Here is a 55,670-nt window from a genome sequence, read left to right on the forward strand (position 1 = left end):
GGCAAAACGGTGCCTGCGGGCGAGATCGATCTGCTGGTGCGTGCGCTGTCTATGGGCAAGCTGCACCACGCCATGATGGGTACCTGCGCGGTGGCCATCGGCACCGCAGCGGCAATTCCCGGTACCTTGGTCAATCTGGCAGCGGGCGGCCGTGCGCGGGAGGCCGTGCGTTTTGGCCATCCATCCGGCACTTTACGCGTGGGTGCGCAGGCGGCGCTGGTCGATGGTCAGTGGGTGGTAACCAAGGCGATCATGAGTCGCAGCGCACGAGTCTTGATGGAAGGTTGGGTGCGTGTGCCGGGCGATATTTGGTAATGTTTAAACGTGAGAAAAGGCTCGAAGAGTTCGAGCCTTTTCTTTTAGCTTCAATGAGTTGTGCGAGTTACTTGAGGCGGCGCTCAACACCTTTTTCCACCAAGATCTTCGCGGAGATCTCTTCAACGGAGAAATAGGTGGAGTTGATAAAGTTGATGTTCTCGCGGCGGAACAGGTTTTCCACCTCGCGCACTTCGAACTCGCACTGTGCGAAGCTGGCGTAGCGGCTGTTGGGTTTGCGTTCGTGGCGAATGGCGGTTAGGCGATCCGGGTCGATGGTCAGGCCGAACAGCTTGTCCTTGTGCTTTCTCAGCACGTCTGGCAACTGCAAGCGCTCCATGTCGTCTTCGGTCAACGGGTAATTGGCGGCACGAATGCCGTATTGCATGGCCATATACAGGCAGGTGGGCGTTTTACCGCAGCGCGAGACGCCAACCAGAATCAGATCGGCCTTGTCGTAGTAATGGGTGCGCGCGCCATCGTCATTGTCGAGTGCGAAGTTCACTGCCTCGATACGCTCCATGTAGTTGGAGTTGTGGCCGATGGAATGGGACTTGCCGACCGAGTACGAGGAGTGCGACGTCAGTTCCTGTTCGAGCGGGGCGAGAAAGGTCGAGAAGATGTCGATCATGAACCCTTCTGACTCGGCCAGAATGTCGCGGATGTCCTGGTTGACGATGGTGTCGAAGATGATCGGGCGAGAGCCGTCTTTCTCGGCTGCGTTGTTGATTTGTTGTACCATTGCGCGCGCTTTTTCCACACTGTCGATGTAGGGGCGCGTGAGTTTGGTGAAATCGATGGTTTCAAACTGTGCCAACAGACTCTGGCCCAGGGTTTCGGCAGTAATGCCGGTGCCATCGGAGATAAAGAAAGCGGTTCGTTTCATTTGCGCCATGGGCCTTAAGCTGAGGACGAATCTTGGCTATCATAGGCCCGCCTTTGCAGGGCCGATCTGGTCTGCATTGTTACTTATTTTCCAGGGCCAGGCCACAATCGTGCCGGCATGTTGCCGCCGAACTTTCCCAGCCCCTTGAGCTTTTCCAACACCTTAGTGGAGAGATCACCTTGGTAGAGTACGTAGTTTCCCTCGATAAGCTCGGCAATCATGATGTTGAGCACGTAGGGGGCAAGAACGCCTCCCTGGGCGAGATGATCAGCAACCTGGCCGGTGCTGGTGTATCGGTGCCCGGTGGTTTCGCCACTACGGCTCAGGCCTACCGAGACTTTCTCGAGCAGAGCGGGCTGAACGCACAGATTCATGCAGCCCTCGACGCCCTTGATGTTGATGACGTCAACGCGCTGGCCAAAACCGGTGCGCAGATCCGTCAGTGGGTGATGGACGCTGCTTTCCCCGAAGAATTGAACGCCCAGATCCGCACCGCCTTCGCCGAAATGGCTGGCGGTAACGACAACATGGCCGTTGCCGTGCGTTCCTCGGCCACCGCCGAAGACCTGCCAGATGCCTCGTTTGCTGGCCAGCAGGAAACCTTCCTGAACATTCGCGGCGTGGACAACGTGATCCGTGCTGCAAAGGAAGTGTTTGCCTCGCTGTTCAACGATCGCGCCATCGCCTACCGCGTACACCAGGGCTTTGACCACAAACTGGTCGCCCTGTCTGCTGGCGTGCAGCGCATGGTGCGTTCGGAAACCGGCACTGCCGGTGTGATGTTCACTCTGGACACCGAGTCGGGCTTCCGTGATGTGGTGTTTATCACCGGCGCTTACGGCCTCGGCGAAACCGTGGTGCAGGGTGCGGTCAACCCCGACGAGTTCTACGTACACAAGCAGACGCTGGAAGCCGGTCGCCCAGCGATTCTACGCCGCAATCTGGGCAGCAAAGCGATCAAGATGATCTACGGCGATGAAGCCAAGGCCGGAAAATCGGTCAAGGTGGTCGACGTAGATCGCGCCGAACGTGCACGCTTCTGCCTGACGGATGCCGAAGTCAGCGAGCTGGCCAAGCAGGCGATGATCATCGAGAAGCACTACGGCCGTCCGATGGATATCGAGTGGGCCAAGGACGGTGATGACGGCAAGCTATACATCGTGCAAGCCCGCCCGGAAACGGTGAAAAGTCGTTCCAGCGTCAATGTCATGGAGCGTTATCTGCTGAAGGAAACTGGCACTGTGCTGGTTGAAGGCCGCGCCATTGGACAGAAGATCGGCGCGGGTAAGGTGCGGGTGATTCACGATGTATCGGAAATGGACAAGGTCCAGCCTGGCGACGTGCTGGTCTCCGACATGACCGATCCGGATTGGGAGCCGGTGATGAAACGCGCCAGCGCCATCGTCACCAACCGTGGCGGGCGTACCTGCCATGCGGCGATCATCGCCCGTGAACTGGGTATTCCGGCGGTAGTGGGTTGTGGCAACGCTACCCAGGTGCTCAAAGACGGTATGGGGGTGACGGTTTCCTGTGCCGAAGGCGACACCGGCTTTATCTTCGAGGGCGAGCTGGGTTTCGACATTCGCAAGAACTCGGTCGATGCCATGCCTGAGCTGCCGTTCAAAATCATGATGAACGTCGGCAATCCTGACCGCGCCTTCGACTTCGCCCAGCTGCCGAACGAAGGCGTAGGTCTTGCGCGCCTGGAGTTCATCATCAACCGCATGATTGGCGTGCACCCGAAAGCGCTGCTGAACTATGCCGGCCTGCCACCGGAGATCAAGGACAGCGTCGAGAAGCGTATCGCCGGTTACGATGACCCGGTCAACTTCTACGTCGAGAAGCTGGTTGAGGGCATCAGTACCCTGGCTGCGGCGTTCTGGCCGAAGAAGGTCATCGTGCGTCTGTCGGACTTCAAGTCCAACGAATACGCTAACCTGATCGGCGGCAAACTCTACGAGCCGGAAGAAGAGAACCCGATGCTCGGCTTCCGTGGCGCGTCGCGTTACATCAGTGAATCGTTCCGCGACTGTTTCGAGCTCGAGTGCCGCGCGCTGAAGAAAGTGCGCAATGAGATGGGGCTGACCAACGTCGAAATCATGGTGCCGTTCGTGCGCACCCTCGGCGAGGCCTCGCAAGTGGTTGAGCTGTTGGCGAAGAATGGCTTGGCGCGCGGTCAGGATGGCCTCAAGGTCATCATGATGTGCGAACTGCCGTCCAACGCTATTCTGGCTGAGGAATTCTTGGAGTTCTTCGATGGCTTCTCCATCGGTTCCAATGACCTGACCCAGCTGACCCTGGGCCTGGATCGTGACTCCGGCATCGTCGCGCACCTGTTCGATGAGCGTAATCCGGCGGTTAAGAAGTTGCTGAGCAATGCTATTCAGGCTTGTAACAAGGCGGGCAAGTACATCGGCATCTGCGGTCAGGGGCCTTCTGATCATCCAGATCTGGCACGTTGGCTGATGGAGCAGGGGATTGAGAGTGTGTCACTGAACCCGGATTCGGTCCTCGATACCTGGTTCTTCCTGGCCGAAGGCCAGTCGACCTGATCGCCCGCTGACATCTTGATCCAAGGGCGGGTTTATCCTGCCCTTTTTTGTGCCAGCACATTCCTGTGCTTCACTCCCGGGGCCGCCTGATGCGGCATGAATGAAGTTTTCCCGGTAATGGGTTGTACCAGAGCGAACATAGATGCAAAGCAGCAGTGAGCTTTTTCCCGTCGCCTTGATCAGCGCGGAGTTTCGAGGAGACCTGAGTGAGGACGTTTATCGCCTCAAGCCAGGTAATAGTCCGGACAGCAGTGTCGAGTTGGCCCTGACGCGCCTTGGGCGTGCTGGGCATGAGCAGGCGCGCGGTGTTCCGGTGCTCCTTATTCCCGGTAGTTTTTCCAATCGCCGCTTCTGGTATTCGCCCAAGTGCATTGGCCTGGGGCCGTTTCTGGCGCGCGCCGGTTTTGATGTGTGGATAGCTGAAATGCGTGGTCATGGTCTTTCGCCGCGCAACCGCGACTATGAGCGCAATACGGTCAGTGATTATGTGCGCTATGACCTGCCGGCGATCGCTGATTTTGTCTATGAACAGAATCCGCAGAAAGCCCACTGGCTGGGTCATTCGTTGGGTGGAATTATTCTTGCGGGTGGTCTTGGCGGGCATCATCTGGATGAGGCTAAAGTGGCTTCCTGTGTGCTATTTGGTAGTCAGGTCAGCCGGATCTACTGGCCGCTAAAGATTCCGCCGGTGGAGTGGGGGGGGCGTTTTCTGCTCAAGCGCTTTTCGCTTGTTTCTGGTCCTCGCTTCAAGCGCGGTCCGGAGGATGAGCCGATTGGCTTGGCTGTCGAGAGCTTGCGCTGGCATGGCTTATTTGGTCGCTTTGGTGATGCAGAGTGTGATTGGTGGGCGGGGTTGGCAGATGTGCGCGTACCGGTCATGGCAGTTGCAGCATTAGGCGATAAACAAGATCCGGCTTGGGCTTGTGAAAAGCTGCTCAAGCAGTTTGGTTCGCCGTTGAGCGAGTTCCTTTGTCTGGGCAAGAAGCATGGTTTCAGCGGTGATTTCGGCCATGTAGAAATGCTCGTCAGCAAAGAGGCGCAGCGTGAGGTGTGGCCGCTGGTTGAACAATGGCTGCGCAAAAGCCCGCAGGTGGCTGCTGAGCTTGAGCGCGCCGAGCTAGAGCGAGAGAAAGCCGTTCCAGCTGAGTAAGCTTGCGGCTAGTATCGCGTTTTGGCGTCACGTCTGTGGCGGCGGCAATAAGATGATTTCGAGTGGACTGCCGGCGACCTATTTATTTCATCCAAGGAGCTTTTCCATGCACTACATCACCCCTGATCTGTGTGACGCCTACCCTGAGCTGGTTCAAGTTGTTGAGCCGATGTTTAGCAACTTTGGTGGTCGTGATTCGTTTGGTGGTGAGATCGTCACCATCAAGTGTTTTGAGGACAACTCGCTGGTCAAGGAGCAGGTCGAGCAGCCCGGCAAGGGCAAGGTGATGGTGGTGGACGGCGGTGCTTCCATGCGGCGCGCACTGTTGGGCGATATGCTCGCCGAAAAGGCTGCGAAGAACGGCTGGGAAGGCATCGTGGTGTATGGCTGCGTGCGTGATGTCGACGTCCTGGCACAGACCGATCTGGGTATCCAGGCTCTGGCCAGTCACCCGATGAAGACGGACAAGCGTGGTATTGGTGATCTCAATGTCGCGGTGACCTTTGGCGGTGTGACCTTCCGTCCGGGCGAGTTTATCTATGCCGACAACAATGGCGTGATCATCTCGCCCTCTGCGCTGCAGATGCCGGAGTAGGGCGCTTGCAGGAAACTGTTATGCACGAAGGTGACAACGCGCAATGGGGCCTGGTGCACGCCTTTGTCCTTAATGGTCAGGGCGGTGCCCGCAGCATTGCCCGGCAGGAGTTGCACGGTCTGCTCTTGGGCGAGCAGGAAAGCCTCTGGCTGCATTGGGATCGTAGTCACCCGCAGACGCAGACTTGGTTGCGTGCCGACAGTGGCCTGAGCGCTTTTGCCTGCGACCTGCTACTTGAAGAGAATACTCGTCCGCGCCTGCTGGCGTTGCCTGAGCAGCAATTGTTGCTGTTTCTGCGTGGACTGAACCTCAATCCCGGGGCGGAGCCTGAGGACATGGTCTCGGTGCGCATCTTTGCCGATGCGCAGCGCGCGATCTCCCTGCGGTTACGGCCTCTGCACGCAACCGAAGCCTTGATTGAGGACCTGCTGGCGGGTCGGGGGCCGAAAACCTCGGCTGAGCTGATTTTGCGCCTGGCGCATTACCTGACCGACAAGGTCGAACTGCTGGTCGGCGAGTTGTCCGAGCAGGTCGACGATCAGGAGGAGCGCGCCGATGCGCTGGAGAGCCAGGCCCCTGATCATGCTGCGCTGCTGCAAATCCGCCGCCGCGCCGCCAGCTTACGGCGTTTTCTGTCGCCACAGCGGGATATCTATGGGCAGCTCACGGCCAGTGCTCAGGCCTGGCTGGTCGGTGCCGATAGCAGCTACTGGAACGAGCTGAATAACCGCCTGACGCGCTACCTTGAAGAGCTGGAATTGAGCCGTGAGCGGGTCAATCTGCTGCTTGAGGCGGAAAATCGGCGGATGGATGAGCGGATGAACCACACCATGTACCGCTTCGGCATCATCACCGGGATTTTCCTGCCGATGAGTTTTCTCACCGGACTGCTCGGTATCAATGTCGGCGGTATCCCAGGCTCGGAAAGCCCCCATGGGTTTCTCCTGGCGTGTTCGCTGATGGCCGCCGTGGCGCTGGTGCAGTGGCTGCTGTTTCGTCGCTTGCGCTGGATCTGATGTGACTCGCCCGGTACTCGTCTCGTCTAGCCGACACATCCTGTGAGGTGCGCCATGCACGATCCCTTTGAAGAATCACTGCGCGACTTGCTCAAGTCGCCCACCTCGAGTCACGACGATGACGCCTGTCTGCATCGTGTGCTGAAAACCGCCAACCGCCAGGTCGGTGCCGGTGATCTGTTTGCCCTGATGGGACACTGGGCCGGCGCCTTGATGCTCGCGCTGAACAACGGTTCGGCGCATGTAGCGCCGGTCTCGCGTCGTAAAACCACCGAATCAACTGTTAATAAGGCTGACTGAGCATGGAATTTACTCAAGTTCTGGTTGACGCGATGGCCAGCGTTTGGACCCCGATTGCCGCCTTTATCCCGCGTCTGTTTGGCGCCATGGTGGTGGTACTGCTGGGTTTTGTGGTGGCCAAGTTCCTCGACACGCTGCTGTCGAAGTTGCTCGGCAAGATCGGCCTGGATCGCCTGATGGCAGGTACTGGCTTGACCAAGCTGCTGAGCCGTGCCGGCATTCAGGTGCCGGTATCGACCCTGATCGGCAAGATCGTCTACTGGTTTGTACTGTTGATCTTCCTGGTTACGGCCGCCGAGTCTCTTGGTCTGGAGCGGGTTTCCGCGACGCTTGATGTACTGGCCTTGTACCTGCCTAAAGTCTTTGGTGCAGCCTTGGTGCTGCTCGCTGGCGTGCTGCTGGCGCAACTGGTAAGCGGCTTGGTACGCGGCGCTGCAGAAGGTGTTGGGCTGGACTATGCGAGCGGGCTGGGTCGCGTGGCTCAGGGGCTGGTGATCATCATCAGCATCTCGGTGGCTATCGGTCAGCTTGAGGTGAAAACCGATCTGCTCAACAACGTGATCGCCATTGTGCTGATCTCGGTGGGCCTGGCGGTCGCCCTGGCGCTGGGGTTGGGCAGTCGGGATATTGCTAGCCAGATACTTGCAGGTATTTATGTGCGCGAGTTGTATGAGGTTGGGCAACAAGTGCAGGTCGGTGCGGTCGAAGGGCAGATCGAGGAAATTGGCACGGTTAAAACCACGTTGCTGACGGACGCTGGCGAGCTGGTCTCAGTGGCCAACCGTACTTTGCTTGAGCAGCAGGTCAGCAGCCGCTAAGGCTAATCCCTGCTATTGTATGCGGCCAATCCGCAGCCCTGTTTAGGGCTGCGCTGGCTTTTGTCCTGACTGTCGGCCCGACTCGTTTTGAATAAAGCCCATTCTGTGTCTCTACGCTACGACCCTCGCGAACTCTCGGATGAAGAGTTGGTGGCGCGTGCGCATGAGGAGTTATTCCACATAACCCGCGCCTACGAAGAGCTGATGCGTCGCTATCAGCGCACCTTGTTCAATGTCTGTGCGCGATATTTGGGTAATGAGCGTGACGCCGACGATGTCTGTCAGGAAGTTATGCTCAAGGTCTTATATGGTTTGAAGAACTTTGAGGGGAAATCGAAGTTCAAAACCTGGCTGTACAGCATTACGTATAACGAATGTATTACCCAATATCGCAAAGAGCGGCGTAAACGTCGTCTCATTGACGCCCTGAGTCTGGATCCGCTTGAAGAGGCGTCCGAGGAAAAGGCCCCAAAGCCTGAAGAAAAGGGCGGTCTTGACCGTTGGTTGGTATATGTCAACCCCATTGATCGGGAAATCTTGGTGCTGCGTTTTGTCGCAGAGCTGGAGTTTCAGGAGATTGCCGACATTATGCATATGGGGCTGAGTGCCACGAAAATGCGCTACAAGCGAGCGCTTGATCGTCTGCGTGATAAATTTTCTGACACTGCCGAAACTTAGTTGGCAGATAGGCGTCTTAACTAGCGGTTAATTCTGGTAGAATTGCCGGCTGAGTTGTCTTGCGTCCGTCAGACAACTTACTGACCACCAAGATAGGGATTCTGTAATGAAACTGAAAAACACTCTAGGCGCTGTAATTGGCTCGCTGCTGGCCACCTCTTCGCTGAGCGCTCTTGCTCAGGGACAAGGCGCTGTAGAAGTGGAGGGTTTTGCCAAGAAGGAAATCTTCGACAGCGCCCGTGACTTCAAAAACAACGGCAATCTGTTCGGCGGTAGCATTGGCTATTACCTGACTGACGACGTTGAACTGCGTCTGAGCTATGACGAAGTGCACAACGCACGTGGTGAAGACGGCCGCAATATCAAAGGCTCCAACACCGCACTGGATGCGCTGTACCACTTCAACAATGCTGGTGATGCACTGCGTCCTTACGTTTCTGCCGGGTTCTCCGACCAGAGCATTGGCCAGACTGATCGTAACGGCCGTAACGGTTCAACCTTCGCTAACGTAGGCGGCGGTGCCAAGTACTTTTTCACTGACAATTTCTACGCCCGTGCTGGTGTTGAAGCTCAGTACAACATTGATCAGGGCGATACCGAGTGGGCTCCAAGCGTGGGTATCGGTATGAACTTCGGTGGCGGCAGCAAGCCTGCGCCTGTTGTTGCTCCAGCTCCTGAGCCGACTCCAGAGCCGGTTGCAGCTGCTGAAGAGCCGCTGGAGCTGGTTCGTGTTGAGCTGGACGTGAAGTTCGACTTCGACAAAGCCCAGGTCAAGCCGGAAAGCTATGGCGACATTAAAAACCTGGCTGACTTCATGAAACAGTACCCACAGACCACCACCGTGGTTGAAGGTCACACTGACTCCAAAGGCAGTGACGCTTACAACCAGAAGCTGTCCGAGCGTCGCGCCAGCGCTGTTCGTGATGTACTGGTCAACCAGTACGGCGTAGAAGCTTCTCGCGTCAACGCTGCTGGCTACGGTGAGTCCCGCCCGGTTGCCGACAACGCTACCGACGCTGGTCGTGCTGTGAACCGTCGCGTAGAAGCTGAAGTAGAAGCTCAGATCAAGCAGTAAGCGATCTGGTTGCACAAAAAAACCCGGCTTTGGCCGGGTTTTTTTATGTCAGGTGTAATGTGGCATCGGTTGATGCTGCTTCGCATGTACGTAAATTGGCCTGAAAACCCCTGCGATATCTGGCTGCTATAGTCGTTCAAGCGGCTTGCTCAAGTCGAGTTTGCCGCTAGGGGAGGCTTCTATGCGCTGGTTTGCCAATCTGCGGATTGCTTACAAAATCGCCATCGTGCCAGTAGTGCTGTGCTTGCTACTTGTGATCTTGGGCATCGTCTCGTCGTTCTCACTGCAAAATATTGCTGGTCGGGCTGAAGTTGTGACACGAGACTTGGGGCCTAGCATTGAGCGCGTTGCTCAAGTCAGTGACAGCATGGCGCACTTGCAGCTTTCCGTGAGCCATTATGCACGCAGTGGCGACACAGAGGCTGAGTCGCTAATTGCAACGTTGGATCAGCAGCTGGGGCAGGCGCTTCAGGAAGCGACTCGTCGGCTGACTAATCCTGAGCAACAGCGTCTGTTGGCGTCTATCGCCGCGCTGCATGTGCAATACAGTGAGCTTTTCCGTGATCGGCTCGTACCGTTGAGCCAGCAGCGGCAGGTGTTGATCAGTGGCCAGCTAAGCGAGCACGGACCGGCTATTGAACAGGCATTGTCGGCCGTACTGACTAATGCTCAGCAGAGTTTCAATCTGGACGCAGTGTTCTATGCCAGTGCGGCGATGCGTCATCTGTTGCTGGGGAGTCAGTATCTTTACCAGTTCCTGCAGGAAAATCAGGACGCTCAGGTTGCTGCTTTCACTCGTGAACTGGAGAGTGCGCAAAGCATGATTGGGGTCTTGCGGGACCGCAGTAGCAGTGAACGATTGATCGCACAGTTGACCCAGGCACTGGAGAGTCTTGAGCGCTACAAAACCGCAGCCGCCAATTTGGTAGAACTGGTCAAGCAGCGTAATGAGGCCTTGGCGCAGATGGATCGTATCGATCCACAAATTGCCGATCTGGCCAAGCGTTTACAGCAGCATCTGATGGTGAATATGCAGGATGCTGCCAAGGTCACTGACCATGCCGTCAAGCAAGTCAATCAGCTGCTTTGGGCGTTGCTGGTTGCCGCGCTGATTTTGGGTGGGGCGCTTGCTTACGGCGTAAGTCATGCTCTGGTACGTGGGCTGCGGCAGATTAATCTGATGCTGCAAGATATGGCCGAGGGAGAGGGCGACCTGACCAAGCGTTTGCCGATCCACGGCCAAGATGACCTCGGCTTATTGGCCAGTAGTTTTAATACATTTGTCGAGAAAATCCGCCAGACCGTTGCCGAAGTTGCGCATGCAACCCATACCCTTGAACGTGCAGGCGAAAATTTGCAGCAGTCGGCGCAACGTGCACATCAGAATGTCGAACAGCAACGCGGTGAAAGTGCTCAGATTGCTTCTGCCATGTCTCAGATGGCTGCCAGCGCTCAGGCAGTGGCCGGCAGTGCGGCGCAGGGGCAGCAACTGTCAGGCGATACTCATGAGGATGCCCAGGCGGGACTGCGTTGTGTCGAGAGCAATCGCCAGGCAATGCAGACACTTACCGATAAGTTTTCGCGTCTGTCTGAAGTGATTGAAAGCCTAAGCACTGACAGTGAGCGTATCGGCTCGGTATTGGCAGTCATCGGGTCGATTGCCGAGCAGACTAACCTGTTGGCACTCAACGCAGCCATTGAAGCTGCCCGTGCAGGTGACCAGGGAAGAGGCTTTGCTGTGGTTGCCGATGAGGTGCGTAACCTGGCGCGCCGAACACAAAGTTCGACTGAGGAAATTCAGGAAATCATTCAGACCCTGCAACGGCGTAGTCAGGCGTCCATCACTGTGATGGCTGAAAGTCGTCAGGCGGTAGCGCTGGCACACGACAGTGCTGAGCAAACCAGTGGTTCGCTGCTGCGTATTACTGAAGCGGTGTCGGCCATCGATCAGAGTATTCAACAGCTGGTGGCTGCTGCTGCCGAGCAGGCGAACGTATCGGAAGGCATCGGGGCCGGATTGGTTCGAGCCAATCAGATCAATGAAAGTACGTTTGCCACCGTCGAGCAGACTCGGGCTGCAGCACAGAGTATTCGTGAGCTTGAGCAGCAGTTGAATCGTCTCATCGAGCACTTTCAGGTGTGAGTCGTCAGGGAGTCTCGATGAAATTATAGAAATGCGACATGCACGCTCTGTGGTTCGACGCCTCGACCAGCATGAGTCGTCGGCGCGGCGGCGTTGCATTATCGTGCGCCCCCTGTCGGCGCGGCCTCACAAGGGTCAGGTGCGCTGACGTGTGTGGCCCGTGACCCCGCAGCCATCCTGTCCTGATCATGAGTCGGGAAAATCGGCACTTCTCTGACTTCCTGTTTTGGTACTGCTCTTAATGAAAGCGTTGCAACGACTTGACCTTGTAGCCCTCGGCTTTATGACTTTTGCGCTGTTTCTTGGCGCAGGCAACATCATCTTTCCACCTAGTGCTGGCTTGGCTGCGGGTGAAAATATAGGCCCAGCAGCGCTGGGGTTTCTGCTTACAGGCGTTGGCTTGCCCCTGCTCACTATTGTCGCCTTGGCCCGTGTCGGTGGCGGTATGGCGTTGCTCACTGCGCCGCTGGGTAAACGGGCCGGACTGCTGTTCGCGGTCGCGGTGTACCTGGCCATCGGCCCGTTGTTTGCGACCCCACGAACGGCTGTGGTGTCGTTCGAAATGGGTGTGGTGCCCTTCAGTGGCGCCAGCAGCACGGCTTTGCTGATTTACACACTGGCCTATTTTGCTGCTGTACTGTTCCTCTCTCTGAATCCTGGGCAGTTGGTTGATCGCATCGGTAAATACATTACCCCTGTACTGCTGGCTGCGCTTTTGGTCCTGGGAGGTGCTGCGCTGTTAGTACCTGCGGGGCCAATCGGTCAAGTGGCGCCGGATTACCAGCGTGCGCCGTTTGTGCAGGGCTTTCTGCAGGGCTACCTGACCATGGATACCCTCGGTGCGCTGGTGTTCGGCATTGTGATTGCCACCGCTATTCGGGATCGCGGTATCACCGACGGCAAGCTGATTACCCGTTACTCGGTGATTGCGGGTTTGATCGCTGCCGTGGGGCTGTCGCTGGTTTACCTCGCGCTGTTTTACCTCGGTGCGACCAGTCAGGGCATTGCTGGCGAGGCGCAGAATGGTGTGCAGATTCTCACCGCTTATGTGCAACACACCTTTGGCACAGCAGGCAGTCTGCTGCTGGCAGTGGTCATTACTCTGGCATGCCTGACCACCGCAGTGGGTCTGCTGACCGCCTGTGGCGAGTTTTTCAGCAGCCTGTTGCCGGTGTCTTATCGTGCGGTGGTGATCGCTTTCGGGTTGTTCAGCCTGCTGGTTGCGAATCAGGGGCTGACCCAGTTGATCAGTTTCTCGATTCCGGTGCTGGTTGGTCTGTACCCGCTGGCCATCGTGTTGGTGGCGTTGAGCCTGATGGATGGTCTGTGGTGTTCGTCGGCACGGGTTTTCCGTCCGGTGATGGCTGTCACCCTGGTTTTTGGCTTGGTCGATGGCCTTGCCGCTGCGGGTGGCAAGGCTTTCATTCCAGCGTTCTTCAGTGCTTTGCCGCTGGCGGACCAGAGTCTAGGCTGGCTGATTCCGGTTTTGCTGACCCTGGTATTGGCTGTTGTACTGGATCGTGTCCTGGGCGTTGCAAAACCCGCTGCAGCCTGATGGCTGTTATTTACATCAGGCCGCTCACTGAGCGGCCTTTTTGTTGGCCAGCTGAAAGCCTGGGCTGTCTATAATCGGCGCAGTTCAACAAGGAGTTAGCATGCCGATCAGCGACTATTACCTGCCACATTTGCTTGCTGTGCTCTGGTTCGTGATCTGTTGGGCCGGCTATACCCGATATGCCCAGGTCAAGGGGGGCACAACCCCCTGTCTGGCCAGTGTGCTGCACCTGTATCGTGAAGATTGGATGCGCCGCATGTTGCTTCGCGATAACCGTATCGCTGATGCCAATGTGATCGGCAACCTGGAGCGAAACGCCTCATTCTTTGCATCCAGCACGCTGATCATTCTTGCCGGTATCCTCACGGTGCTTGGCGCTTCTGATCGGGCGGTATCCCTATTGGCTGATTTGCCCTTTGTTCAGGCGGCCAGTCGCGAAGTCTCGGAGGTCAAGCTGTTGTGTCTGGGGGTGGTATTCGTCTATGCCTTCTTCACCTTCAGCTGGTGTATGCGCCAATACAACTTTGCCGCTGTACTGGTGGGCTCGGCACCGATGATCGGTGAGCGGCATGTCACTGAGCAGGAGCGCAAAGCCTTTGCCGAACGCACCGCGAGGGTCATATCGATGGCCGCCAACCAGTTTAACCAGGGGCTGCGCGCCTATTACTTCGGCATGGCGACTTTGTCCTGGTTCATCAATCCCTGGTTTTTCATGCTGGTGACTGCCGGTGTCGTGCTGGTGCTATACCACCGCGAGTTTCACTCGGATGTGCTAGAGGTGATGGTCTATACCCAGACGCCGACATTCGATCCGCCCAAGGAGAAAAGCGAATGAGCCTGCCATTTTGGTGCATCTTTATCAGTGCGATCCTGATCTTCGTCGCCAAGGCCCCGGTGGCCAGGGCCATGGCCAAAGAGGGTGGTGGCCGCTACGACAATCGCTATCCCCGTGATCAGCAGGCGCGCCTGAGCGGATTTGGTGCGCGTGCACTGGCGGCGCATATGAACAGCTTTGAGGCCTTTCCGTTGTTTACCGCTGGCGTGCTGATGGCTCATGTCACCAATAATCACGGCATTTTGGTTGACGTGTTGGCGGTGACCTTTGTCGTGGCGCGGGTGCTGTATCTGATTTTCTACTGGGCTGATCTGCACTGGCAGCGCAGTATGGTCTGGGTGGTGGGGCTGCTGTGCAGCCTGCTGCTGATGCTCACTCCGGTACTTTAATCGCCAATGGTTAAGCAAGCAGGCCCGCATTACGCGGGCCTGCTGGTTTTCAGGTGAATGGTTTATTGGCCTTCTACGGCGTCCTTGATTTCATCGCCGGCATCTTTGATGGCCTTGGAAGCGTCATCGGCCGCGTCTTCGATTTTCTCGCCAGTGGTTGGCTCATTACCGGTTACTTGATTGGTTTTTTGCTCAATGGCTTCGCCAGTCTTCTCAACAGCGTCGCCCATGGATTCGATGGCTTCAGCTGCGGACTCCTTGGCCGACTCTACTTTGTCTTCCGGCGTTTTTTCGCAGGCCGCCAGGCCGAGCATGGCGGCGAGAAGCAGGGCATAGGTGAATGGCTTTTGCACAATAAATACTCCTGATAAGGGGTGAGCAATGTCTGGTTCTCCAGGCATAGCCATTAAACAGCGTAAGATCGCCGAAGTTCCGCGTCTTTTACTTGTGTTTTCAGGTGAGATGGGGCTCTTAGGGTGAAGCAGGTTTCATCAAGGAGTATCATGCTCGCCTTTCGTATGGTTGCTTCGGAACTGAAATCATGAGCGAGTCCCCCATTGTTGAGCGGGCACAGCGGTTTTTATCAGTGCTGCGTCATTGCCAATTACTGGGCATGCGCGTGCACCGCGCAGAACCCCAGGGGTTGATCCTGTGTTTGCCTTACAGCCCCCAGATTGTTGGCAATCCGGAGACCGGAGTGATTCACGGCGGCGCCATCACTACTCTGATGGACACCACTTGCGGTATTTCAACCGTGTGCGTGCTGCCTGAGTTCGAAATCTGCCCGACCCTGGATCTGCGCATCGACTACATGCGCCCGGCTGAGCCGAACAAGGATGTATTCGGTTTTGCCGAGTGCTATCGGGTGACCGAGAACATCATCTTCACCCGCGGCTATGCCTATCAGGACAATCCCGATGAGCCGATTGCCCATGTGGTGGGTGCCTTCATGCGTATGGGCAAACCGGCTGATCTACAACGTGCGGCTAAAGGAGCTGGTCAATGAGCACCCTGAACCTCAACCAGTTGGTGCGTGAAGCCCACGAACAGAACAATTACGACAAGCTGATCAGCCTGATTCCCTATGCCAGGCTAATCGGCATCGAGTGTTTACGCCTGGGCGATGACATGGTGTTTCGTCTGCCAGCCAACCAGGACAATATCGGTAATCCGACCTTGCCGGCTCTGCATGGCGGAGTGATCGCCGGGTTTATGGAACACTCGGCCATGCTTCACTTGCTGATGTTCATGGGCATTCCACATTTACCTAAAATCATCGACTTCTCGATAGATTACCTACGCGCCGGCCATTATCGTGACACCTTTGTACAGTGCCAGGTCTGGCGGCAGGGCCGCCGCGTGGCCAATGTGGCTATCACGGCCTGGCAGACCAACCAGACCGAGCCGATTGCCACGGCACGTGCACACTTCAAGGTAGATGAGCCCTGAGTGCGGCACTGGCCGCTTGCCGAACCCTTGCTAAGGAATACTGAATGGATGCGCTGCTGATTCTGGGGGGCTTGCTGCTGATTCTCGCAGGCCTCGTTTGGCTGGTAATGCGCGCTTTTGCCACCAGCCTGCTGTGGGGCTGGGCCAGTTTTCTGCCACCGTTGGCGTTGCTGTATGCCTTGCGTCATTGGCGCTCGGCCCGCCCGGCCCTGGCGCTGTCGGGGATGGGGATCATCCCGCTGGTGGTCGGTCTGACCCTGCTGGCCAGCCATGATGCACAGCGCCTGGAAGCCATCCTCAGCTTGGCATGGCTTAAGCCACAAACGCCGGCGCCGGCCGAACTGGCAATTAATCTGCGCGGTGAGCTACATGGCCGGCCCTTCATGCCGCAACAGGCCGAACTGATCGACGGTGTATTGAGCCTGCGTGAAGGGCAGGATTTCTTTGCCCAGAGTGAGTTGGTGATCCGCCTGCCTAAGGCCGACAAAGGCCCGGTGCGGGTCGATGTGCTGCCTGCCGATGAAGGGATTCTGCCAGAGGTGGAAATCAGTTGGTTGTTGCCCGAGCAAGAGTTGCCCGAGGCGCGGCGCTTGAGCCGTGGTTACACCCTGCATCTGGACTTGCAGCCGCTGTCACCGAACAAGCTGGTTGGTGACTTCCATCTGGTGCTGCCGCCGCAGTTCAAGACCACCCTGAGCGGCAAGCTGGAGCTGTTCAGCAACGGCCTGCGCTACCGCGATGGCCAGGTTGATCGGCAGTTCGACTCCGTCGATACCCTGACCCATGTTGTTGAGGACTATCTGGAACGTCGTTTTGCCACGCGCCAAGTGCAGCTGCAGCCATTGGGCACGCTGAGCTTTGCTTATCAGCGTTTTGAGCTGAACGTGCAGGCGCGAATCAATGGTGATCTGCAGCAACTGCCGATCGTGCTGCAGAAGCAGGAGAAGCGTGGCTGGCAGGTGAGCGGTGACAACTTCCCTGCCTTGCCCAGTAATGAAACGGTGGCAGTCAAACCGGCGGCCGCGAGTGAGGCAGTCAGTGCTGCCGCCGCGGCCGCGCCTGAGCGGGTCAGCCGGCCCCTGGATCGCCGTGTGCGCTTCAGTCTGGACGGTTTGCTGCGCAGCCCCAACCGTTATCAAAACCTCAGCATGCGGGTTACAACCGAGCGCGGTAACAGTGCCGAAGGACGCTTTCAAGGCATTGACCAGCAAGGTCAAATCATCCTGCGCCAACGCATGAGCGCTCAGGGTGAGGTGACCTATACCTTGCAGCCGGAAGAAATAACCCGCATCGAACTGCTCGAACCTTAGACCTTGAAATTCCACCAGTTGCCCCCACCTGTATGACATCCGCCGCACTGCGGCTTCGTCAACAACGTGGAGTAAGAGAGCATGAGTGTGGAAACTCAAAAAGAAACCCTGGGCTTCCAGACCGAGGTGAAGCAACTGCTGCACCTGATGATCCATTCGCTGTACTCGAACAAGGAAATCTTCCTGCGTGAGCTGATTTCCAACGCCTCCGATGCCAGTGACAAGCTGCGTTTTGAAGCGCTGGCCAAACCTGAGCTGCTCGAAGGCGGCGCAGAGTTGAAAATCCGCATCAGCTTCGACAAGAACGCCAAGACCGTCACCCTCGAAGACAACGGCATCGGCATGAGCCGTGAAGACGCGATCACCCACTTGGGCACCATCGCCAAGTCGGGCACCGCCGATTTCATGAAGCACCTGACCGGCGACCAGAAGAAGGACTCGCACCTGATCGGCCAGTTCGGTGTGGGCTTCTACTCGGCCTTTATCGTTGCCGACAAGGTTGAAGTGTTCAGCCGTCGCGCCGGTAGCCCGGCCAGCGAAGGCGTGCACTGGTCGAGCAAAGGCGAGGGCGAGTTCGAAGTGGCCACCGTTGAAAAAGCCGAGCGCGGTACCCGTATCGTGCTGCACCTGAAAAGCGGTGAAGACGAGTTTGCCGATGGCTGGCGCCTGCGCAACATCATCAAGAAATACTCCGACCATATCGCCTTGCCGATCGAGCTGCCGAAGGAGTTCCACGGCGAAGAGAAGGACAAACCAGCAGAAGTTGAGTGGGAAACCGTCAACCGCGCCAGCGCCCTGTGGACCCGTCCGCGTACCGAGATCAAGGACGAGGAATATCAGGAGTTCTACAAGCACATCGGTCACGATTTCGAGAACCCGCTGAGCTGGAGCCACAACAAGGTCGAAGGCAAGCTGGAATACACCTCGCTGCTGTACACCCCGGCGCGTGCGCCATTCGACCTGTATCAGCGCGAAGCGCCTCGTGGTCTGAAGCTGTATGTGCAGCGCGTATTTGTCATGGATCAGGCTGAGTCGTTCCTGCCGCTGTACCTGCGTTTTATTAAAGGTGTGGTCGACTCCAACGACCTGTCGCTGAACGTGTCGCGCGAGATTCTGCAGAAAGACCCGATCATCGATTCGATGAAATCGGCGTTGACCAAGCGCGTGCTGGACATGCTGGAGAAACTGGCGAAGAACGAGCCTGAGCACTACAAGGGCTTCTGGAAGAACTTCGGCCAGGTGCTCAAGGAAGGCCCAGCGGAAGATTTCGCCAACAAAGAGAAGATCGCCAGCCTGCTGCGCTTTGCCTCCACCCGCACCGAGGATGGCGAGCAGAGCGTGGGCCTGGGCGAGTACATCGCGCGCATGGCCGAAGGTCAGGACAAGGTCTACTACCTGACGGGCGAATCCTACGCCCAGGTGAAGAACAGCCCGCATCTGGAGGTCTTCCGCAAGAAAGGCATCGAAGTGCTGCTGCTCACCGACCGTATCGACGAGTGGCTGATGAGCTACCTGACCGAGTTCGACGGCAAGCATTTTGTCGACGTGGCCCGTGGCGATCTGGACCTCGGCAAGCTGGATTCGGAAGAAGACAAGAAGGCTCAGGAAGAAGTCGCCAAGGCCAAAGAAGGTCTGGTCGAGCGTCTGAAAACTGCGCTGGGTGAGCAGGTTGCCGAAGTGCGCGTTTCGCACCGCCTGACTGATTCGCCAGCCATCTTGGCCATTGGCGAGCAGGATCTTGGCTTGCAGATGCGCCAGATCCTCGAAGCCAGCGGGCAGAAAGTGCCGGATTCCAAGCCGATCTTCGAATTCAATCCAGGTCATCCGCTGATCGAGAAGCTGGACGCCGAAGCCGATGAAGATCGTTTTGCCGACCTCAGCCACATCCTCTTTGATCAGGCGGCTCTGGCTGCCGGCGATAACCTGAAGGACCCGGCCGCTTACGTGCAGCGTTTGAACAAGCTGCTGGTCGAACTTTCTGCTTGATTGTTGTAACCCCCAAAAAAGCCCGCCACTGGCGGGCTTTTTTGTCGCTTTGTGGGCAACGGCCTAGTTGCTGCTGTTCGCCTTGTTGTTCCAGCAATTCGGCGACCTGCGTGCTGTCATCGACAGCACGTTCGATAAAGTCGTCATCCAATTCCAGCGTGCGACCACGGCTGCGCAGCTGATTCAGCGCGCGCTGGGAACGCTGGCCATTGCGTCAGATCTGCACAAAGGCATCGTGCACGCAGTCTTCAGTCTGATCACTGCGGCCGAGTAGGGTGATGGCCAACCCGAACACCTGCGCTTTGCATGTCGTGCAAGTGCACATCTTCTCTGTCAGCGCGGCAACTCGACGCGTGCGGTCTCGCCTGGCACGCTTGGCCAGTCCTGTGCGGCCCAGCGCTGGCGGGCTTGATCGATCAGCACCGAATCGCTGGCGACAAAGTTCCAGTTGATCTTCCGGGGGCCAATCGGTGCACCGCCAATCAACACCAGGTGGCTCTCGCTGCAGGCGCTGAGGGTGTAAATCTCGCCTTCAGGCAGCACCAGCAAGCCACGTAGCGGCAGTTGCTGGTCATCCAGTGTGACCTCGCCGTCGATCAGGTACAGGGCGCGCTCGGCATGCTCATTGGGTATCTGCAGTGCGCTGCCTGCGGCCAGTTTGATCTCGGCATAGACCGTTGGCGACAGCACCGGCACTGGCGATTGCAGGCAGAAGCCAGTGCCGGCAATCAGGCAGATGTCCACGCCCATGCTGGTGCTGCGCGGCAGGCTGTCTGCGGGGTGATGGCTGTAGCGGGGTTCGCCTTGCTCCTCAGCGGTGGGCATGGCCAGCCAGACCTGCAGGCCATGCATGTGCGAGCCGCTTTCCCACAGCGGCTGTGGTGTACGCTCGACATGCGCGACGGCACGGCCTGCGGTCATCCAGCTGACTTCGCCGGGGCGGACCAGTTGATTCGAACCGAGGCTGTCCTTGTGCTGCAGGTGCCCCTCAAACAGGTAGGTGAGGGTGGACAGGCCGATATGCGGGTGCTGGTTGATATTCATGCCGCTGCCGGCCGGGTAGGTGTTTTCCAGAATATGGTCGAAGAACACGAACGGCCCTACGCTGCGGCACTTGGCCGAAGGCAGGGGGCGCAGGATAGGTTGTCCGCCGAGGTTTTCCGGACGCGGCTGGATCAGTAGAAAGTCGCTCACTATGCACCCTCGCTTAGCTGGGTGCTGACCTGAACCTCGCTGCTGGTCATCAGCTTGTGGATCGGGCATTTATCGGCGACGCGCAGCAGCTGCTGGCGCTGTGAGTCATCCAGCGCGCCGTGCAGCGTCAGTTCGACATCCAGACGGTAGATGCCTTGGCGCTCCTGGCTGTCATCGCGGTTGAGCTTTACATCGAGGCCTTCCAGCGGTAAGCCGCGCTGCTTGGCATACAGCGCCAGGGTCAGCGCCTTGCAGGCACCGAGAGCCGCATCGAACAGATCATGCGGCTCGGGCGCTGAGCCTTCGCCGCCCAGTTCCACCGATACGTCACTGTGCAGGGTGTGCGGGCCGATGTTGATGCGCTGTAGCAGGCCTTTCTCGTTGCTGATGCTGATCATAGGAGTTCCATGGGCTTGAGTGAGTGGCCAGCCTAGCTCATGGCGCAGGCCTCAGACCAGCGCAGAAAGCCGCACATCGGCCCCCAGTACGCGCAGTAATTGGCCACGGGTGTCGAGGATCGGCACCGAGATAGTGAAGCAGAAGTCGTCGGTGGCCGATGAGCGATAGACCTGGGTGATATGGCTGCGCAGGCTATCGGCCGCGGCGCGGAACCAGGGGCGTTGCTGCCAGTTGCGACCTTTACAGCTGCTGCTGTCGCTGTGAGGTACATTGGCGGCAAAGATGTTTTCGGATAGCTGTACGCCATTCCTGTCGACCAGATAGAACAGTTCGAACCGTGTATCAAGGTTGAGCGTGTTACCAAGCAGGCGTTCGGCGCTGGCCACATCTGCACTCAGGCCGGGTTGGCACGCCAGCTGTTCGACACTGGCCTGTACGGCGTGGTGAATTTCCAGGCGGAAATCACCAAGCCCTGCCAGCAGTCGGTCGCCATCCTCGCGTACCGCCTGGCTATGGTGCAGCACCTGGCCGGCCTTGCCGAGTAATTCACCAGCGATTCGGGCGATGTTTTGCACGTCACGGTTGATGGAGCGCACGGCCTGGCCGATTTGTTTGGTGCCGGCTGCAATCTGCCCTACGCGGCTGTCCAGGCGATCCATGGCCTGACGGGTGCTGTCCAGGCCAGTGCCCACAGCGTGCATGCCATCACGTCCATCGGCTACAGCCTGGTGCATGTGCTTACCCGCCTCGGTGAGTTGCTGCATACCGTTGCGAAAGCGCTCGATGATGTCGCCGACCTGAGTGGTGGCGTCGGTGGTATGCCCAGCCAGGCGTCGCACTTCCTCGGCGACCACGGCAAAGCCACGGCCATGCTCGCCCGCGCGGGCGGCTTCGATGGCCGCATTCAACGCGAGCAGGTTGGTCTGCTGGGAAATACTGGCGATCACCCCAATCACCTTGCTGACTTCCTCAAGCCGGCTGGTCAGCTGCTGAATCACCAGCGCCAGTTGCTGTTCGCTCTTGCCGATCACCTCGACCTGCTGCAGCACCGCCTGGCCGCTTTGCTGGCAACCATGCAGGGTGGCGGTGACCTCTGCGGACAGCAGGGCGACTTCGGCAGCGCCGGGCACCAACTCGGTGTCGAGGGTGGTGGTGACCTGTTCGCTGGCGCTGGCGATCAGTTCCGAAGACTGCGCCAGGGTTTGTCCGCTCTGCTGGTTGGCGGCGGCAATACGTGCTAATTGCGGAGCGTGTGAGGCAATGCCGACGGCTGCGCCGAGGCTGCTGCGGATGCGCTGGTGCAGGCCGGCGCTGAAGTCATTCAGACGCGACATCCAGCGATAGTTATCGCTCAGGCGACTGGTCAGGTCGTACTGGTTGAGGAGCGCGTCGAGTGCAGTGTCGTCCGCATTCTTGTTGGGCGTCGAACGCAATAGCTGAAGCATGGCGAATTCCTTTAGAGGGTTGGCAGTAGCACTGCAAGCCAAGTGCCATCACTGAGTGGGCGTCATGCTGCTGTCGCTGGAAAACAGGCGGTTTTATTGCCCTGCACTGGTGCGTCGGGTCGCGATCTGAGCCCTGCTGGTGCTGTTTGCCCACTTTTAGGCCGCGACGCTCGCAATCGTGGCTCTGTGCACGTTGATAACTGTCATGGTCTTGTCATACGGGTGTCATAGGCTCGCGCCATCTAAACAAGGAGCGCGACATGCAATTCATCCGTTTCAGTGCCCTAGCGGCAGGTGTCTTGATCAGTGGCCTGGTGCAGGCCGAAGTGCGGGTTGAGGGCCCGGTCGAATACGGTGTTTTTGTCAGTGACTATCAGGATTATCAGGCTGGCGAGCGGGTCCTTACCCGCAGCAATCAGCCAATCGAAGTTGGCGATGCGATCCCTGCCAAACTCGGCACTAAATTTGGTGTGCGCTACAACCTGGTGGGCAAGACTGCTTCAGAGGCGCCGCTGACTCTGCTGTATCTCACCCCGGGTGTGGTCACTCCAGATGGCAAGCGCCATGACAAGTTTGTTGTTACGCAGAAGCTGGTGGTCGGTGCCCCTGATGATGTCATGGCATTCGAGTTCACCGAGCCGCATGAAGTCGTTGCCGGCGAGTGGCACTTCATGGTGTTTCAGGATGACCGCAAGCTGCTGGAGCAGCGCTTCACCGTACGCTGATGCCTTTAATTAGGCGCTTAGAACCCGAGCCTGGCTCGGGTTTTTTTTTGACTGTTCGAGCACATGCACAGTCGGACGATAGTTAAGGGCAGTCTGCTATACAGATAAAGAGTATTTGAGTGATAGCTGACTGATGTCGCTGTGATATCAGTTGTGGTGTGAGGCAATACGAGGGTTGTGGAGATGAGTCTTCGAACGATAAATATTGCACCTAGGGCCGCATCGGGTTTCGGCATGGTGGCATTGTTGGTGATGCTGGTCGGCAGTTTCTCGCTGATGCAGATGTCCGAGATGAACAAGCAATCTGAAGAGGTGAATGAAAACTGGCTACCCAGCGTGCTGAATCTGGGTGAAATGAGTCAGGATATCCTGCATCTGCGCGCCATGACCCTACGCTTGATGCTCAACAGTGATGAAAGTGTTCGGCAGCAGAACATTGCCCGGGTTGAGGCGTTCAAGAAGGAGCTGGAACAGGCGCAGAACCGATACGAGAAGCTGATTTCCAGCCCAGCAGAAAGGGCAGGTTATGAACGTTTTGAACAAGCTGAAATCAGCTACCTGCAAGAGCAAATAAAGATTGTCGAAGCCGTTCGGCAAAATGACCTGGATGCAGCCTTGGCAGTCGCCAATGGTCCGCTCAATGGCCATGCCGACAAAATGACAAAAGCCCTAAGCGAGCTGGCTGAAATGAACCGGCTTGGCGCGACGTCGGCTGCCGATAAAGCTGATGCGGTCTTTGCCAGTGCCCGGACATGGGTGATCATAATGATGCTGGTAGCACTTGGGTTGACTGTTGTGTTGGCCCTGCTGTTGACCCGCAGTATTGTTCGCCCGCTTGCTGAGGCTGTCAGGGTGGCGGAGGTTGTCGCTGGCGGCAACCTGACCCAGGCCATTGAGGTCGAGGGGACGGATGAACCGGCCCGGCTGCTGGGATCGTTAAAAAGCATGCAGCAGAGTCTGCGCAGCACCATTCAGAACATTTCGGATTCTTCAACCCAACTGGCTTCCGCCTCAGAAGAACTGAGCGCGGTTACAGAAGACTCGACCCGTGGTCTGCACCTGCAGAACAATGAGATCGAACAAGCGGCCACAGCTGTCAATCAAATGACCAGCGCAGTGGAAGAAGTTGCACGCAACGCCGTCACGACATCCGAAGCTTCAAGCGAGTCTAATCGCACGGCGCAGCTTGGCCGTGAGCAAGTGCGTGAGACGGTGGATTCGATCAGCCACCTGGCCGACGATGTAACGAATACTGCTTCCGAGGTCGAACAGCTGGCCGGGCAGGTGCGTGATATCAGCAAGGTTCTCGATGTCATCCGTTCGATTGCCGAGCAGACCAACCTGCTGGCGCTTAACGCTGCAATTGAGGCCGCTCGAGCTGGCGATGCCGGACGCGGCTTTGCCGTTGTGGCGGATGAGGTGCGCGCATTGGCACATCGCACCCAGCAGTCGACCCGTGAAATCGAGCAGATGATCAGTGGCATTCAGCAAGGCACCGACAAAGCGGTCAATGCCATGCAGCACAGCAATAGCCGCGCCCGCTCGACGCTGGAGGTGGCCAAAGCTGCCGGTTTGGCGCTGGATGAAATTGCAGCGGCCATTTCGCAGATCAATGAGCGCAACCTGGTGATTGCCAGCGCCTCGGAAGAACAGGCACAGGTCGCTCGTGAGGTGGACCGCAACTTGGTTAATATCCGTGACCTGTCGTTGCAATCATCGGCGGGGGCTAATCAAACCAGTTCTGCCAGTCAGGAGCTGTCACGCCTGGCAGTGGATTTGAATGCGCTGGTGGCCCGCTTCACTATTTGAAGCTTAGCCTTAGCCATAAACAAGGGACCGGCAGGTCCCTTGTTAAAGCTGTAAAACAGTGGCTTAGGAGAGAAAGCCACCATCCACATTTAGCGCTACGCCAGTGGTGTAGCTGGAGGCATCGCTGGCCAGGTACAGCACGGTGCCGGCCATTTCACTCGGATCAGCGACGCGCTTGAGCGGGATGCGCTGCAAGGCGACTTTGAGGATGGCATCGTTTTTGGTCAGTGCTGAGGCGAACTTGGTGTCGGTCAGGCCCGGCAGCAGGGCGTTGCAGCGAATGCCGAATTGCGCGCACTCCTTGGCAAACACCTTGGTCATGCTGATCACAGCGGCTTTGGTCACCGAGTAAATGCCCTGGTACTCGCCGGGGCTGACGCCGTTGATCGAGGCCACGTTGATGATCGAACCACCGCCGTTGGCTTTCATCAGCTTGCCGCCTTCGATGGACATGAAGTAGTAGCCACGGATGTTTACGTCAACGGTCTTTTGGAACGCGCCCAGATCGGTGTCGAGGACGTTGCAGAACTGTGGGTTGGTGGCGGCATTGTTAACCAGAATATCAAGGCGGCCGAATTGTTCCTTGATGTGCGCAAAGACGTTGCTGATCTGCTCCATTTCACCAATGTGGCAAGCCATCGCAGTGGCCTTGCCGCCATCAGCAATGATGGCATCCGCGACTTTTTGGCAGTCGTCGATCTTGCGGCTCGACACGATGACGTGCGCACCTTGTTGGGCCAGCAGTTTGGCGATGGCTTCGCCGATGCCACGGCTGGCACCGGAAACGAAAGCGATCTTGCCGTCGAGGTCGAACAGATGGGTCTTGGACATGGTTTTTTCCTTTCTTATGAGAGGCCTGTTCGGCCGTTTACAACTGCGACTTATTGATGACCTGCAGGCTCATCTGTTCCAGTAGCTTGTTCATATGAATGAACTGTGCGAAGCGCTTGTCCTGGGTCTGGCCGTGGAAATAGCGGTAGTAGATCTGCTGCACGATACCGGCCAGGCGGAATAGGCCGTAGGTGTAATAGAAGTCGATGCTCTTGATTTCGATGCCGGCGCGCTCAGCGTAATAATCGGCAAACTGCTGGCGCGTGAGCATGCCGGGTGCGTTGCTTGGCTGACGGCGCATCATTTGTACGGGGGCAGGGTCGGCGGCCTCGATCCAGTAGGCGAGGGTGTTGCCCAGGTCCATCAGTGGATCGCCGATAGTGGTCAGTTCCCAGTCCAGCACACCGATGATCTGACTTGGGTTCTGTGGACTGAGAATCACGTTATCGAAGCGGTAGTCGTTATGCACGATGCCTGGCTTGTGGTGGTCGGCCGGCATCTTGTCGCGCAACCACGCTTTGACTGGCTCCCACAGGGGCGCATCGGGGGTGAGCGCTTTTTCGTAACGATCACTCCAGCCGCTGATCTGGCGCTGCACATAGCCTTCAGGCTTACCCAGGTCACCCAGGCCGCAGGCTTGGTAATCAACATTGTGCAGCTCGACCATCTTGTCGATAAAGCTCTTGCACAGCGTGCGGGTTTGCTCGGCGCTGAAGTTCAGCTCAGCCGGCATGTCGGACCGCAGGATAATGCCGTTAACCCGCTCCATCACATAGAACTCAGCGCCAATCACCGATTCATCGGTGCAATGCACATAAGCTTTGGGGCAATAAGGGAAGCCGGCATTGAGCTGGTTGAGGATGCGGTATTCGCGGCCCATGTCGTGGGCCGATTTGGCTTTTTGACCAAACGGGGGGCGGCGCAGCACAAACTCTTTGCCGGGGTATTCAAGCAGGTAGGTGAGGTTGGACGCCCCGCCGGGGAACTGGCTGATGCGCGGCTCACCTGTCAGGCCAGGGATATGCGCCTTGAGGTACTGGTCGATGACCGTGGCGTCGAGTTCCTCGCCTTCACGGATGCGGGTTGACTGGTCAGTAAGCGCCATGTTTATCCCTTCTGCTTATGATAGGTGCCTGAGACTATTGGTTAATCTAATGCTGCTGCAGGTTGTGAACAAGCATTGCCCGCCTTAATAGGCCAGCGTGTTGCCGCTCAATCAAGCGGCCTGATTGACCTGTTTATAAAGGCCGCAGGCATAAAAAAACCGAAGTCAGGGACTTCGGTTTTTCGAGTAGCAATAACGCCAGCTTGGCTTAAACCGGGAACAGTTCGCCCAGTTTCATGGCCAACATCATGTCGCCTTCGGCGCGCAGTTTGCCGGACATGAAGGCTTGCATACCGTCGGTTTCACCGCTGGTGATGCCTTTCAGGGTTTCGGTGTCCATGATCAGGGTCACGTTGGCGTTGGCGTTGTCGCCTTGCTCAACGGCGCAGGTGCCGTCTTTAACGATCAGCGCGTAGTTCTCGCCGTCTTCGATGTTGAACTGGAATACCAGATCAAGGCCTGCAGCAGCGCTGGCGTTGAACTTGGAGTGCATGGTTTGGACGATGTCTGCAACGCTCATGATGTTTTCCTTTTTCTTGGGGGTTACTAGCACCTTGGGGTGCAGTGGGCCGGACTCAGCGGTACGTGATGAGTTCCGGCGCCTTCAACAGCTGCAAATGCACATGGCTGTTGAAGGAAGCCAGGCTCACTTGCGTGCCGCGAAACTTCAGGCAGCTCAGTGAGGTGTTAACAATTTGCCAGTTCAGCTCAAAAGCCTGAGCGGGCGCAATACCAGTAATCAGGTGCAGCAGGGCGGTAATCGTACCGCCCGATGTGAATACAGCGATGTTCTGTTTGCTGTCAGCCTGCTGTAGCAGACGTTCCAGGCCGCCTTGTACTTGTGCGACAAATTCCTGCCAGCTCTGTAGGCCAGGCTTGCTATGCTCGCCACTGACCCAGCGAGCGATCAGCTTGGCGAACAGCCGTTGGAACTCTCCGCGATTTTGTGCGGCATTGCGCAGCGTGTGCAGTGCCTCCGGTTCTTCAGGAAGCAGATCAGGGAGCAGGGCACGGATCACGGCATCAGCGTCGAATTCATTGAATGCGGCATCAATATCCAGTGTGGTATCTGCTAGATCGGCATCTTTGAGTTGCTTGAGCGCGCTGCTGGCGGTGTGTTGCTGTCGGCGTAGAGCACCGCTGACACTGCGATCTATGCGCGTGCCAAGTTGCGCGAGGTGCTCGCCCAGCACTTCGGCCTGGCGAATTCCGATGGGCGAAAGCACATCGTAATCGTCGGCGCCGAATGAGGCTTGGCCATGTCGAATCAGGTAGATGCTGCCCACGTCCGCTCGATTCCGGTACGTTGAAAGTTTCGCGAGGGTATGAGGAAGCTCAGGAGCTGTCAACGTAAAAACATACGCTTGTTTGAATTGCATTGATGGGCTGAATAACCAGGCCTTGGGTTGCTGGTCGATACTCAGTGGCCTAGGTATGCTTGCGGACAATCAGCGTTCGGGATAAATGGGCGTTGCCACTTGATTGAGAGGGAAATACGTGGAGTTTTTTGCAGAGTACATAAGCTTTCTGGCCAAGACGCTCACCTTGTTGGTAGCCATTGTAGTGGTGCTTGTCACCGTAGCGGGACTGCGCAGCAAGGGACGGCAGGGTAGTGGGCAGTTGCAGGTGCAAAAGCTCAATGATTTCTTTAAGCAACTACAGCAGCGTCTCGAGCATGCTGTGCTCGACAAGGATCAGCTGAAAGCACTAGCCAAAGCCGAAGCCAAGGCTGCCAAATTGGAAAGGAAAGCCGGGGGGCAAAAACCCCGTGTCTATGTGCTGGATTTTGACGGTGACATCAAAGCCTCGGCAACCGACAGCCTGCGTCACGAAATCACTGCTTTACTGTCTATGGCAACACCGCAGGATGAAGTCGTGCTGCGGCTGGAAAGCGGTGGCGGCATGGTTCACAGCTATGGGCTGGCATCTTCTCAACTTGCGCGTATTCGCCAGGCCGGCGTACCACTGACCGTTTGCATCGACAAAGTGGCAGCCAGCGGTGGATACATGATGGCGTGCATCGGCGAGAAAATTGTTTCAGCGCCCTTTGCCATTCTCGGCTCCATTGGTGTGGTGGCTCAACTGCCTAACGTGCACCGCTTGTTGAAGAAGCATGACATTGATTTTGAAGTACTTACCGCCGGTGAGTACAAACGTACCTTGACTGTGTTCGGTGAGAACACCGAAAAGGGCCGAGAGAAGTTTCAGGAAGACCTGGAAACCACCCATGAGCTGTTTAAAGCCTTTGTTGCCCGTTATCGGCCTCAACTGGACATTGATCAAATTGCTACTGGTGAAGTCTGGCTAGGCCTGGCGGCTCTGGAGAAACAACTGGTTGATGAGTTGAAAACCAGTGACGAATACCTGGCGGAACGTGCCAAGAGTGCCGAGCTGTTTCATTTGCACTATGCCGAGAAGAAAACCCTGCAGGAGCGTGTTGGACTGGCGGGCAGCGTGGCGCTGGACCGTTTCGTTCTGAGTTGGCTGAGTCGCTTGAATCAGCAACGCTTCTGGTAAATGGTCGACACACAGAGGAAGAACATGAGTACGTTCAGTGCATTGCAAGCCCGTGAAAGTGCAGCGGGTGGTTTCGAAACGGTGATTGTGCAGCGCAATGTCAATGATTTGCCCGCTGGTGAGCTGCTGATTCGGGTCAAGTATTCCTCGCTTAACTATAAAGATGCGCTATCAGCCAGCGGCAATCGGGGCGTTAGCAAAGAGTACCCGCACACGCCAGGAATTGACGCCGCGGGCATAGTAGAAGCCTCTTCTGTGTCGGAGTTCAGTGTCGGTGATGAGGTGATCGTCACGGGCTATGATCTTGGGATGAACACGGCGGGTGGTTTTGCCCAGTACATCAGAATTCCTGCCAGTTGGGCTCTGAAACGTCCCCAAGGGCTTTCCATGCGTGAGGCTATGGTTTTGGGGACGGCAGGACTCACAGCGGCGCTGTGTGTGGAAAAGCTGGAGCAGGCCGGCTTGACGCCTTATGCAGGGCCAGTCTTGGTGACAGGCGCGACGGGCGGCGTCGGAAGTGTTGCGGTGGCATTGCTAACTACGCTGGGGTACCAGGTTGCAGCTTCTACCGGTAAAGCTGATCAAGCTGAATACCTCAAAGCACTGGGTGCGCAACAGATTGTTTCGCGTACTGAGTTGGAGGCGGGCGCTGGAAAGCCGATGCTCAAGCCGCAGTGGGCGGGTGCGGTTGATTGTGTCGGGGGCGATATTCTATTCAATGTGGTCAAGTCACTGCGTTATGGGGCCAGTGTTGCTTGCTGCGGTTTGACGGCAGGCACAGCCTTTTCCGGCAGTGTGCTGCCTTTCATTCTACGTGGCGTCAACCTTTTGGGGGTTGATTCGGTTGAGTTGCCGTTGGTGGTCAAAGCGTCCATGTGGGACAAGTTGTCACTGCAATGGAAGCTGGATCTGGAGTCACTGGTAACAGAGGTGAGCCTTGAACAGTTACCGGAATCAATTGCGAATATTCTGGCGGGAAAACAGATTGGTCGTGTACTTGTCAATCTGCCTTGAGTGAGTTGCCTGCATAAGTGACAGGAGTGCTGCGCTTCTGTTGATGAGGCTGAAAAGTAAAAACCCGAGATCAATTCTGTTCTCGGGTTTTTTATCTTGAATACGGTCGCCAGTCAGACGTGCAGCCGCTGGCGAGCCGTATTTAATTGAAGCCCAAGCGTTGGCGCCAGCGTTGTTCCAAGGCCTTGCTATCGTGGTCGAATGGATGAAAGCCTGGACGGTAATAGTCCAGATAGGCCGGGATCAGCTTAGTCAGGAAACCATTACGCAGTCCGAACAAGGTTTTCAGACCCTTACCCCAGCTGCGCCAGTTGAACAGTTGCCCATCCTTGCGCAGCAGGTGCAGCTGGAACCAGGCAATCACGCCGAAGAAGATCACCGTGGAAATGGCCATCATGCCGACGCGGGTGAAGTAGCCGCCATAGACTTTCTGGTACACGTCGTAGCACACCGCCTTGTGTTCGTTCTCTTCAATGGCATGCCACATCCACAGCTGGTACAGCTTGGGATCGTTCATCTGGGTGGTCAGGTCTTCGCGTTGCAGCAGTTGTTCGGCCATCGTTGCGGTGAAGTGCTCAAGGGCGCAGGTGGCGGCCAGGCGCTGCTTCTTAGTGGTGATCTTGGTGACCCACTCCAGCAGCACCTTGATGCGTAGCTCTAGCCGCTCCAGGTCGATATTGTGCTCGGCGGCGTAGTCGTTATATGCCGCATGTTCTTTTGAGTGCATGGCTTCCTGGCCGATAAAGGCGCTGATGTCCTTCTTCAGCTGAGGTTCGGTCACTTGATCACGCACGGCACGCACGCTGTCGACGAAAAACTTCTCGCCATAGGGGAACAGCGAAGACAGGTTATTCATGAAGTGACTCATGAATGGGTCACCGGCAAACCAGAACTTCTGGCTTTCATCAAAACTGAAGTCCATGCGGCGCACAGGGAAGCTGGCGGGTGGGGTGCTGATCTTGGCTGTCATAAAGGCGACTCCTGGCATATTGGTCGCATGTGGCGACCGCTCTTGTTATTGGGCCCAGAGTACAGATCACACTGCCCGGGGCCGTCATTTATCATTAGCCGAGGCGATTTTCGGTGCGAGGTCATTCGTGGCCAGGGAGGGCGCAAATAGGCCAACTTATGGATAGTCGTCGGACACTTTGCCTTTGCGCATGCGGCGACCATCCAAATGCAAACGCCCGCAGAATGCGGGCGTTTGTCGAGAGCGTTCGGTTATTGGTCGTTGAGTGCGAAGCAGGTGAGGGCAAAGGTAGGGATGCCGCTGTCTTGCAACTTCTGAGAGCCACCGAGCTCGGGCAAGTCAATGATTGCTGCAGCTTCGACGACGCTGGCACCCATGCGCCGTACGAGTTGTGCAGCTGCCAACAAGGTTCCGCCGGTGGCGATCAGATCATCGAAAATAAGTACTTTGTCGCCTTCACAGAGGCTATCGGTATGCACCTCGAGCTTGGCTTCGCCGTATTCAGTCTGATAACTCTCGCTGAGTACATCAGCGGGTAGCTTGCCTTGCTTGCGGAACAGTATCAGCGGCTTGTTCAGTTCATAGGCAATGATTGAACCAATCAGAAAACCGCGCGCATCCATGGCACCGATATGGCTGAAGTCAGCTTCTACATAGCGTTGAATAAAGCTGTCGGCCACCATGCGTAGGGCGCGTGGAGACTGAAAAAGCGGAGTGATGTCACGGAAGATAACCCCCGGCTTGGGGAAGTCCACCACCGGGCGAATTAGGGTCTTGATGCTGAACTCGTCAAAAATCATGGTCTTTCCGTCTTGCTTCACGCAATAAATCAGGTGTCCAGGTTACCGCCAGCCAGGGCACATAGTTCAATGGGGTCGAGTATGTGGACTTCTTTGCCTTCGGCTTCCAGCAGACCGTTTTGTTGAAAGCGTGTGAATACCCGCGACACAGTCTCGACTGCAAGGCCAAGGTAGTTACCGATCTCATTGCGCGACATGGCAAGGCGGAATTGATTAGCCGAAAAGCCGCGAGCACGGAAGCGTGCAGAAAGATTGACCAGAAAGGTCGCAATACGTTCGTCGGCGGTCTTTTTCGACAGTAACAGCATCATCTGCTGATCGTCACGGATCTCTCGACTCATGATGCGCATCAGCTGACGACGCAATTGCGGCAGCTGTACGGCGAGCTCATCCAGGCGCTCAAAGGGAATTTCACAGACTGAAGTGGTCTCCAGGGCCATAGCCGAAACGGGATAGAGCTCACTGTCCATTCCGGATAGACCAACCAGCTCGCTGGGCAAGTGGAAACCGGTAATTTGCTCATCACCCGCATCGCTCAGGCTGAAGGTTTTCAATGCGCCGGAACGTACCGCAAAGACCGAGCTGAAGGCATCGCCCTGACGGAACAGAAATTCGCCTTTTTTCAGGGGCCGACCGCGCTTGACGATTTCGTCGAGCGCGTCCATGTCTTCCAGATTTAAAGACAGCGGCAGGCACAAACTCGCCAGGCTGCAATCCTTGCAATGGGCTTGATGTGGGGTATGCAACTTGATGCTTTCGGACATCGTCAGTGTTCCTGAGCTGAGCAGACAATAGGCTCAAGGTTACAGCAGCCAGCGGGTGACAGCCAGTCACATGGCTTCTTGACCAAGTGTTCAAGTATGGCGCTGAACAGCCGATAGTTCAGGCGGTTAAGGGATCTGCAAGTGAGTAAGGTTATGCGCGTGGAATTGACATCGATGATTGGCCGCCTGGGGATGGCGGTTGAGTGCAAAAGCGCGACCGCCGAGGGCGTCGAGGGCGTCGAGGGCGTCGAGGGCGTCGAGGGCGTCGAGAAGGATGATCAGGCATTGCGCGATAGTCTGCGCGTCAGTTTGTCGGAGCTGGGCAAGGCCCGTTCCGCCGCCGCCCAGAAAAACCAAGATATCGATGACAGCAGCCTGCCGGATCTGATCAAGGACCTGCTCAAGCGAATTCGCGCGCTCAAGGAGCAGATCGAGGTCAAGAAAGAGGAGTTGAATGCGGTTATGAGTGACCAGAGCCTTGATCCCGAGGCCAAACGCTTGAAGATTGAAACCTTGCAGGGTGAACTGGCGTCGCTGCAGGGTGCCTTGAGCAGCGCCAATGCCACGCTGCTCAAGGTCTTGTCCAAGCTAGGCCTGACCGATCAGCAGATGCAGGAAGTGTCCAGCCTGCTGATGAAATAGGGACTAGATAACCCGCGAGAAACGCTGCTGGCTTTGTTCGCACAGGTAGCGATCAAACAGCATGCACAGCGACCTGACCAACAGTCGACCCGCCGGCTTGACATCGATGCCTTGGGCGCTCAAGTCAATCAGGCCGTCGCTGGCCATTTGCTGCAGTTGCGGCCAGACTTCTGCGAAGTAGCTGCGGAAATCGATGGCATAAGCCTGCTCGATATCAACAAAGCGCAACTGGAAATGGCAGATCAGCTGCTGAATCACCGCCCGCCGCAGACGGTCGTCGGCATCGCAATGCAAGCCGCGCACGGTGGCCAGTTCGCTATGGCTGAGGCTGTCCTGGTATTTACTCAGGTCGCTGTTGTTCTGGCAGTAAAGCTCGCCAATCTGGCTGATCGATGAAACCCCCAGGCCAATCAGGTCGCAATGACCGTGGGTGGTGTAGCCCTGGAAGTTGCGTTGCAGGCTGCCATCTTCCTGGGCGCTGGCCAACTCGTCGTCGGGCAGGGCGAAGTGATCCATGCCGATATAGCGGTAACCGGCGGCACTCAGTTGCTCGATGCTTGCCTGCAGCATGGCCAGCTTGTCGCCTGGGCTGGGCAGGTCGCTGGTGTTGATTCGCCGCTGCGGCATAAAGCGTTCCGGCAGGTGCGCGTAGTTGAACAGTGACAGGCGATCGGGCTGCAGGGCAATCACCTCGGCCACGGTGCGGGCGAAGCGTTCTGGCGTTTGCAGCGGCAGGCCGTAGATCAGATCGATGTTTACCGAGCGGAACTGCAGGGTGCGCGCGGCTTCCACGATGGCGCGGGTTTCCTCCAGAGTCTGCAAGCGGTTGACCGCGCGCTGTACGGCCGGGTCGAGGTCTTGCACGCCCAGGCTGACACGGTTGAAACCCAGCTCGCGGAGCAGGCCCATGGTCGACCAGTCGGCTTCGCGCGGGTCGATCTCGATGCTGTAGTCGCCGCTATCGTCATCCAGCAGATTGAAGTGCTGGCGCAGGTGGCCCATCAGGTGGCGCAGCTCATCGTGGCTGAGAAAAGTCGGCGTGCCGCCGCCGAAGTGCAGCTGCTCGACCCTCTGCAGCGGGTCGAGATGGCGACTGATGATCTCGATTTCACGTTCGAGTTTTTCCAGATAGGGCTGGGCGCGCCCGCGATCCTTGGTGATCACCTTGTTGCAGGCGCAGTAATAGCAGATGTGCGCGCAGAACGGGATGTGCACATACAGCGACAGCGGCCGCAGCGCTTTGCGGCTTTCGCGCAGGGCGTGCAGCAGGTCGAACTGGCTGATGCGCTCGTGGAACTGCACGGCGGTCGGATAGGAGGTGTAGCGCGGGCCGGCCTGGTCGTAGCGGCGGATCAGAGTGCTGTCCCACTGGATGAGGTTGAGCATGCGGGTATTCCCGGTTTGGCTTTCAATACCGGGCAGTCTATGAGCGCTGGGGCTGGGGTGTTTTGACCTGTATCAAGCGGCCTCTTATCGCTTGGCAGGCCGTTGGAAAACTACCTGCGTTGCTCCTGCAGCCTTAAAAACAGGCTCAAAATGCTCATTTAAAGCGCGTAACCTCCGTTTTTGCCTGTTTTTGCCTTGCGTTGGCGGCCTCGCCTTCGTTTTCAATGGTCTGCTAGTGGCCCATCAGCCAGTGCTGGTGCGGGCCGGGCAGAGTCCACAGACCGAACAGAATCACCAGAATGCCGCCAGCCATTCGTACGCCCTGTTTACGCAGCAGTGCGGTCAGGCGGTCGGCGGCCATGCCAGTGGCCAGTAGTACCGGCAGGGTGCCGAGGCCAAAAGCCAACATCAGGGCTGCGCTGTCGACTGCATTTCCTTGGCTGGCGGCCCACAGCAGGGTGCTGTAGACCAGCCCGCAGGGCAGCCAGCCCCATAAGCTGCCGAGTATCACCGCACGTGGCAGGCTGGTGACCGGCATAAAACGCCGGGTTAGCGGCTGGATATGCCGCCAGAGACCACGACCGAGGGCTTCTATACGGGTTAGGCCACTCCACCAGCCGGCAAGGTAGAGCCCCATGGCAATCAGCAGCAACGCTGCAATCACCCGTAGGCCCATAACCACGGGGCTATTGGCTACTGCCCAACCCGCCAGGCCAAGCAGCAGGCCGGCCAGGCTGTAGCTGAGAATGCGCCCCAGGTTATAGGCCAGCAGCAGTTGAACGCGTTGTGCGCGCTGCTCGGGTGGGATGGCCAGCGTCAGCGCGCCCATCAGGCCGCCGCACATGCCCAGGCAGTGTCCGCCGCCTAGCAGGCCGAGAATCAGTGCTGAAACCAGCAGCGGCAGCAGCTCAAGCACCGGGCTTGTCCTGCTCGGACTGAGGTTCGTCGAGTTGCTGCACCTGGTTTACGGCGGCAGTGTGTTTGGGGTCTTCGTCGTCAAACAGGATGCTGTGGGCCGGTCCGTCGAGGTCGTCGTACTGACCGCTGTCCACCGCCCAGAAGAACAGCCAGATAGCAAAGGCCACCAAAGCAATGGCAACCGGGATCAGGATATAGAGAGCGGGCATGGTTTAGTGGCTCCGGCGCAAGAGTTGCCGTAGATCAAGGCTGGTAACTGGAAAGAGTCTGTCAGGGCTGCGGCCGGTCAGCGCGACGAAGGCAAATAAGACATTAACGAAAAGCATGATCAGGGTGTCCGGCAGACTGTCAGTAAACAGGCTGCTGAGTGTGGTTTGCTGGCTGATCAGCGTGGCGGCAAAAGGGTAGGCCATAAACAGCTGCAGGCTGAGCAAAGCCACGGCCAGTAAGCGCAGCCACCATACAACCTTGCCAGTCATGTTGTTTCGCATAAGACCTCGCCGAGCGTGTCAGTGGACTGTTTGATAGGTGGAGGTCAATTTTTATTTCCACCATGGCGGCGCGGTGGTGGATCGGTGAAGCGTGATCCACCCTACGGGCGTGTTAGTCGCAAGGCATTCAATACCACCAGCAATGAACTGACTGACATGCCCAGCGCGGCCCAGATGGGCGTAATCCAACCGATAGCGGCGAAGGGCAGCACCAGGCCATTGTACAGGCTGGCCCAGGTGAGGTTCTCGATGATGATGCGACGGGTTCGTTGCGCCATGTGTAGCGCCTGCACCAGGCTGCTCAGGCGGTTGGACAGCAGCACGGCATCGGCGCTGGTTTTGGCCAGGTCGGTGGCGCTGCCCATGGCCACGCTGATGTCGGCGGCGGCCAATACCGGCACATCATTAACCCCGTCACCCAGCATCAGCACCCGGCGACCCTGGCTGTGCAGCTGTTTCAGCACGTCCAGTTTGGCATCTGGGGTGAGGCCACCACGGGCGTCCATGATGCCCAGCTGGCGTGCCACTTCGCCGACCATGGGCGAGCTGTCACCGGACAGCAGCATGATTTGCCAACCTTTGGCCTTGGCCATGTCGATCAGTTGCGGGGCATCTTCGCGCAGGCGGTCATCCAGAACAAACCAGGCCAGCGGCCCTTGCTCATCGCCCAGCAGTAGCCATTGGCCGTGTTTACCTGCAATGGCTGGGGCGGTCTGGGTGCTGAGCGCGCAGACGAAATTGGCCTCACCGATGCGCAGCAAGCGGCTGCCAACACGCCCCTGCAGGCCCAGTCCCGGATGGCTGTCGACTGCATCGGCAGCTTCTGGTGCCTGGCCGAAGGCGCGGGCAATTGGGTGCTCTGAGCGGTTTTCCAGCGCGGCGGCCAGGGCCAGGCAGGCATCGGCGTCTAGCTCGCGCAAAGGGTGGATAGCGCTGAGGGTCAGGCGGCCTTCGGTGAGGGTACCGGTCTTGTCCAGAACCAGGGTGTCGATCTGATTCAGGCCCTCCAGTACGTGGCCACGGGTCAGCAACATGCCCAGTTTGTGCAGTGAGCCAGTCGCCGCCGTGAGCGCCGTAGGCGTGGCCAAGGCCAGCGCGCAAGGGCAGGTGGCGACCAGCAGGGCTAAGACAATCCAGAATGCACGGGAAGGGTCGAGCTGCCACCAGGCCAGGCCGACGACGGCGGCCACCACCAGGACGATCAGCAGGAACCATTGCGCAACCTGGTCGGCCAGTACCGCCAGGCGCGGTTTGTCGCTCTGCGCGCGCTCCAGCAGGCGAACAATAGCCGACAGTCGCGTGGCATCGCCGAGGGCCTGCACTTCAATCTGCAGCGGCCCTTCGACATTCAGGGTGCCAGCAGTAACGGCATCGCCGACCTTGCGTGGCTGCGGCAGGTACTCACCGGTTAACAGGGATTCATCCACGCTCGACTGGCCCTGAACAATCCACCCGTCCGCAGGTAGCAGGGCGCCGGGTGGCACCAGCACCTGGTCACCAACGTGCAGCTCACTGAGCAGAATGCGCTGGCTCTGCCCGTCAGCAGTCAGGCGCAGGCAGGATGCTGGCAGCAGATTGACCAGCTGCGCGGTGGCAGCAGCCGTGCGTTCGCGGGCGCGGCGTTCCAGGTAGCGGCCAGCCAGGAGGAACAGGGCAAACATGCCCACCGCATCGAAATACAGCTCGCCCTGACCGGTCACTGTTGACCAGATACCGGCGATGTAGGCGCCACCAATCGCCAGGGATACCGAAACGTCCATGGTCAGATGGCGGGTGCGCAAGTCACGCAGCGCGCCACGGAAGAACTGGCCACAGCAGTAGAAGACAATCGGCGTGGTGAGAAACAGGCTGACCCAACGCAGGATCTTGTCCAGCTCGGGGCTGAGGTCGATGTTGAATTCCGGCCAGGTGGCCATGGTCGCCATCATCACCTGCATCCACAGCATGCCGGCTACACCGAGCTCACGCATGGCGCGGTGGTTCTCGCGGTGTAGCTGTTCAGCGGCGGCATCGGCCTGCCAGGGGTGGGCGGCGTAGCCGATCTTGCGCAGTGCCTTGAGCAGGCTGCTGAGCGGCAACTGACTGTCGGCCCAGCGCACTTGCAGGCGGTGATTGGACAGATTGAGGTGCGCCTCGCTGACGCCCGGCAGGGTGCGCAGGTGTTTTTCAATTAGCCAGCCACAGGCCGCGCAGCTGATGCCTTCGATCAGCAGGCAGGTTTCGCTGAGTTCACCGTCATGCTCAACAAAGGGTTGCTGCACATCGCTGCGGTCATACAGCGCCAGCTCATCCGGCAGCGCCTGGGGTAGGCTCTGCGGGTTGGCGGCGCTTTCGCTGCGGTGCTTGTAGTAGTGCTCCAGACCACCGCTGACAATGGCTTCGGCCACTGCCTGGCAACCCGGGCAGCACATCTCACGGGTTGCGCCCAGTACCTGAGCATGGAAACGGCTGCCGGCAGGAACTGGCAGACCACAGTGATAGCAGGGAGTTGGACTGGCCATCGGTGCGCTTATTGGGCATCCCCGAGGTTAATCGTCTGTCCGCTCTGCACGTTTTCCTCTTCGAACAGGCGCCAGTCCTTGCCGCCTTCCTGGCCGATCAGCTCGACAAACCGGCGGCCTTCAACCGCATCGATCATCTGCCCGCTGTAACTGCCATCGGCCTGCGGTTGCAGGATCACCCGGCGGTCGCGTTCCGGCTGGGTCGGCGAGATCAGATTGAGCACCAGCTGCTGCGGACGGCTATTGCCGTTCAGCTGCAGGGTAGCCGTGCCGTTGTCATCGTTGAGCTGCAGTGTGGCGTGCAGTTTGAGGCGAATGGCGTGGTTTTCCCGCTCCAGTGACTGGTTGATACCTTTGCCGACGTCGTAATAGTCATCGGAAATCAGCCCTGGCGGGTTCTTCGTGGCGATGGTCAACAGGGTCAGCCCCTGGACCACTGAGTAAGCCAGCAGGCCTATCAGGAACCAGGGCCAGAATTGCTTGTACCAGGGCTTGATGATGTCGGGGTTCTTTTCAGATATGGGTTCAGACATGGGCTTCTCTAGTCAGCGCACGCTGGGGCCGATAAAACGGCTGGCAGCGTCGGTTTTGATACTGGGGTCATCCACCGAGTGCAGGTGGAAGGTGATTTCATTGGTGCTCGAAGGCAGGTTTGAAGGGTCGATGGACAGCTCGACAGGCAGCGACAGTACCTCGCCAGCAATTGCCTTGATCTCGCGCTTGCCTTCATACACCAGGCCATCAAGGCCATCGGCTTCGATCAGGTAAGTAACCTCGTGCTGGGCCTTGTTCATGATCTTCAGGGTGTAAACGTTCTCGATCCGGCCTTCTTCGTTTTCGCGGTAGAGCACGCGGTCCTTGAGCACGTCCAACTCTACCAGCGAGCGATCGGCGATGGCCCAGGCGAAGACGCAGAACATGGCCAGCAGGGCGATGGCGTAGCCGATCAGGCGTGGGCGCACCAGGTGGGTCTTTTGTCCCGAAAGGTTGTGTTCGGTGGTGTAGCTGATCAGCCCTTTCGGGTAGTTCATCTTCTCCATGATGCTGTCGCAGGCGTCGATACAAGCCGCGCAGCCGATGCATTCGATCTGCAGACCGTCGCGGATGTCGATGCCTGTAGGGCAAACGTGCACGCACATTTTGCAGTCGATGCAGTCACCCAGGCCTTGGGCCTTGTAGTCGGCGTCCTTCTTGCGCGGGCCACGGGATTCGCCACGACGGGGGTCATAGGAGACGATCAGGGTGTCCTGGTCGAACATCACGCTTTGGAAACGTGCGTAAGGGCACATGTAGATGCACACCTGTTCGCGCAGGTATCCGGCGTTGCCATAGGTGGCAAGGGTGAAAAAACCGACCCAGAACAGCGCCCAGCCACTGGCCTCAAGGGTAAAAAGCTCCGGGATCAGTTCACGGATCGGGGTGAAGTAGCCAACGAAGGTGATCGCGGTGACCAGTGACACACTGACCCAGATGCCATGTTTGGCCAGCTTGCGCAGGAATTTCTGTGCGCTCATGGGCGTTTTGTCGAGTTTCATGCGCTGATTGCGATCACCTTCGGTGACCTTTTCTGCCCACATGAAGACCCAGGTGAATACGCTCTGTGGACAGGTGTAGCCGCACCAGACACGGCCAGCGAACACGGTGATAAAAAACAGGCCGAAGGCACAGATGATCAGCAAGGCCGAGAGCAGGACGAAATCCTGCGGCCAGTAAGTTGAACCGAAGATGTAGAACTTGCGCTCCGGCAGGTTCCACCAGACGGCCTGACGACCATTCCAGTTCAACCATACGGTGCCGAAGTACAACAGAAAGAGGGCTGCACCACCGAGCATGCGCAGGTTGCGGAAGAGGCCGGTGAAGGAGCGGGTGTAGATTTTTTCGCGGTTGGCGTACAGGTCGACAACTTCGACCTTGGCCGGGGCAGGGGTGACGTCTTTAACTGGAATCTGTGCGCTCATCAGTTCGTACCACGGCGGTTGATTGGCTGCTTCAACCGATACGTGCCGGCCGAAGTCATACGGGCTCTTGCGCTATGGTACGCCTGACGATTGCTCGGCAGGTGCGACCAGCGGTCGCGCCTGCCAGAGCCGGAGAATCACTTCTCGGTTTTACCTTGCGACAGGCTGTACACATAGGCCGCCAGCAGATGCACTTTATCGTTACCCAGGAAATCAGCCTGGGCTGGCATCTTGCCGTTACGGCCGTAGCGCAGAGTTTGTTGCACCTGGGCAAAGCTGGAGCCGTAGAGCCAGACTTTGTCGGTCAGGTTGGGGGCACCCATGGCCTGTTGGCCCTTGCCTTCAGCGCCATGACAGACTGCACAATTGGCAGCGAAGATGTCTTGACCTGCGGCAAGGTCAACTTCGATACCTTCCGGATTCTTCAAGCCAGACAGGCTGCGGATGTAGCCGGCAACGTTGCGGATGCCTTCTTCACCGATGCTGTCTTTCCACGCCGGCATGGCAGCTTGGCGGCCGGCCATGATGGTGGTCTTGATGGTTTCCGGTTCGCCACCGTACAGCCAGTCGTTGTCGGTCAGGTTGGGGAAGCCATAGGCACCCTTGGCGTCAGAACCGTGGCAGACCGAGCAGTTGGATGCAAACAGGCGACCGCCCATTTTCAGCGCTTGCTCGTCCTGGGCCACTTGTTCAATCGGCATGGCGGCGTATTTGGCAAAGATCGGACCGTACTGAGCGTCAGCCTTGGCCATCTCTTTTTCCCACTGGTGCACGCCAGTCCAGCCGCCATTGCGCTCGGCATCGCCGGCGATCTGTACGTTGGTAGCAAACGGCGTCTTGGCCTCGGTGTTGAGGTAGTCGTAGCCCGGCAGCAGGCCTTTCCAGTTACCCAGGCCCGGGTAGAGCGCCAGGTAGCCGAGGGCAAAGATGATGGTGCCGACAAACAGCATGAACCACCACTTGGGCAGCGGATTGTCGAACTCTTCGATACCGTCGAAGGAATGGCCGACAGTTTCTTCGGTGGTTTCTTCGCGCTGGCCCTTGCGGGTGCCGAAGACCAGCCAGGTCAGGGCAAAGATGGTGCCCAGAGACAGAATGGTTACGTACCAACTCCAGAACGTGGTCATTGGTTATTGCTCCTGGAAGATTGCTCGTCACGCTCGTTGGGTGTGGGATCGTCGGCGAATGGCAGGTTGGCGGCCTCGTCGAAGCTGTCTTTACGCTTGCTGCTGTAGGCCCAGAGCACCACGCCGATAAAGGCGATGAACACCACTGCTGTGCCTATGCCGCGAATAGTCCCGATATCCATCGCGCGTTACCGTTTGTTCTTGATGGAAGTGCCGAGAACCTGCAGGTACGCAACGAGGGCGTCCATTTCGGTTTTGCCTTTTACAGCCTCTTTTGCACCGGCGATGTCTTCATCGGTGTACGGGATGCCAAAACCACGCATGACTTCCATCTTCTTGGCGGTGTCCTTGCCGTCGAGTTTGTTCTCGACCAGCCATGGGTAGGCCGGCATCTTCGACTCCGGTACTACGTTGCGCGGGTTGTACAGGTGCGCACGCTGCCACTCATCCGAGTAACGACCGCCAACGCGAGCCAGGTCTGGACCGGTACGCTTGGAACCCCACAGAAATGGATGATCCCAGACGCTTTCACCGGCTACCGAGTAGTGGCCGTAGCGTTCGGTTTCAGCACGGAACGGACGAATCATCTGCGAGTGGCAGCCGACACAGCCGTTGGCGATGTACACATCGCGGCCTTCCAGTTGCAGCGCGGTGTAAGGTTTGAGGCCTTCCACCGGCTCGTTGGTAACGTCCTGGAAAAACAGCGGAACGATTTGAGTCAGGCCACCGATGCTGACAGCCAGAACCATCAGCAGCGCCATCAGGCCGATATTCTTCTCAATGATTTCGTGTTTCATCAGTGCGCGCTCCCTGCTGTGAGTTGGGCGGCAGGAATCTGTGCGGCTGCTTCGTATTCAGAAGCCTTGGCGGCACGCACGGTGCGGTAGGTGTTGTAAGCCATCAGCAGCATGCCGGCGACGAAGAAGGCGCCGCCAATCATGCGCACCACGTAACCCGGGTGGCTGGCTTCCAGCGCTTCAACGAAGGAGTAGGTGAGGGTGCCGTCTTCGTTGACTGCACGCCACATCAGGCCCTGGGTGATGCCGTTGACCCACATCGAGGCGATGTACAGCACGGTGCCGATAGTGGCCAGCCAGAAGTGTGCGTTGATCAGGCCAACGCTGTGCATCTGCGGGCGACCAAAGACTTTAGGCAGCAGGTGGTACAGGGCACCGATGGAGATCATCGCAACCCAACCGAGCGCGCCGGCGTGTACGTGGCCGATGGTCCAGTCGGTGTAGTGAGACAGAGCGTTGACGGTCTTTATCGCCATCATCGGACCTTCGAAGGTCGACATGCCATAGAACGCCAGCGATACCACCAGGAAGCGCAGGATTGGGTCGGTGCGTAGCTTATGCCAGGCGCCCGACAGGCTCATCATGCCGTTGATCATGCCGCCCCAGCTCGGAGCCAGCAGAATGACCGACATCGCCATACCGAGCGATTGAGCCCAGTCCGGCAGTGCGGTGTAGTGCAGGTGGTGCGGACCGGCCCAGATATACAGGGTGATCAGTGCCCAGAAGTGCACGATGGACAGGCGGTACGAGTAGATTGGACGCTCAGCTTGCTTGGGTACGAAGTAGTACATCATCCCCAGGAAACCGGTGGTCAGGAAGAAGCCCACGGCGTTGTGGCCATACCACCATTGGATCATCGCATCAGTTGCACCCGCGTACATGGAGTACGACTTGAACAGGCTGACCGGTACGGCAGCGCTGTTGACGATGTGCAGCATCGCAGTAACCAGGATGAAGGCACCGTAGAACCAGTTGCCCACATAAATGTGCTTGGTTTTACGCTTGACGATGGTGCCGAAGAACACCACGGCGTAGGTGATCCAGACGATACCCAGCAGGATATCGATTGGCCACTCAAGCTCAGCGTACTCCTTGGAACCGGTGAAGCCCATCGGCAGGGTGATCACCGCAGCAACGATCACTGCTTGCCAGCCCCAGAAGGTGAAAGCAGCCAGACCATCGGAAACCAGGCGCGTCTGACAGGTGCGCTGAACCACGTAGTAAGACGTGGCGAACAGGGCGCAACCGCCGAAGGCGAAGATTACCGCGTTGGTGTGTAGCGGACGCAGACGGCCGAAGCTCGTCCATTCCATGCCCAGGTTGAGTTCAGGCCACACGAGTTGTGCGGCGATGAAAACACCTAGAGCCATGCCAATGACTCCCCAAATCACCGTCATTACGGCGAATTGGCGAACCACTTTGTAGTTATAAGCAGTCTGACTGATTGCTGTGCTCATTATGGGTTCCACGGTTAATGGATTTTTTAGGGGCAAAAATCGGCGGCAAGTATGGAGAAAGCAGGTGTTCATTGCAACGACACAAGCCGGCGCGATAAGGCTTTCAGGGCTGTTGGCAAGCATGCATGGCCGCAAGCAAAAAACGCCCAATGGCGTAGCGCGAAAGATGGGATCGCCTTGGAGTTATGACAGGTGGCGACTGTCGACAAGATTAGCTCAAGTCAAACGTCGTGCGTGCACTTGGTCGGAAGGGTGCGACCTTGGGTCGCATGGCTGGGACGACTGTCCAGCGCGGAGAGCGGGGGTTTTATACTGACTGGCGAGGCAGGCTCGCCAGTCAGTTTGCTGCGGGCGACTTATTGAGGGGTGTCGTCCTGCTGCGATTTGCTCAGGCTCAGTACATAGGCCGCGAGCAAATGCACTTTGTCGTTGCCCAGGTATTGATCCTGTGCCGGCATCTGGCCGTTGCGGCCGTGACGGATGGTCTGTTGCAACTGCACCAGGCTACTGCCGTAAATCCAGCCGGCAGGCTTGGTCAGGTCCGGGGCGCCGAGCATGGCCATGCCAGTGCCTTGTGCGCCATGGCAAGCCTGGCAGTTGGCGGCAAAGATGGCTGCGCCTTTTTCCAGATCAAAGCTCTTGTCGGCAGGCAGTGGCAAACCGGCCAGATCCTTGCGCACATAGGCTGCTACCTGTTGTACGCCGTCTTCGCCAATTACGGCAGCCCAGGCCGGCATTGCTCCAGTGCGTCCATTGAGGATGGTGGTCTTGATCACATTAGCCTCACCGCCCCAGCGCCAGTGGCTGTCGGTCAGGTTGGGGAAGCCCACCGCTCCTTTGGCGTCAGAGCCGTGGCAGACCGCGCAGTAGGTGGCGAACATGCGACCGCCCATTTTCAGGGCTTGCTCGTCTTTGGCGACTTCTTCCAGTGGCATGGCCGCGTATTTGGCGAAAATTGGCCCATATAGTTCATCAGCCTTGTCGACTTCGCGCTGCCATTGCTTGACCTGAGTCCAGCCGCCTTCGTAACCCGGCAGCACGCCTTTCCAACTACCCAGGCCCGGATACAACACTAAGTAGCCAATCGAGAAGATCAGTGTGCCGAGAAACAGCATGAACCACCACTTGGGTAGCGGGTTGTCATACTCCTCAATGCCGTCGAAGGCATGCCCCATGGTCTGATCGGTGGGGCTCTTGTGAACTTCGCTCTTGCGGGTGGCGAAAATCAGCCAGAACAGCGCGATCAGGGTGCCGACAGTCAGCAGGGTGATGTACCAGCTCCAGAAAGTGCTCATGGGGTATTGCTCCTTGGTGCAGCCAGCTTGGGTTCATCGGCAAAGGGCAGCAGGGCGGCCTGATCGAAGGCTGCGCGACGTTTGCCGTTGTAAGCCCACAGGGTTACGCAGACAAACGACAGCAGAACCAATGCCGTACCGATGCCGCGCAGGGTGCCGGTATCAATAAATTCGAATGACATGGCTTACCTCTTGTTCTTCACGGCAGTGCCAAGCACTTGCAGGTAGGCAACCATGGCATCCATCTCGCTTTTGCCTTTGACGGCTTCGGTGGCGCCAGCAATGTCTTCATCGCTGTAAGGCACGCCTACCAGGCGCAGGGCTTTCATCTTGGCTGGGGTGTCTTGACCGTCGAGCGTGCCTTCGACCAGCCAGGGGTAGGCGGGCATTTTCGACTCCGGCACCACGTTGCGCGGGTTGTACAGGTGCGCGCGGTGCCATTCATCCGAATAGCGGCCGCCCACGCGGGCCAAGTCCGGCCCCGTGCGTTTGGAGCCCCAGAGGAAGGGGTGGTCATAGACGCTTTCACCGGCGACCGAGTAGTGGCCGTAGCGCTCCGTTTCGGCGCGGAACGGGCGGATCATCTGTGAGTGGCAACCGACACAACCCTCGCGGATGTAGATGTCGCGGCCTTCCAGTTGCAGCGCGGTGTAGGGCTTGAGGCCGGCTACTGGTTCATTGGTGACGTCCTGGAAGAACAGCGGAACGATCTGCGTCAGGCCGCCGATGCTCACGGCCAGCACCATCATCAGCGCCATCAGGCCGATGTTTTTTTCGAGTATTTCGTGTCTCATCAGTGGGCTCCCTCAAGCGAAAACTGCGCCGCGGCTTCCATGTCTGCAGCCCTGGTATGGCGCACGGTCTGCCAGACGTTCCAGGCCATCACCAGCATGCCGGCGAAGAAAATCGCACCGCCGATCACCCGCACCACAAAGCCGGGGTGGCTGGCTTCCAGCGCTTCGACGAAGGAGTAGGTGAGGGTGCCGTCTTCGTTGACTGCACGCCACATCAGGCCTTGGGCGATGCCGTTGACCCACATCGAGGCGATATAGAGCACGGTGCCGATGGTGGCGAACCAAAAGTGCACGTTGATCAGGGCGATGCTGTGCATTTCGTCGCGGCCGAAGACTTTCGGCAGCATGTGATAGAGCGAGCCGATGGACACCATGGCGACCCAGCCGAGCGCACCGGCATGGACGTGACCGATGGTCCAGTCGGTGTAATGGGACAGGGCGTTGACGGTCTTGATCGCCATCATCGGACCTTCGAAGGTCGACATGCCGTAGAACGCCAGGGAGACCACCAGGAAGCGCAGGATCGGGTCGGTGCGCAGCTTATGCCAGGCCCCGGAGAGGGTCATCATGCCGTTGATCATGCCGCCCCAGCTGGGTGCCAGCAGAATCAGCGACATCACCATACCCAGGCTCTGTGCCCAGTCCGGCAGCGCGGTGTAGTGCAGGTGATGCGGACCGGCCCAGATATACACGGCAATCAGCGCCCAGAAGTGCACGATGGACAACCGGTAGGAATACACCGGGCGACCGGCCTGCTTGGGCACGAAGTAGTACATCATCCCCAGAAAGCCCGCAGTGAGGAAGAAGCCCACAGCGTTATGGCCGTACCACCACTGGATCATTGCATCGGTGGCCCCGGCATAGGCCGAGTAAGATTTGGTCAGGGTGACCGGTACTTCCAGGTTGTTGACCAGGTGCAGCAGCGCCACAGTGAGGATAAAACCACCGAAGAACCAGTTGCCCACATAGATGTGGCTGACGTTACGCTTGATCACCGTGCCGAAGAACACGATGGCGTAGCTGACCCAGACAATGGTGATCAGAATGTCGATCGGCCATTCCAGCTCGGCGTATTCTTTCGAGCTGGTCCAGCCCAGTGGCAGGCTGATGGCCGCCAGGACGATCACCAGTTGCCAGCCCCAGAAGGTAAAGGCTGCCAGCTTGGGGGCGAATAGGGTTGCCTGTGAGGTGCGTTGCACCGCGTAATAGCTGGTGGCGAACAGCGCGCAACCGCCAAAGGCGAAGATCACCGCGTTGGTATGCAGCGGACGCAGACGGCCGAAGCTGGTCCACGGCAGGTTGAAGTTAAGTTCGGGCCAGGCCAGTTGCGCGGCGATAAACACGCCGAGCCCCATCCCGACAATGCCCCACACCACCGTCATGATGGCGAATTGGCGAACCACCCTGTAGTTGTAGGCGGAACTGGTTGCTGTGTTCATGTCTGGGCTTCCATCCACGGTTTATAGGCAGATCATCGAAAATCAGCGGCTGCGGGCCTGTACGATCAGCGCCGCAGTCCAACGGATTCTTCAAGAATCTACTTACGATCTGCTGCGCGTCGGCCCTGCTGCGTTAAAAACAGGCTCGGAATGCTCATGTACAACTCGTACACTCCGCTTCCTCGCCTGTTTTTGCCTTGCATGGTTCTAGCTCGCGAAATCGTAAATAGGTTCTGAGCGAGGCAAGCATGAGCAAAGGGCAGGTTGCGGGTATTGACGGGGATCAATACGTGCAGGGGCAGGGTGAGGGCGCATGGCTGTGGGATCGCCCGCTTGGCGAGACGCACGCCACCCTGATTCTGGCCCACGGTGCGGGTGCGCCGATGGACAGCGAGTTCATGCAGCACATAGCGCAAAGCCTTGCAGCGCGAGGGATTGCCGTACTGCGCTTCGAATTTGCCTATATGGCTGCGCGGCGGCTGGACGGCAAAAAACGCCCCCCTAATCCTCAGGCCAAGCTGCTCGAACAGTGGCGCGAGGTGTACCGCCAGGTGCGCCAACAGGTCGCAGGGCCGCTGGCGATTGGCGGCAAATCTATGGGGGGGCGTATGGCCAGTCTGCTGGCCGATGAGTTGGGTGCCGATGCGCTGGTTTGCCTGGGCTATCCCTTTTATGCAGTCGGCAGACCGGAAAAACCACGGGTGGCGCACTTGGCCGCACTGCGCACGCCAACAGTGATCATTCAGGGCGAGCGCGATGCCCTGGGAAATCGCCAGGCGGTGGCGGGCTACGCGCTTTCTGAGGCGATCAAACTGCGCTGGCTGACCGCTGGGGATCATGACCTCAAGCCGCTAAAAAGCTCAGGCTTCACCCATCAGCAGCACATGCTTGCAGCGGCCGAGGCAATTGCCGAGTTTCTCTGCACATAGCCGGCGAAGTCTGGCGTCGGAGCGTGGGGTCTATTCCTACTAAAACACTATGACTTTGCCGCCGCAGGCGAGTGGCGTACACTGCGCCCATGTTTGCGAGGAGTTGCCATGAGCACCATTACCATTACCGACGCTGCCCACGATTATCTGGCTGATCTGCTGAGCAAGCAGAATACCCCGGGCATCGGCATTCGGGTGTTTATCACCCAGCCGGGCACCCAGTACGCCGAAACCTGCATTGCCTACTGCAAGCCGGGTGAGCAGAAGGCCGAAGACACCGCACTGGGCCTGGCCAGCTTCACCGCCTGGATCGATGCGGTCAGCGAGCCGTTTCTGGAAGACGCCGTGGTCGATTACGCCACCGATCGCATGGGTGGCCAGCTGACGATCAAGGCGCCTAACGCCAAAGTACCGATGGTCAATGAAGACAGCCCGATCAACGAGCGCATCAGCTACTACCTGCAGACCGAGATCAATCCCGGCCTGGCTAGCCATGGCGGCGAAGTCAGCCTGATCGATGTGGTTGAAGATGGCATTGCTGTACTGAAGTTTGGCGGCGGTTGTCAGGGCTGCGGCCAGGTCGACCTGACGCTCAAGGAAGGCATCGAGAAAACCCTGCTGGAGCGGATTCCTGAATTGAAAGGAGTACGCGACGTGACTGATCACAGCATCAAGGAAAACGCTTACTACTAAGCCGGTGTTTTTTCTACAGGCACAGCCTGCGCTTCGCGGCTATGCCTGTTGTGTCTGCGCAATGCAGGCATTTGTAATCCAGCGCAGTCCGCTACTGCTATGATCGTGCCCGCTGCCAAAGGTCGCAGGCACGTCTATGGCGCTTTGTCAGTCGCGACGGTGTACCGACTGACCGGCGGCGAAGGTTTCCTTCACGGCGCGGTCGTCGCCAAGCATGGTCAGGGCGAAGAGTTTCTCGTCCAGGGTCTTGGCCTGTTGCATGCGGTAGCTGATTAGCGGTGTGGCGTTGTAGTCGAGCACCACGAAGTCGGCGTCTTTGCCGCTCTCGAAGTTGCCGATCTTGTCGTCCAGGTACAACGCGTTAGCACCACCGAGGGTGGCCAGGTACAGCGACTTGAACGGGTCAAGTTTCTTGCCTTGCAGCTGCATCACCTTGTAGGCCTCGTTCAGCGATTGCAGCTGGCTGAAGCTGGTGCCGGCACCCACGTCGGTGCCCAGACCGACGCGCACACCGTGTTCTTCGAGCTTATTGAGGTCGAACAGGCCGCTGCCGAGGAACAGGTTGGAGGTCGGGCAGAAGGCAACGGCCGAGCCGGTTTCGGCCAGGCGTTTGCATTCGTCGTCACACAGGTGCACGCCGTGGGCGAATACCGAGCGCGCGCCGATCAGCCGGTAGTGGTCGTACACATCCAGATAGCCCTTGCGCTCGGGGAACAGCGCCTTGACCCACTCGATTTCCTTGCGGTTCTCGGACAGGTGGGTGTGCATATACAGGTCCGGGTATTCGCCCAGTAACTTACCGGCCAGGGTCAGTTGTTCCGGGGTGCTGGTGGGGGCGAAGCGTGGCGTTACTGCGTAATGCAGGCGGCCCTTGCCGTGCCAGCGTTCGATCAGCTCTTTGCTGTCGGCGTAGCCGGATTCCGGAGTGTCGGTCAGGTAGTCCGGGGCGTTGCGGTCCATCAGCACCTTGCCGGCGATCATGCGCAGGTTAAGCCGCTCGGCAGCTTCGAAGAAGGCGTCTACCGATTGCTTGTGCACGGTGCCGAACACCAGCGCAGTGGTGGTGCCGTTGCGCAGCAGCTCTTTCAGGAAGATACCGGCCACGTCACTCGCATGGGCCTTGTCGGCAAACTGCTGCTCGGTGGGGAAGGTGTAGGTGTTCAGCCAATCCAACAGTTGCTCGCCGTAGGAGGCGATCATCCCGGTTTGCGGGTAGTGGATATGGGTGTCGATAAAACCGGGGGTGATCAGCGCGTCGCGGTATTCGGTGATTTCCACGCCCTTGAGCGTTGGCAGCAGGTCGGCGGCGTGGCCGACGTTGGCCACCTGGCCGTTCTCGACGACCAGCAGACCGTCTTCGAAATACTCATAGGATTGCTCAACGCCCACCACGGCAGGGTCGGCAATGCTGTGCAGGATGGCGGCGCGGTAGGCTTTCACTGGGCTAGTCATGTAACGCTGATCTCAATCTATGGAGTTGGTCGCCCAAGCGCGTGCGCCTGGGCAGATAGTCAGGCCTGACTTCGGCGAGAGGCGGGCAGCAGCTTGGCAACGCTGGGCTGGCCCTTTTTGCTCTCTTGGCCAAAGGCGGCGTTGTAGGTGGCGATTACTTCGCCGGCGATGGATACGGCAATTTCCACCGGCAACTTGCCTTTGACCTCGGCCAGGCCCATCGGGCAGCGCATGCGCGCTACTACCGCTGGGTCAAAGCCGCGATCACGCAGGCGGTGTTCGAACTTGGCGCGTTTGGTCTGCGAGCCAATCAGGCCGTAGTAGGCAAAATCGTTGCGTTTGAGGATTTCTGCAGTCAGCTCCAAGTCGAGCTGATGGTTGTGGGTCATGACGATAAAGTAGCTGCCGGCGGGCATACGTTCGATCTCGTCGATCACTTCTTCATTGACCACTTTCTCGACTCCAGCCGGAATCTGTTCAGGAAACTCGTTTTCCCGCGAGTCGATCCAGCGCACCTTGCATGGCAGGCTGGCGAGCAGCGGCACCAGGGCGCGGCCGACATGGCCGGCACCGAACACGGCGATCTGCGCCTGCGGCTGGCCCATGGGTTCGAACAGCAGCACGGTGGCGCCGCCGCAACACTGGCCGAGGCTGGCGCCCAGGCTGAAACGCTCCAGGCGGGTGTCCTGGCTGCGGCTGCTGAGCATTTCGCGGGCCAGCTCCATCGCCTTGAATTCCAGATGACCGCCACCGATGGTCTCGAAGATGCGGTCAGCGGTGACCACCATTTTCGAGCCCGAATTGCGCGGGGTTGAGCCGCGTTCTTCGATGATGGTCACCAGCACGCAGGGTTCACCGCGTTGCTGCAGGTCGGCGAGGGCGCTGATCCAGCTCATTTGCTCAGCCTCCAGGTAGGTGGCAGTTGTCCGGGGCGCGGCAAGCGCCAGTTGCTCGGTGACGGATCCAGTATGGGGACTGGAATGGGTCGTGGTGTTTGCGGTTTCACTTCGGTGTGTTTTGTCATTGTTGTACACCCTGGTCTTGCATGGGGCGGATGCCGATACGATCACTCGTAGCGGCATCTGTCCGACGGATTTAGGCCGGCTCTGCCTCTGTTGCGGCAGCAGATTTGGCGCTTTGCTGCAGTGTCTTCATTTGCTCCACCCCCCAGAGCACGCGCTCAGGTGTTGCCGGGGCGTCGATATTCGGCTGCACGCGGTAGTCCGCCAGGCTGGCCACGGCGTCCTTGATCGCACACCACACGGCGATGCCGAGCATAAACGGCGGCTCGCCAACGGCCTTGGAGTGGTACACGGTGTCTTCCGGGTTCTTGCGGTTTTCCACCAGGTTGACGCGCAGGTCCAGCGGCATATCGGCGATGGCCGGGATCTTGTAGCTGGCCGGGCCATTGGTCATCAGCTTGCCTTTACTGTTCCACACCAGCTCTTCCATGGTCAGCCAACCCATGCCCTGAACGAATGCGCCTTCAACCTGGCCGATGTCCAGCGCCGGGTTCAGCGAGGCGCCCACGTCATGCAGGATGTCGGTGCGCAGCATCTTGTACTCACCGGTCAGGGTATCGACGATCACTTCCGAACAAGCGGCGCCGTAGGCGAAGTAGTAGAAAGGACGTCCGGCGGCCTTGTCACGGTCATAGAAGATCTTCGGCGTGCGGTAGAAACCGGTGCTGGAGAGCGATACCTGGCCGAAGTAGGCCTTCTGGATCACTTCCTCGAAGCTCAGGAACAGGTCACGTACGCGAACCTGGCTGTTGCGGAACTCAACATCTTCCGGGGTAACCTTGTATTCGCGCACCAGAAAATCAACCAGGCGCTGCTTGAGGGTTTCGGCGGCGTTCTGCGCGGCTTTGCCGTTGAGGTCGGCACCGCTGGAGGCGGCAGTCGGTGAGGTATTTGGCACCTTGTCGGTGTTGGTGGCGGTGATCTGGATACGCGAGATATCCACCTGCAGCACTTCTGCAACGATTTGCGCGACCTTGGTATTCAGACCCTGGCCCATCTCGGTGCCGCCGTGGTTCAGGTGGATCGAACCGTCGGTGTAGATATGGATCAGCGCACCGGCCTGGTTAAGGAAGGTGGCGGTAAAGCTGATGCCGAATTTCACCGGGGTCAGCGCCAGACCTTTCTTCAGTACTGGGCTCTTGGCGTTGAATGCACGGATTTCTTCACGGCGTTTGGCGTAGTCACTGCTGGCTTCCAGCTCGGCGGTCATCTCATGGATAACGTTGTGCTCGACGGTCTGGTGATAGTGGGTGACGTTGCGCTCGGTCTTGCCGTAGTAGTTGGTCTTGCGTACTTCCAGCGGGTCTTTGCCCAGGCTGCGCGCGACCGCATCCATGATTTCCTCGATGGCGACCATGCCCTGCGGGCCGCCGAAGCCGCGGTAGGCGGTATTCGACGCGGTGTTGGTCTTGCAGCGGTGGCCATTGATGGTGGCGTTGCCGAGGAAGTAGGCGTTGTCGGAGTGGAACATCGCACGGTCAACGATGGAGCCGGACAGGTCCGGCGAGTAGCCGCAGTTGCCAGCCAGCTCGATTTCGATGCCGTGTAGCAGGCCGTTGTCATCGAAGCCGACGTCGTATTCGACGTAGAACGGATGACGTTTGCCGGTGATTTGCATGTCTTCAACGCGCGGCAGGCGCATCTTGGTCGGTCGGCCCGTGAGGTGCGCGATCACGGCACACAGGCACGCTGGGCCTGCGGCCTGGGTTTCCTTGCCGCCGAAACCGCCGCCCATGCGGCGCATGTCGATGACGATCTTGTGCATTGGCACGCCCAGCACTTCGGCGACCAGCTTCTGCACTTCAGTGGCGTTCTGCGTCGAGGTGTAGACGATCATGCCGCCGTCTTCGCTCGGCATCACAGAGGAAATCTGGGTTTCCAGGTAGAAGTGTTCCTGACCGCCGATATGCAGGCTGCCTTGCAGGCGAAGCGGCGCGGTGGCCAGTTCGGCGGCTGAGTTGCCGATCTTGTGCTGGTGGCTGTCGAGGACAAAGTGCTTCTTGCGCAGCGCATCGACCACGTCCAGTACGGGCTCCAGATCTTCGTACTCGATGATCGCAGCCATAGCCGCCTTGCGTGCGGTTTCCAGGCTATCAGCGGCCACGGCGATCACCACCTGGCCAACGTATTCGACTTTGCCATCCGCCAGCAGCGGGTCACCGGCGACCACCGGGCCGATGTCCAGCTGGCCGGGTACATCCTTGCTGGTGATCGCGATGGCCACGCCAGGAATGGCGTAGCAGGGCGCGGTATTGATGCTGACGATGCGCGCATGGGCGCGGTCGCTCATGCGGGCATAGACGTGCAGCTGATTGGGGAATTCCAGGCGGTCGTCGACGTAGATGGCTTCGCCGGAGACGTGTTTGTCCGCGCTTTCATGTTTGACGCTCTTGCCGACGCCGGTGGTGATGTCGGCACGGAACAGTTCGGCCAGTTCGGCTTGGGTTTTGTGCTGGATGTGGTTAGACATAGGCGGTCACCCGGGTCTCGACTTCGGGAGCTTGCAGCTCGAGGAAGAATTTACGCAGCAGATTCTGTGCAGTGAGCAGGCGGTATTCCTTGCTGGCGCGGAAATCGCTAAGTGGGGTGAAGTCCTCGGCCAGGGCGGCGCAGGCGCGTTCGATTACACCCGGATACCAGGCCGAACCTTGCAGCGCGGCTTCACAGGCAGCGGCGCGTTTCGGGATGGCCGCCATACCGCCAAAGGCGATACGTGCGCTTTGCACCACACCATCTTCGACCACCAGGTTGAAGGCGGCGCAGACGGCGGAGATGTCATCGTCCAGTCGCTTGGACACCTTGTAGGCGCGGAACGCCTGGCTGGCCTGGTGACGCGGCACGATGATCTTCTCGATAAATTCGGCTTCCTGGCGTGCAGTCACCTTGTAGTCGAGGAAGTAGTCTTCAAGCGGTAGGGTGCGGCTACTGTTGCCTTTGCGCAGCACGATCTGCGCGCCAAGGGCGATCAGCAGCGGCGGGGCGTCGCCGATAGGGGAGGCGTTGCCGATGTTGCCGCCCAGGGTGCCCTGGTTGCGGATCTGCAACGAGGCGAAGCGGTGCAGCAGCTCGCCGAAGTCCGGGTAGTCCTGGGATAGCGCTTCGTAGCAATCGGACAGCGCGGTGGCGGCGCCGATTTCAATGCTCTCGGCAGTCACGTCGACGCGCTTCATCGCTTCGATATGGCCGACGTAGATCATCACCGGTAGCTCGCGGTGAAACTGGGTGACTTCCAATGCCAGGTCGGTGCCGCCCGCGAGTAGACGAGCTTCGGGGTTGGCGGCGTAGAGATCGGCCAGGTCAGCAACCGTCAGCGGCAACAGGCAGCGTTTATCGCCACTGTTGAGTTCGGCCGTTTCACGCGGGGCGATGGCTTTCAGTTGGGCTACGGTTTGCGCTTCGGCGGCATCGAACTGATCCGGCTGCTTCTGGCAGCAGGCCTGCTCGGCGGCATCGATAATTGGGCGGTAACCGGTGCAACGGCACAGGTTGCCGGCCAGGGCTTCCAGGGTGTCGGCCTTGTTAAAGCCGCTGCTGCCGGACGCGGCCTGGTTCTTCTGCAAGGCGAACAGCGACATGACGAAACCGGGGGTGCAGAAACCGCACTGCGAACCATGGCAATCGACCATGGCCTGCTGCACGCTGTGCAGTTGGCCTTTGTGCTTGAGGTCTTCAACGGTAATCAGTTGTTTGCCATGCAGGCTGGAAACGAAGGTCAGGCAGGAGTTGAGGGTGCGATAACGCACACGCTCCCCAAATAGTTCACCGACCACCACGGTGCAGGCACCACAGTCGCCAGAAGCACAGCCTTCTTTGGTTCCGGATTTACCGAGATGCTCACGCAGGTAATTGAGCACGGTCACGTTAGGGTCGAGGGCATGCTCAGTACGCAGCTCCCGGTTGAGTAAAAACTGGATCAAGGACGACCTCCAGGCACTTTTATTGTTCTCGTATCAGGCTCTGCTGAAACGACTGTGTTGGGCAGCACAGCGTTTCCACACGGCTTGGCATGAGGCAAATCTAGAGATATCTGACTTTTGGGTCAATAAAAAATTTGACTCTTTGGTCAAGTGATTGTCGTAGCATTCTGTTGGGAGCGGAAAAGCTCACGGACAGGCTTAAACGCTAGCCGCTTTTGTGCCAAGCC

General features: G+C 58.2%; 55 protein-coding genes and 3 pseudogenes. 26 read left to right on the plus strand and 32 right to left on the minus strand.

Translation table 11 applies throughout. The features are described 5' to 3' along the window. Nucleotides 1-315, plus strand: a 315-nt coding sequence (locus tag DBR00_RS20855) for a PrpF domain-containing protein (protein WP_305888770.1), incomplete at its 5' end; no start/stop codon positions are given. Nucleotides 316-382: 67 nt separating this feature from the next. Here the strand turns inward: DBR00_RS20855 and DBR00_RS01785 are convergent. Next, nucleotides 383-1,201 carry a pyruvate, water dikinase regulatory protein gene (locus DBR00_RS01785; protein WP_108488182.1) on the minus strand — a complete coding sequence of 273 codons (819 nt, stop codon included), beginning with the start codon at nt 1,199-1,201 and terminating at the stop codon, nt 383-385. Between the two features lie 179 nt (nt 1,202-1,380). On the opposite strand from DBR00_RS01785, the gene ppsA reads away from it, so the two are divergent. The 13 genes and pseudogenes from ppsA (at nt 1,381) to DBR00_RS01850 (ending at nt 14,307) form a co-directional block, all read left to right on the plus strand. Continuing rightward, nucleotides 1,381-3,753 carry a phosphoenolpyruvate synthase gene (ppsA, locus tag DBR00_RS01795; protein ID WP_108488141.1) on the plus strand — a complete coding sequence of 791 codons (2,373 nt, stop codon included), beginning with the start codon at nt 1,381-1,383 and terminating at the stop codon, nt 3,751-3,753. A gap of 142 nt (nt 3,754-3,895) precedes the next feature. Next, entirely contained in the window at nt 3,896-4,903 is a 1,008-nt protein-coding gene (locus DBR00_RS01800; protein WP_108488142.1) for an alpha/beta fold hydrolase, read from the plus strand. 106 nt (nt 4,904-5,009) lie between these two features. Continuing rightward, complete coding sequence (gene rraA, locus DBR00_RS01805) at nt 5,010-5,498, plus strand: ribonuclease E activity regulator RraA (protein WP_108488143.1); 489 nt, start codon at nt 5,010-5,012, stop codon at nt 5,496-5,498. 20 nt (nt 5,499-5,518) lie between these two features. Then, nucleotides 5,519-6,514, plus strand: a complete 996-nt coding sequence (locus DBR00_RS01810; protein ID WP_108488144.1) for a zinc transporter ZntB — start codon at nt 5,519-5,521, stop codon at nt 6,512-6,514. A 54-nt stretch (nt 6,515-6,568) separates the two neighbouring features. Then, nucleotides 6,569-6,814: a CrfX protein gene (locus DBR00_RS01815; protein WP_108488145.1), complete on the plus strand. Its 246-nt coding sequence runs from the start codon at nt 6,569-6,571 to the stop codon at nt 6,812-6,814. Between the two features lie 2 nt (nt 6,815-6,816). Beyond that, on the plus strand, nt 6,817-7,632 hold the full coding sequence (locus DBR00_RS01820; protein WP_108488146.1) for a mechanosensitive ion channel domain-containing protein: 816 nt from the start codon (nt 6,817-6,819) through the stop codon (nt 7,630-7,632). Nucleotides 7,633-7,719: 87 nt separating this feature from the next. Then, nucleotides 7,720-8,310, plus strand: a complete 591-nt coding sequence (gene sigX / locus DBR00_RS01825; protein ID WP_108488147.1) for an RNA polymerase sigma factor SigX — start codon at nt 7,720-7,722, stop codon at nt 8,308-8,310. Between the two features lie 106 nt (nt 8,311-8,416). Continuing rightward, nucleotides 8,417-9,385 carry an OmpA family protein gene (locus DBR00_RS01830; protein ID WP_108488148.1) on the plus strand — a complete coding sequence of 323 codons (969 nt, stop codon included), beginning with the start codon at nt 8,417-8,419 and terminating at the stop codon, nt 9,383-9,385. Between the two features lie 181 nt (nt 9,386-9,566). Continuing rightward, a pseudogene (locus tag DBR00_RS21335) lies at nt 9,567-10,673 on the plus strand (HAMP domain-containing protein); the annotation flags it as partial. A gap of 264 nt (nt 10,674-10,937) precedes the next feature. Then, nucleotides 10,938-11,528 (plus strand): annotated as a pseudogene (locus DBR00_RS21340) (methyl-accepting chemotaxis protein); the annotation flags it as partial. A 241-nt stretch (nt 11,529-11,769) separates the two neighbouring features. Further along, complete coding sequence (gene brnQ / locus DBR00_RS01840) at nt 11,770-13,083, plus strand: branched-chain amino acid transport system II carrier protein (protein WP_108488183.1); 1,314 nt, start codon at nt 11,770-11,772, stop codon at nt 13,081-13,083. Between the two features lie 100 nt (nt 13,084-13,183). Beyond that, nucleotides 13,184-13,918, plus strand: coding sequence for a DUF599 domain-containing protein (locus DBR00_RS01845; protein WP_108488150.1), 735 nt, complete (start codon nt 13,184-13,186; stop codon nt 13,916-13,918). Next, nucleotides 13,915-14,307: an MAPEG family protein gene (locus DBR00_RS01850; RefSeq protein ID WP_108488151.1), complete on the plus strand. Its 393-nt coding sequence runs from the start codon at nt 13,915-13,917 to the stop codon at nt 14,305-14,307. The genes DBR00_RS01845 and DBR00_RS01850 overlap by 4 nt, the downstream gene beginning before the upstream one ends. A 62-nt stretch (nt 14,308-14,369) precedes the next feature. On the opposite strand, the gene DBR00_RS01855 is transcribed toward DBR00_RS01850, so the two are convergent. After that, a complete protein-coding gene (locus DBR00_RS01855; protein ID WP_108488152.1) occupies nt 14,370-14,660 on the minus strand; it encodes a hypothetical protein in 291 nt (96 codons plus the stop codon). Nucleotides 14,661-14,848: 188 nt separating this feature from the next. Here DBR00_RS01855 and DBR00_RS01860 point away from each other — a divergent pair, with 188 nt between their 5' ends. From DBR00_RS01860 to DBR00_RS01880, 5 genes are all read left to right on the plus strand, one after another. Then, nucleotides 14,849-15,313, plus strand: a complete 465-nt coding sequence (locus DBR00_RS01860) for a PaaI family thioesterase (RefSeq protein WP_108488153.1) — start codon at nt 14,849-14,851, stop codon at nt 15,311-15,313. Next, nucleotides 15,310-15,756 carry a PaaI family thioesterase gene (locus DBR00_RS01865; RefSeq protein ID WP_108488154.1) on the plus strand — a complete coding sequence of 149 codons (447 nt, stop codon included), beginning with the start codon at nt 15,310-15,312 and terminating at the stop codon, nt 15,754-15,756. The genes DBR00_RS01860 and DBR00_RS01865 overlap by 4 nt, the downstream gene beginning before the upstream one ends. 44 nt (nt 15,757-15,800) lie before the next feature. After that, nucleotides 15,801-17,066 carry an MFS transporter gene (locus DBR00_RS01870; RefSeq protein WP_108488155.1) on the plus strand — a complete coding sequence of 422 codons (1,266 nt, stop codon included), beginning with the start codon at nt 15,801-15,803 and terminating at the stop codon, nt 17,064-17,066. Between the two features lie 81 nt (nt 17,067-17,147). Then, a complete protein-coding gene (htpG, locus tag DBR00_RS01875; protein WP_108488156.1) occupies nt 17,148-19,052 on the plus strand; it encodes a molecular chaperone HtpG in 1,905 nt (634 codons plus the stop codon). Between the two features lie 67 nt (nt 19,053-19,119). Then, nucleotides 19,120-19,326: a hypothetical protein gene (locus tag DBR00_RS01880; RefSeq protein ID WP_108488157.1), complete on the plus strand. Its 207-nt coding sequence runs from the start codon at nt 19,120-19,122 to the stop codon at nt 19,324-19,326. A 59-nt stretch (nt 19,327-19,385) separates the two neighbouring features. Here DBR00_RS01880 and DBR00_RS01885 read toward each other — a convergent pair whose 3' ends face one another. The 4 genes and pseudogenes from DBR00_RS01885 to DBR00_RS21350 form a co-directional block, all read right to left on the minus strand. Next, nucleotides 19,386-20,246, minus strand: coding sequence for a pirin family protein (locus tag DBR00_RS01885; RefSeq protein ID WP_108488158.1), 861 nt, complete (start codon nt 20,244-20,246; stop codon nt 19,386-19,388). Continuing rightward, the gene (locus DBR00_RS01890; protein ID WP_108488159.1) at nt 20,246-20,644 is read right to left on the minus strand and encodes an OsmC family protein; all 399 of its coding nucleotides are present in this window, start codon (nt 20,642-20,644) and stop codon (nt 20,246-20,248) included. Before DBR00_RS01890 ends, DBR00_RS01885 begins: the two co-directional genes overlap by 1 nt. 51 nt (nt 20,645-20,695) lie before the next feature. Next, entirely contained in the window at nt 20,696-21,241 is a 546-nt protein-coding gene (locus DBR00_RS21345; protein ID WP_371920611.1) for a PDC sensor domain-containing protein, read from the minus strand. Between the two features lie 18 nt (nt 21,242-21,259). Further along, nucleotides 21,260-22,090, minus strand: a pseudogene (locus DBR00_RS21350) (methyl-accepting chemotaxis protein); the annotation flags it as partial. A gap of 260 nt (nt 22,091-22,350) precedes the next feature. Here DBR00_RS21350 and DBR00_RS01900 point away from each other — a divergent pair. Further along, on the plus strand, nt 22,351-22,815 hold the full coding sequence (locus DBR00_RS01900; RefSeq protein ID WP_108488161.1) for a DUF3859 domain-containing protein: 465 nt from the start codon (nt 22,351-22,353) through the stop codon (nt 22,813-22,815). A 183-nt stretch (nt 22,816-22,998) separates the two neighbouring features. Further along, nucleotides 22,999-24,624: a methyl-accepting chemotaxis protein gene (locus DBR00_RS01905; RefSeq protein WP_108488162.1), complete on the plus strand. Its 1,626-nt coding sequence runs from the start codon at nt 22,999-23,001 to the stop codon at nt 24,622-24,624. A 63-nt stretch (nt 24,625-24,687) separates the two neighbouring features. On the opposite strand, the gene DBR00_RS01910 is transcribed toward DBR00_RS01905, so the two are convergent. The 4 genes from DBR00_RS01910 to DBR00_RS01925 form a co-directional block, all read right to left on the minus strand. Then, nucleotides 24,688-25,455 carry an SDR family oxidoreductase gene (locus DBR00_RS01910; RefSeq protein WP_108488163.1) on the minus strand — a complete coding sequence of 256 codons (768 nt, stop codon included), beginning with the start codon at nt 25,453-25,455 and terminating at the stop codon, nt 24,688-24,690. 37 nt (nt 25,456-25,492) lie between these two features. After that, nucleotides 25,493-26,560, minus strand: a complete 1,068-nt coding sequence (locus tag DBR00_RS01915; protein ID WP_108488164.1) for a phosphotransferase family protein — start codon at nt 26,558-26,560, stop codon at nt 25,493-25,495. Between the two features lie 208 nt (nt 26,561-26,768). Beyond that, entirely contained in the window at nt 26,769-27,083 is a 315-nt protein-coding gene (locus DBR00_RS01920) for an SCP2 sterol-binding domain-containing protein (protein WP_108488184.1), read from the minus strand. 52 nt (nt 27,084-27,135) lie between these two features. Beyond that, nucleotides 27,136-27,846 (minus strand): histidine phosphatase family protein, encoded by a 711-nt coding sequence (locus DBR00_RS01925; protein WP_108488165.1) that lies wholly within the window; start codon nt 27,844-27,846, stop codon nt 27,136-27,138. A gap of 211 nt (nt 27,847-28,057) precedes the next feature. Here DBR00_RS01925 and sohB point away from each other — a divergent pair, with 211 nt between their 5' ends. Beyond that, on the plus strand, nt 28,058-29,077 hold the full coding sequence (gene sohB / locus DBR00_RS01930; RefSeq protein ID WP_108488166.1) for a protease SohB: 1,020 nt from the start codon (nt 28,058-28,060) through the stop codon (nt 29,075-29,077). A 24-nt stretch (nt 29,078-29,101) separates the two neighbouring features. Then, nucleotides 29,102-30,091 carry a YhdH/YhfP family quinone oxidoreductase gene (locus tag DBR00_RS01935; RefSeq protein WP_108488185.1) on the plus strand — a complete coding sequence of 330 codons (990 nt, stop codon included), beginning with the start codon at nt 29,102-29,104 and terminating at the stop codon, nt 30,089-30,091. Between the two features lie 142 nt (nt 30,092-30,233). Here DBR00_RS01935 and DBR00_RS01940 read toward each other — a convergent pair whose 3' ends face one another. From DBR00_RS01940 to fnr, 3 genes are all read right to left on the minus strand, one after another. After that, on the minus strand, nt 30,234-31,061 hold the full coding sequence (locus DBR00_RS01940) for a metal-dependent hydrolase (protein WP_108488167.1): 828 nt from the start codon (nt 31,059-31,061) through the stop codon (nt 30,234-30,236). Between the two features lie 251 nt (nt 31,062-31,312). Continuing rightward, the gene (locus DBR00_RS01945; protein ID WP_108488168.1) at nt 31,313-31,861 is read right to left on the minus strand and encodes an adenine phosphoribosyltransferase; all 549 of its coding nucleotides are present in this window, start codon (nt 31,859-31,861) and stop codon (nt 31,313-31,315) included. Between the two features lie 29 nt (nt 31,862-31,890). Continuing rightward, nucleotides 31,891-32,625 (minus strand): fumarate/nitrate reduction transcriptional regulator Fnr, encoded by a 735-nt coding sequence (gene fnr, locus DBR00_RS01950; RefSeq protein WP_108488169.1) that lies wholly within the window; start codon nt 32,623-32,625, stop codon nt 31,891-31,893. Between the two features lie 153 nt (nt 32,626-32,778). Here fnr and DBR00_RS01955 point away from each other — a divergent pair, with 153 nt between their 5' ends. Continuing rightward, complete coding sequence (locus tag DBR00_RS01955) at nt 32,779-33,267, plus strand: hypothetical protein (protein WP_108488170.1); 489 nt, start codon at nt 32,779-32,781, stop codon at nt 33,265-33,267. Nucleotides 33,268-33,270: 3 nt separating this feature from the next. Here the strand turns inward: DBR00_RS01955 and hemN are convergent, their stop codons facing one another. The 15 genes from hemN to ccoN (DBR00_RS02030) all read right to left on the minus strand — a co-directional run bounded on the left by hemN (nt 33,271) and on the right by ccoN (DBR00_RS02030) (nt 47,430). Beyond that, entirely contained in the window at nt 33,271-34,653 is a 1,383-nt protein-coding gene (gene hemN / locus DBR00_RS01960; protein WP_108488171.1) for an oxygen-independent coproporphyrinogen III oxidase, read from the minus strand. A gap of 232 nt (nt 34,654-34,885) precedes the next feature. Next, nucleotides 34,886-35,569 carry a sulfite exporter TauE/SafE family protein gene (locus tag DBR00_RS01965; protein ID WP_108488172.1) on the minus strand — a complete coding sequence of 228 codons (684 nt, stop codon included), beginning with the start codon at nt 35,567-35,569 and terminating at the stop codon, nt 34,886-34,888. Then, entirely contained in the window at nt 35,562-35,780 is a 219-nt protein-coding gene (gene ccoS / locus DBR00_RS01970; RefSeq protein WP_108488173.1) for a cbb3-type cytochrome oxidase assembly protein CcoS, read from the minus strand. The genes DBR00_RS01965 and ccoS overlap by 8 nt, the downstream gene beginning before the upstream one ends. A gap of 3 nt (nt 35,781-35,783) precedes the next feature. Then, complete coding sequence (locus DBR00_RS01975) at nt 35,784-36,050, minus strand: hypothetical protein (RefSeq protein WP_108488174.1); 267 nt, start codon at nt 36,048-36,050, stop codon at nt 35,784-35,786. A 113-nt stretch (nt 36,051-36,163) separates the two neighbouring features. Continuing rightward, nucleotides 36,164-38,563 (minus strand): heavy metal translocating P-type ATPase, encoded by a 2,400-nt coding sequence (locus tag DBR00_RS01980; RefSeq protein WP_108488175.1) that lies wholly within the window; start codon nt 38,561-38,563, stop codon nt 36,164-36,166. An 8-nt stretch (nt 38,564-38,571) separates the two neighbouring features. Continuing rightward, nucleotides 38,572-39,096, minus strand: coding sequence for a FixH family protein (locus DBR00_RS01985; protein ID WP_177479871.1), 525 nt, complete (start codon nt 39,094-39,096; stop codon nt 38,572-38,574). Between the two features lie 12 nt (nt 39,097-39,108). Beyond that, a complete protein-coding gene (ccoG, locus tag DBR00_RS01990) occupies nt 39,109-40,521 on the minus strand; it encodes a cytochrome c oxidase accessory protein CcoG (protein ID WP_108488176.1) in 1,413 nt (470 codons plus the stop codon). Between the two features lie 137 nt (nt 40,522-40,658). Continuing rightward, nucleotides 40,659-41,648 carry a cytochrome-c oxidase, cbb3-type subunit III gene (ccoP, locus tag DBR00_RS01995; protein WP_108488177.1) on the minus strand — a complete coding sequence of 330 codons (990 nt, stop codon included), beginning with the start codon at nt 41,646-41,648 and terminating at the stop codon, nt 40,659-40,661. Continuing rightward, complete coding sequence (locus DBR00_RS02000; protein WP_108488178.1) at nt 41,645-41,830, minus strand: cbb3-type cytochrome c oxidase subunit 3; 186 nt, start codon at nt 41,828-41,830, stop codon at nt 41,645-41,647. Before DBR00_RS02000 ends, ccoP (DBR00_RS01995) begins: the two co-directional genes overlap by 4 nt. Before the next feature lie 6 nt (nt 41,831-41,836). Beyond that, complete coding sequence (ccoO, locus tag DBR00_RS02005) at nt 41,837-42,445, minus strand: cytochrome-c oxidase, cbb3-type subunit II (protein WP_108488179.1); 609 nt, start codon at nt 42,443-42,445, stop codon at nt 41,837-41,839. Beyond that, nucleotides 42,445-43,902, minus strand: a complete 1,458-nt coding sequence (ccoN, locus tag DBR00_RS02010; RefSeq protein WP_108488180.1) for a cytochrome-c oxidase, cbb3-type subunit I — start codon at nt 43,900-43,902, stop codon at nt 42,445-42,447. The genes ccoO (DBR00_RS02005) and ccoN (DBR00_RS02010) overlap by 1 nt, the downstream gene beginning before the upstream one ends. 356 nt (nt 43,903-44,258) lie before the next feature. Further along, nucleotides 44,259-45,197, minus strand: a complete 939-nt coding sequence (gene ccoP, locus DBR00_RS02015; RefSeq protein WP_108538004.1) for a cytochrome-c oxidase, cbb3-type subunit III — start codon at nt 45,195-45,197, stop codon at nt 44,259-44,261. Further along, nucleotides 45,194-45,379, minus strand: coding sequence for a cbb3-type cytochrome c oxidase subunit 3 (locus DBR00_RS02020; protein WP_177479872.1), 186 nt, complete (start codon nt 45,377-45,379; stop codon nt 45,194-45,196). The genes ccoP (DBR00_RS02015) and DBR00_RS02020 overlap by 4 nt, the downstream gene beginning before the upstream one ends. Before the next feature lie 3 nt (nt 45,380-45,382). After that, nucleotides 45,383-45,991 carry a cytochrome-c oxidase, cbb3-type subunit II gene (gene ccoO, locus DBR00_RS02025; RefSeq protein ID WP_177479873.1) on the minus strand — a complete coding sequence of 203 codons (609 nt, stop codon included), beginning with the start codon at nt 45,989-45,991 and terminating at the stop codon, nt 45,383-45,385. Next, nucleotides 45,991-47,430, minus strand: coding sequence for a cytochrome-c oxidase, cbb3-type subunit I (gene ccoN / locus DBR00_RS02030; RefSeq protein ID WP_108488138.1), 1,440 nt, complete (start codon nt 47,428-47,430; stop codon nt 45,991-45,993). Before ccoN (DBR00_RS02030) ends, ccoO (DBR00_RS02025) begins: the two co-directional genes overlap by 1 nt. Before the next feature lie 248 nt (nt 47,431-47,678). Between ccoN (DBR00_RS02030) and DBR00_RS02035 the strand changes: the two genes are divergently transcribed. Next, a complete protein-coding gene (locus DBR00_RS02035) occupies nt 47,679-48,359 on the plus strand; it encodes an alpha/beta family hydrolase (protein WP_108488137.1) in 681 nt (226 codons plus the stop codon). A gap of 108 nt (nt 48,360-48,467) precedes the next feature. Further along, complete coding sequence (gene nfuA / locus DBR00_RS02040; protein ID WP_090256151.1) at nt 48,468-49,052, plus strand: Fe-S biogenesis protein NfuA; 585 nt, start codon at nt 48,468-48,470, stop codon at nt 49,050-49,052. A gap of 147 nt (nt 49,053-49,199) precedes the next feature. Here the strand turns inward: nfuA and guaD are convergent, their stop codons facing one another. The 4 genes from guaD to xdhA form a co-directional block, all read right to left on the minus strand. Continuing rightward, nucleotides 49,200-50,504 (minus strand): guanine deaminase, encoded by a 1,305-nt coding sequence (gene guaD, locus DBR00_RS02045; protein ID WP_108488136.1) that lies wholly within the window; start codon nt 50,502-50,504, stop codon nt 49,200-49,202. Nucleotides 50,505-50,563: 59 nt separating this feature from the next. Next, nucleotides 50,564-51,400, minus strand: coding sequence for a xanthine dehydrogenase accessory protein XdhC (gene xdhC / locus DBR00_RS02050; protein ID WP_108488135.1), 837 nt, complete (start codon nt 51,398-51,400; stop codon nt 50,564-50,566). Nucleotides 51,401-51,599: 199 nt separating this feature from the next. After that, on the minus strand, nt 51,600-53,996 hold the full coding sequence (xdhB, locus tag DBR00_RS02055; RefSeq protein ID WP_108488134.1) for a xanthine dehydrogenase molybdopterin binding subunit: 2,397 nt from the start codon (nt 53,994-53,996) through the stop codon (nt 51,600-51,602). Next, a complete protein-coding gene (xdhA, locus tag DBR00_RS02060; RefSeq protein ID WP_108488133.1) occupies nt 53,989-55,443 on the minus strand; it encodes a xanthine dehydrogenase small subunit in 1,455 nt (484 codons plus the stop codon). The genes xdhB and xdhA overlap by 8 nt, the downstream gene beginning before the upstream one ends. Nucleotides 55,444-55,670 lie beyond the last annotated feature (227 nt).

Origin of the sequence: Pseudomonas sp. HMWF032, assembly GCF_003060885.1 — a bacterium.
GTDB lineage: Bacteria > Pseudomonadota > Gammaproteobacteria > Pseudomonadales > Pseudomonadaceae > Aquipseudomonas.

What these genes read in the sequence shown, in the direction of transcription:
- DBR00_RS01785 (WP_108488182.1), bottom strand. Translation starts at nt 1,201, where the DNA reads ATGAAACGAACCGCTTTCTTTATCTCCGATGGCACCGGCATTACTGCC.
- DBR00_RS01800 (WP_108488142.1), top strand. Translation starts at nt 3,896, where the DNA reads ATGCAAAGCAGCAGTGAGCTTTTTCCCGTCGCCTTGATCAGCGCGGAG.
- rraA (WP_108488143.1), top strand. Translation starts at nt 5,010, where the DNA reads ATGCACTACATCACCCCTGATCTGTGTGACGCCTACCCTGAGCTGGTT.
- DBR00_RS01810 (WP_108488144.1), top strand. Translation starts at nt 5,519, where the DNA reads ATGCACGAAGGTGACAACGCGCAATGGGGCCTGGTGCACGCCTTTGTC.
- DBR00_RS01815 (WP_108488145.1), top strand. Translation starts at nt 6,569, where the DNA reads ATGCACGATCCCTTTGAAGAATCACTGCGCGACTTGCTCAAGTCGCCC.
- DBR00_RS01820 (WP_108488146.1), top strand. Translation starts at nt 6,817, where the DNA reads ATGGAATTTACTCAAGTTCTGGTTGACGCGATGGCCAGCGTTTGGACC.
- DBR00_RS01830 (WP_108488148.1), top strand. Translation starts at nt 8,417, where the DNA reads ATGAAACTGAAAAACACTCTAGGCGCTGTAATTGGCTCGCTGCTGGCC.
- brnQ (WP_108488183.1), top strand. Translation starts at nt 11,770, where the DNA reads ATGAAAGCGTTGCAACGACTTGACCTTGTAGCCCTCGGCTTTATGACT.
- DBR00_RS01845 (WP_108488150.1), top strand. Translation starts at nt 13,184, where the DNA reads ATGCCGATCAGCGACTATTACCTGCCACATTTGCTTGCTGTGCTCTGG.
- DBR00_RS01850 (WP_108488151.1), top strand. Translation starts at nt 13,915, where the DNA reads ATGAGCCTGCCATTTTGGTGCATCTTTATCAGTGCGATCCTGATCTTC.
- DBR00_RS01860 (WP_108488153.1), top strand. Translation starts at nt 14,849, where the DNA reads ATGAGCGAGTCCCCCATTGTTGAGCGGGCACAGCGGTTTTTATCAGTG.
- DBR00_RS01865 (WP_108488154.1), top strand. Translation starts at nt 15,310, where the DNA reads ATGAGCACCCTGAACCTCAACCAGTTGGTGCGTGAAGCCCACGAACAG.
- DBR00_RS01870 (WP_108488155.1), top strand. Translation starts at nt 15,801, where the DNA reads ATGGATGCGCTGCTGATTCTGGGGGGCTTGCTGCTGATTCTCGCAGGC.
- htpG (WP_108488156.1), top strand. Translation starts at nt 17,148, where the DNA reads ATGAGTGTGGAAACTCAAAAAGAAACCCTGGGCTTCCAGACCGAGGTG.
- DBR00_RS01890 (WP_108488159.1), bottom strand. Translation starts at nt 20,644, where the DNA reads ATGATCAGCATCAGCAACGAGAAAGGCCTGCTACAGCGCATCAACATC.
- DBR00_RS01900 (WP_108488161.1), top strand. Translation starts at nt 22,351, where the DNA reads ATGCAATTCATCCGTTTCAGTGCCCTAGCGGCAGGTGTCTTGATCAGT.
- DBR00_RS01905 (WP_108488162.1), top strand. Translation starts at nt 22,999, where the DNA reads ATGAGTCTTCGAACGATAAATATTGCACCTAGGGCCGCATCGGGTTTC.
- DBR00_RS01910 (WP_108488163.1), bottom strand. Translation starts at nt 25,455, where the DNA reads ATGTCCAAGACCCATCTGTTCGACCTCGACGGCAAGATCGCTTTCGTT.
- DBR00_RS01915 (WP_108488164.1), bottom strand. Translation starts at nt 26,560, where the DNA reads ATGGCGCTTACTGACCAGTCAACCCGCATCCGTGAAGGCGAGGAACTC.
- DBR00_RS01935 (WP_108488185.1), top strand. Translation starts at nt 29,102, where the DNA reads ATGAGTACGTTCAGTGCATTGCAAGCCCGTGAAAGTGCAGCGGGTGGT.
- DBR00_RS01940 (WP_108488167.1), bottom strand. Translation starts at nt 31,061, where the DNA reads ATGACAGCCAAGATCAGCACCCCACCCGCCAGCTTCCCTGTGCGCCGC.
- DBR00_RS01945 (WP_108488168.1), bottom strand. Translation starts at nt 31,861, where the DNA reads ATGATTTTTGACGAGTTCAGCATCAAGACCCTAATTCGCCCGGTGGTG.
- fnr (WP_108488169.1), bottom strand. Translation starts at nt 32,625, where the DNA reads ATGTCCGAAAGCATCAAGTTGCATACCCCACATCAAGCCCATTGCAAG.
- DBR00_RS01955 (WP_108488170.1), top strand. Translation starts at nt 32,779, where the DNA reads ATGCGCGTGGAATTGACATCGATGATTGGCCGCCTGGGGATGGCGGTT.
- hemN (WP_108488171.1), bottom strand. Translation starts at nt 34,653, where the DNA reads ATGCTCAACCTCATCCAGTGGGACAGCACTCTGATCCGCCGCTACGAC.
- ccoS (WP_108488173.1), bottom strand. Translation starts at nt 35,780, where the DNA reads ATGCCCGCTCTCTATATCCTGATCCCGGTTGCCATTGCTTTGGTGGCC.
- DBR00_RS01975 (WP_108488174.1), bottom strand. Translation starts at nt 36,050, where the DNA reads ATGACTGGCAAGGTTGTATGGTGGCTGCGCTTACTGGCCGTGGCTTTG.
- DBR00_RS01980 (WP_108488175.1), bottom strand. Translation starts at nt 38,563, where the DNA reads ATGGCCAGTCCAACTCCCTGCTATCACTGTGGTCTGCCAGTTCCTGCC.
- DBR00_RS01985 (WP_177479871.1), bottom strand. Translation starts at nt 39,096, where the DNA reads ATGTCTGAACCCATATCTGAAAAGAACCCCGACATCATCAAGCCCTGG.
- ccoG (WP_108488176.1), bottom strand. Translation starts at nt 40,521, where the DNA reads ATGAGCGCACAGATTCCAGTTAAAGACGTCACCCCTGCCCCGGCCAAG.
- ccoP (WP_108488177.1), bottom strand. Translation starts at nt 41,648, where the DNA reads ATGACCACGTTCTGGAGTTGGTACGTAACCATTCTGTCTCTGGGCACC.
- DBR00_RS02000 (WP_108488178.1), bottom strand. Translation starts at nt 41,830, where the DNA reads ATGGATATCGGGACTATTCGCGGCATAGGCACAGCAGTGGTGTTCATC.
- ccoO (WP_108488179.1), bottom strand. Translation starts at nt 42,445, where the DNA reads ATGAAACACGAAATCATTGAGAAGAATATCGGCCTGATGGCGCTGCTG.
- ccoN (WP_108488180.1), bottom strand. Translation starts at nt 43,902, where the DNA reads ATGAGCACAGCAATCAGTCAGACTGCTTATAACTACAAAGTGGTTCGC.
- ccoP (WP_108538004.1), bottom strand. Translation starts at nt 45,197, where the DNA reads ATGAGCACTTTCTGGAGCTGGTACATCACCCTGCTGACTGTCGGCACC.
- DBR00_RS02020 (WP_177479872.1), bottom strand. Translation starts at nt 45,379, where the DNA reads ATGTCATTCGAATTTATTGATACCGGCACCCTGCGCGGCATCGGTACG.
- ccoO (WP_177479873.1), bottom strand. Translation starts at nt 45,991, where the DNA reads ATGAGACACGAAATACTCGAAAAAAACATCGGCCTGATGGCGCTGATG.
- ccoN (WP_108488138.1), bottom strand. Translation starts at nt 47,430, where the DNA reads ATGAACACAGCAACCAGTTCCGCCTACAACTACAGGGTGGTTCGCCAA.
- DBR00_RS02035 (WP_108488137.1), top strand. Translation starts at nt 47,679, where the DNA reads ATGAGCAAAGGGCAGGTTGCGGGTATTGACGGGGATCAATACGTGCAG.
- nfuA (WP_090256151.1), top strand. Translation starts at nt 48,468, where the DNA reads ATGAGCACCATTACCATTACCGACGCTGCCCACGATTATCTGGCTGAT.
- guaD (WP_108488136.1), bottom strand. Translation starts at nt 50,504, where the DNA reads ATGACTAGCCCAGTGAAAGCCTACCGCGCCGCCATCCTGCACAGCATT.
- xdhC (WP_108488135.1), bottom strand. Translation starts at nt 51,400, where the DNA reads ATGAGCTGGATCAGCGCCCTCGCCGACCTGCAGCAACGCGGTGAACCC.
- xdhB (WP_108488134.1), bottom strand. Translation starts at nt 53,996, where the DNA reads ATGTCTAACCACATCCAGCACAAAACCCAAGCCGAACTGGCCGAACTG.